Source organism: Streptomyces sp. NPDC052101 (assembly GCF_040680235.1).
Lineage (GTDB): Bacteria > Actinomycetota > Actinomycetes > Streptomycetales > Streptomycetaceae > Streptomyces.
In genome coordinates this window covers 110,420-166,099 of record NZ_JBFAWH010000012.1, presented here as the reverse complement: position 1 = coordinate 166,099, position 55,680 = coordinate 110,420, and the positions used below count along the sequence as shown (strand labels likewise).

57 protein-coding genes (2 of these 57 only partly in view) are annotated in these 55,680 nt (G+C 71.0%); 43 read left to right on the top strand and 14 right to left on the bottom strand.

From position 1 onward, the window contains the following. Together AB0L75_RS22490 and AB0L75_RS22485 are read left to right on the top strand one after the other, a co-directional pair. A protein-coding gene (locus AB0L75_RS22490; RefSeq protein ID WP_365183492.1) for a hypothetical protein crosses the window boundary here: on the top strand, positions 1 to 704 show its 3' portion. The gene continues 79 nt to the left of window position 1, outside the view; 704 of the gene's 783 nt are visible here — the last part of the coding sequence; its start codon lies off the left edge, out of view; the stop codon is at positions 702 to 704. Positions 705 to 719: 15 nt separating this feature from the next. After that, entirely contained in the window at positions 720 to 2,630 is a 1,911-nt protein-coding gene (locus AB0L75_RS22485) for a protein kinase (RefSeq protein WP_365183489.1), read from the top strand. 53 nt (positions 2,631 to 2,683) lie between these two features. Here the strand turns inward: AB0L75_RS22485 and AB0L75_RS22480 are convergent, their stop codons facing one another. Next, positions 2,684 to 3,658 carry a zinc-binding dehydrogenase gene (locus tag AB0L75_RS22480; protein ID WP_365183486.1) on the bottom strand — a complete coding sequence of 325 codons (975 nt, stop codon included), beginning with the start codon at positions 3,656 to 3,658 and terminating at the stop codon, positions 2,684 to 2,686. A 154-nt stretch (positions 3,659 to 3,812) separates the two neighbouring features. Between AB0L75_RS22480 and AB0L75_RS22475 the strand changes: the two genes are divergently transcribed. From AB0L75_RS22475 to AB0L75_RS22455, 5 genes are all read left to right on the top strand, one after another. Then, positions 3,813 to 4,148, top strand: coding sequence for a transcriptional regulator (locus AB0L75_RS22475; RefSeq protein ID WP_365183483.1), 336 nt, complete (start codon positions 3,813 to 3,815; stop codon positions 4,146 to 4,148). A gap of 118 nt (positions 4,149 to 4,266) precedes the next feature. Continuing rightward, positions 4,267 to 5,541, top strand: coding sequence for a hypothetical protein (locus AB0L75_RS22470; protein WP_365183481.1), 1,275 nt, complete (start codon positions 4,267 to 4,269; stop codon positions 5,539 to 5,541). Beyond that, the gene (locus AB0L75_RS22465) at positions 5,538 to 7,133 is read left to right on the top strand and encodes a VWA domain-containing protein (protein ID WP_365183478.1); all 1,596 of its coding nucleotides are present in this window, start codon (positions 5,538 to 5,540) and stop codon (positions 7,131 to 7,133) included. The genes AB0L75_RS22470 and AB0L75_RS22465 overlap by 4 nt, the downstream gene beginning before the upstream one ends. Continuing rightward, the gene (locus tag AB0L75_RS22460; RefSeq protein ID WP_365183476.1) at positions 7,120 to 7,890 is read left to right on the top strand and encodes a hypothetical protein; all 771 of its coding nucleotides are present in this window, start codon (positions 7,120 to 7,122) and stop codon (positions 7,888 to 7,890) included. Before AB0L75_RS22465 ends, AB0L75_RS22460 begins: the two co-directional genes overlap by 14 nt. A 778-nt stretch (positions 7,891 to 8,668) precedes the next feature. Next, entirely contained in the window at positions 8,669 to 9,655 is a 987-nt protein-coding gene (locus AB0L75_RS22455) for a DMT family transporter (RefSeq protein ID WP_365183473.1), read from the top strand. Here AB0L75_RS22455 and AB0L75_RS22450 read toward each other — a convergent pair. Then, positions 9,543 to 10,433: a LysR family transcriptional regulator gene (locus AB0L75_RS22450; RefSeq protein ID WP_365183471.1), complete on the bottom strand. Its 891-nt coding sequence runs from the start codon at positions 10,431 to 10,433 to the stop codon at positions 9,543 to 9,545. The two genes, AB0L75_RS22455 and AB0L75_RS22450, sit on opposite strands and share 113 nt — an antisense overlap. Continuing rightward, positions 10,433 to 10,741: a PLD nuclease N-terminal domain-containing protein gene (locus AB0L75_RS22445; protein WP_365183468.1), complete on the bottom strand. Its 309-nt coding sequence runs from the start codon at positions 10,739 to 10,741 to the stop codon at positions 10,433 to 10,435. The genes AB0L75_RS22450 and AB0L75_RS22445 overlap by 1 nt, the downstream gene beginning before the upstream one ends. A 75-nt stretch (positions 10,742 to 10,816) precedes the next feature. On the opposite strand from AB0L75_RS22445, the gene AB0L75_RS22440 reads away from it, so the two are divergent. The 8 genes from AB0L75_RS22440 (at position 10,817) to AB0L75_RS22405 (ending at position 17,413) form a co-directional block, all read left to right on the top strand. Further along, positions 10,817 to 12,268 (top strand): menaquinone biosynthesis decarboxylase, encoded by a 1,452-nt coding sequence (locus tag AB0L75_RS22440; protein WP_365183465.1) that lies wholly within the window; start codon positions 10,817 to 10,819, stop codon positions 12,266 to 12,268. Then, entirely contained in the window at positions 12,265 to 13,167 is a 903-nt protein-coding gene (gene mqnP, locus AB0L75_RS22435; RefSeq protein ID WP_365183463.1) for a menaquinone biosynthesis prenyltransferase MqnP, read from the top strand. The genes AB0L75_RS22440 and mqnP overlap by 4 nt, the downstream gene beginning before the upstream one ends. Positions 13,168 to 13,309: 142 nt before the next feature. Beyond that, positions 13,310 to 13,957, top strand: a complete 648-nt coding sequence (locus AB0L75_RS22430) for a UbiX family flavin prenyltransferase (RefSeq protein ID WP_365183460.1) — start codon at positions 13,310 to 13,312, stop codon at positions 13,955 to 13,957. 119 nt (positions 13,958 to 14,076) lie between these two features. After that, a complete protein-coding gene (locus tag AB0L75_RS22425) occupies positions 14,077 to 14,532 on the top strand; it encodes an Lrp/AsnC family transcriptional regulator (protein WP_365183457.1) in 456 nt (151 codons plus the stop codon). A gap of 90 nt (positions 14,533 to 14,622) precedes the next feature. Next, the gene (gene mqnE, locus AB0L75_RS22420; protein ID WP_365183455.1) at positions 14,623 to 15,786 is read left to right on the top strand and encodes an aminofutalosine synthase MqnE; all 1,164 of its coding nucleotides are present in this window, start codon (positions 14,623 to 14,625) and stop codon (positions 15,784 to 15,786) included. Positions 15,787 to 15,843: 57 nt separating this feature from the next. Continuing rightward, a complete protein-coding gene (locus tag AB0L75_RS22415) occupies positions 15,844 to 16,368 on the top strand; it encodes a GNAT family N-acetyltransferase (protein ID WP_365183453.1) in 525 nt (174 codons plus the stop codon). A 75-nt stretch (positions 16,369 to 16,443) separates the two neighbouring features. After that, positions 16,444 to 16,752 (top strand): DUF4229 domain-containing protein, encoded by a 309-nt coding sequence (locus AB0L75_RS22410; protein ID WP_365183451.1) that lies wholly within the window; start codon positions 16,444 to 16,446, stop codon positions 16,750 to 16,752. Positions 16,753 to 16,762: 10 nt separating this feature from the next. After that, a complete protein-coding gene (locus tag AB0L75_RS22405) occupies positions 16,763 to 17,413 on the top strand; it encodes a TetR/AcrR family transcriptional regulator (protein ID WP_365183449.1) in 651 nt (216 codons plus the stop codon). Positions 17,414 to 17,608: 195 nt separating this feature from the next. On the opposite strand, the gene AB0L75_RS22400 is transcribed toward AB0L75_RS22405, so the two are convergent. Beyond that, complete coding sequence (locus tag AB0L75_RS22400; RefSeq protein ID WP_365183446.1) at positions 17,609 to 18,415, bottom strand: MaoC/PaaZ C-terminal domain-containing protein; 807 nt, start codon at positions 18,413 to 18,415, stop codon at positions 17,609 to 17,611. Positions 18,416 to 18,735: 320 nt separating this feature from the next. Between AB0L75_RS22400 and AB0L75_RS22395 the strand changes: the two genes are divergently transcribed. Together AB0L75_RS22395 and AB0L75_RS22390 are read left to right on the top strand one after the other, a co-directional pair. Next, positions 18,736 to 20,625, top strand: coding sequence for a long-chain fatty acid--CoA ligase (locus AB0L75_RS22395; RefSeq protein WP_365183723.1), 1,890 nt, complete (start codon positions 18,736 to 18,738; stop codon positions 20,623 to 20,625). Between the two features lie 189 nt (positions 20,626 to 20,814). Next, complete coding sequence (locus AB0L75_RS22390) at positions 20,815 to 21,696, top strand: LysR family transcriptional regulator (RefSeq protein WP_365183445.1); 882 nt, start codon at positions 20,815 to 20,817, stop codon at positions 21,694 to 21,696. Here the strand turns inward: AB0L75_RS22390 and AB0L75_RS22385 are convergent. Beyond that, the gene (locus AB0L75_RS22385) at positions 21,647 to 22,111 is read right to left on the bottom strand and encodes an ATP-binding protein (RefSeq protein ID WP_365183442.1); all 465 of its coding nucleotides are present in this window, start codon (positions 22,109 to 22,111) and stop codon (positions 21,647 to 21,649) included. The two genes, AB0L75_RS22390 and AB0L75_RS22385, sit on opposite strands and share 50 nt — an antisense overlap. Positions 22,112 to 22,221: 110 nt before the next feature. Between AB0L75_RS22385 and AB0L75_RS22380 the strand changes: the two genes are divergently transcribed. The 5 genes from AB0L75_RS22380 to AB0L75_RS22360 all read left to right on the top strand — a co-directional run bounded on the left by AB0L75_RS22380 (position 22,222) and on the right by AB0L75_RS22360 (position 28,124). Continuing rightward, positions 22,222 to 23,085, top strand: coding sequence for a helix-turn-helix transcriptional regulator (locus AB0L75_RS22380; protein WP_365183440.1), 864 nt, complete (start codon positions 22,222 to 22,224; stop codon positions 23,083 to 23,085). Next, positions 23,082 to 23,354 carry a DUF397 domain-containing protein gene (locus tag AB0L75_RS22375; protein WP_365183437.1) on the top strand — a complete coding sequence of 91 codons (273 nt, stop codon included), beginning with the start codon at positions 23,082 to 23,084 and terminating at the stop codon, positions 23,352 to 23,354. Before AB0L75_RS22380 ends, AB0L75_RS22375 begins: the two co-directional genes overlap by 4 nt. Positions 23,355 to 23,398: 44 nt before the next feature. Then, the gene (locus AB0L75_RS22370; RefSeq protein WP_365183434.1) at positions 23,399 to 24,073 is read left to right on the top strand and encodes a hypothetical protein; all 675 of its coding nucleotides are present in this window, start codon (positions 23,399 to 23,401) and stop codon (positions 24,071 to 24,073) included. Positions 24,074 to 24,149: 76 nt separating this feature from the next. Next, positions 24,150 to 24,944 (top strand): BTAD domain-containing putative transcriptional regulator, encoded by a 795-nt coding sequence (locus AB0L75_RS22365; protein ID WP_365183432.1) that lies wholly within the window; start codon positions 24,150 to 24,152, stop codon positions 24,942 to 24,944. Positions 24,945 to 25,082: 138 nt separating this feature from the next. Next, complete coding sequence (locus AB0L75_RS22360) at positions 25,083 to 28,124, top strand: BTAD domain-containing putative transcriptional regulator (protein WP_365183429.1); 3,042 nt, start codon at positions 25,083 to 25,085, stop codon at positions 28,122 to 28,124. A gap of 76 nt (positions 28,125 to 28,200) precedes the next feature. Here AB0L75_RS22360 and AB0L75_RS22355 read toward each other — a convergent pair whose 3' ends face one another. Together AB0L75_RS22355 and AB0L75_RS22350 are read right to left on the bottom strand one after the other, a co-directional pair. Next, the gene (locus AB0L75_RS22355) at positions 28,201 to 28,392 is read right to left on the bottom strand and encodes a hypothetical protein (RefSeq protein ID WP_365183426.1); all 192 of its coding nucleotides are present in this window, start codon (positions 28,390 to 28,392) and stop codon (positions 28,201 to 28,203) included. 151 nt (positions 28,393 to 28,543) lie between these two features. Beyond that, on the bottom strand, positions 28,544 to 29,215 hold the full coding sequence (locus AB0L75_RS22350; RefSeq protein WP_365183424.1) for a class I SAM-dependent methyltransferase: 672 nt from the start codon (positions 29,213 to 29,215) through the stop codon (positions 28,544 to 28,546). Between the two features lie 87 nt (positions 29,216 to 29,302). Between AB0L75_RS22350 and AB0L75_RS22345 the strand changes: the two genes are divergently transcribed. After that, positions 29,303 to 30,976, top strand: a complete 1,674-nt coding sequence (locus AB0L75_RS22345; RefSeq protein ID WP_365183421.1) for a protein kinase — start codon at positions 29,303 to 29,305, stop codon at positions 30,974 to 30,976. A gap of 39 nt (positions 30,977 to 31,015) precedes the next feature. On the opposite strand, the gene AB0L75_RS22340 is transcribed toward AB0L75_RS22345, so the two are convergent. Continuing rightward, a complete protein-coding gene (locus AB0L75_RS22340) occupies positions 31,016 to 31,330 on the bottom strand; it encodes an AzlD domain-containing protein (protein WP_365183420.1) in 315 nt (104 codons plus the stop codon). Beyond that, on the bottom strand, positions 31,327 to 32,025 hold the full coding sequence (locus tag AB0L75_RS22335) for an AzlC family ABC transporter permease (protein WP_365183417.1): 699 nt from the start codon (positions 32,023 to 32,025) through the stop codon (positions 31,327 to 31,329). Before AB0L75_RS22335 ends, AB0L75_RS22340 begins: the two co-directional genes overlap by 4 nt. 67 nt (positions 32,026 to 32,092) lie before the next feature. On the opposite strand from AB0L75_RS22335, the gene AB0L75_RS22330 reads away from it, so the two are divergent. Then, positions 32,093 to 32,656, top strand: a complete 564-nt coding sequence (locus AB0L75_RS22330) for an XRE family transcriptional regulator (protein WP_365183415.1) — start codon at positions 32,093 to 32,095, stop codon at positions 32,654 to 32,656. Between the two features lie 130 nt (positions 32,657 to 32,786). On the opposite strand, the gene AB0L75_RS22325 is transcribed toward AB0L75_RS22330, so the two are convergent. Next, the gene (locus AB0L75_RS22325) at positions 32,787 to 32,990 is read right to left on the bottom strand and encodes a cold-shock protein (RefSeq protein ID WP_023547521.1); all 204 of its coding nucleotides are present in this window, start codon (positions 32,988 to 32,990) and stop codon (positions 32,787 to 32,789) included. Between the two features lie 288 nt (positions 32,991 to 33,278). On the opposite strand from AB0L75_RS22325, the gene AB0L75_RS22320 reads away from it, so the two are divergent. The 6 genes from AB0L75_RS22320 to AB0L75_RS22295 all read left to right on the top strand — a co-directional run bounded on the left by AB0L75_RS22320 (position 33,279) and on the right by AB0L75_RS22295 (position 39,460). Then, positions 33,279 to 34,127, top strand: a complete 849-nt coding sequence (locus tag AB0L75_RS22320) for a menaquinone biosynthesis protein (protein ID WP_365183413.1) — start codon at positions 33,279 to 33,281, stop codon at positions 34,125 to 34,127. 78 nt (positions 34,128 to 34,205) lie between these two features. Then, a complete protein-coding gene (locus AB0L75_RS22315) occupies positions 34,206 to 35,978 on the top strand; it encodes a protein kinase (RefSeq protein ID WP_365183411.1) in 1,773 nt (590 codons plus the stop codon). Positions 35,979 to 36,011: 33 nt separating this feature from the next. Beyond that, positions 36,012 to 36,758, top strand: coding sequence for an A24 family peptidase (locus tag AB0L75_RS22310; protein ID WP_365183408.1), 747 nt, complete (start codon positions 36,012 to 36,014; stop codon positions 36,756 to 36,758). A gap of 157 nt (positions 36,759 to 36,915) precedes the next feature. Then, entirely contained in the window at positions 36,916 to 38,115 is a 1,200-nt protein-coding gene (gene mqnC / locus AB0L75_RS22305; RefSeq protein WP_365183405.1) for a cyclic dehypoxanthinyl futalosine synthase, read from the top strand. 7 nt (positions 38,116 to 38,122) lie between these two features. After that, positions 38,123 to 38,722: a hypothetical protein gene (locus AB0L75_RS22300; RefSeq protein WP_365183403.1), complete on the top strand. Its 600-nt coding sequence runs from the start codon at positions 38,123 to 38,125 to the stop codon at positions 38,720 to 38,722. Between the two features lie 42 nt (positions 38,723 to 38,764). Further along, the gene (locus tag AB0L75_RS22295; protein ID WP_365183400.1) at positions 38,765 to 39,460 is read left to right on the top strand and encodes a demethylmenaquinone methyltransferase; all 696 of its coding nucleotides are present in this window, start codon (positions 38,765 to 38,767) and stop codon (positions 39,458 to 39,460) included. A gap of 44 nt (positions 39,461 to 39,504) precedes the next feature. On the opposite strand, the gene AB0L75_RS22290 is transcribed toward AB0L75_RS22295, so the two are convergent. Continuing rightward, positions 39,505 to 39,813, bottom strand: a complete 309-nt coding sequence (locus tag AB0L75_RS22290; protein ID WP_365183397.1) for a PASTA domain-containing protein — start codon at positions 39,811 to 39,813, stop codon at positions 39,505 to 39,507. A 109-nt stretch (positions 39,814 to 39,922) separates the two neighbouring features. Further along, a complete protein-coding gene (locus AB0L75_RS22285; protein WP_365183394.1) occupies positions 39,923 to 40,441 on the bottom strand; it encodes a GNAT family N-acetyltransferase in 519 nt (172 codons plus the stop codon). Between the two features lie 97 nt (positions 40,442 to 40,538). Between AB0L75_RS22285 and AB0L75_RS22280 the strand changes: the two genes are divergently transcribed. Continuing rightward, the gene (locus AB0L75_RS22280; RefSeq protein ID WP_365183391.1) at positions 40,539 to 41,831 is read left to right on the top strand and encodes a geranylgeranyl reductase family protein; all 1,293 of its coding nucleotides are present in this window, start codon (positions 40,539 to 40,541) and stop codon (positions 41,829 to 41,831) included. On the opposite strand, the gene def is transcribed toward AB0L75_RS22280, so the two are convergent. Further along, entirely contained in the window at positions 41,832 to 42,455 is a 624-nt protein-coding gene (gene def, locus AB0L75_RS22275; RefSeq protein ID WP_365183388.1) for a peptide deformylase, read from the bottom strand. It lies immediately after the preceding gene. Between the two features lie 169 nt (positions 42,456 to 42,624). Next, positions 42,625 to 43,437: a C40 family peptidase gene (locus tag AB0L75_RS22270; protein ID WP_365183387.1), complete on the bottom strand. Its 813-nt coding sequence runs from the start codon at positions 43,435 to 43,437 to the stop codon at positions 42,625 to 42,627. Positions 43,438 to 44,189: 752 nt separating this feature from the next. Here AB0L75_RS22270 and AB0L75_RS22265 point away from each other — a divergent pair. The 12 genes in view from AB0L75_RS22265 to nuoL are tightly spaced (at most 15 nt apart) and all read left to right on the top strand, a layout consistent with a single transcriptional unit that may run on beyond the window. Next, on the top strand, positions 44,190 to 44,549 hold the full coding sequence (locus AB0L75_RS22265) for an NADH-quinone oxidoreductase subunit A (RefSeq protein WP_003992243.1): 360 nt from the start codon (positions 44,190 to 44,192) through the stop codon (positions 44,547 to 44,549). A 13-nt stretch (positions 44,550 to 44,562) separates the two neighbouring features. Beyond that, the gene (locus AB0L75_RS22260; protein WP_067299763.1) at positions 44,563 to 45,117 is read left to right on the top strand and encodes an NADH-quinone oxidoreductase subunit B family protein; all 555 of its coding nucleotides are present in this window, start codon (positions 44,563 to 44,565) and stop codon (positions 45,115 to 45,117) included. Further along, positions 45,114 to 45,857 carry an NADH-quinone oxidoreductase subunit C gene (locus tag AB0L75_RS22255; protein ID WP_365183385.1) on the top strand — a complete coding sequence of 248 codons (744 nt, stop codon included), beginning with the start codon at positions 45,114 to 45,116 and terminating at the stop codon, positions 45,855 to 45,857. Before AB0L75_RS22260 ends, AB0L75_RS22255 begins: the two co-directional genes overlap by 4 nt. Further along, on the top strand, positions 45,854 to 47,194 hold the full coding sequence (locus tag AB0L75_RS22250) for an NADH-quinone oxidoreductase subunit D (RefSeq protein WP_365183382.1): 1,341 nt from the start codon (positions 45,854 to 45,856) through the stop codon (positions 47,192 to 47,194). The genes AB0L75_RS22255 and AB0L75_RS22250 overlap by 4 nt, the downstream gene beginning before the upstream one ends. Continuing rightward, positions 47,191 to 48,057 (top strand): NADH-quinone oxidoreductase subunit NuoE, encoded by an 867-nt coding sequence (gene nuoE / locus AB0L75_RS22245; protein WP_365183380.1) that lies wholly within the window; start codon positions 47,191 to 47,193, stop codon positions 48,055 to 48,057. Before AB0L75_RS22250 ends, nuoE begins: the two co-directional genes overlap by 4 nt. Next, positions 48,054 to 49,403: an NADH-quinone oxidoreductase subunit NuoF gene (gene nuoF, locus AB0L75_RS22240; protein ID WP_365183377.1), complete on the top strand. Its 1,350-nt coding sequence runs from the start codon at positions 48,054 to 48,056 to the stop codon at positions 49,401 to 49,403. The genes nuoE and nuoF overlap by 4 nt, the downstream gene beginning before the upstream one ends. Next, complete coding sequence (locus tag AB0L75_RS22235; protein ID WP_365183375.1) at positions 49,400 to 51,904, top strand: NADH-quinone oxidoreductase subunit G; 2,505 nt, start codon at positions 49,400 to 49,402, stop codon at positions 51,902 to 51,904. Before nuoF ends, AB0L75_RS22235 begins: the two co-directional genes overlap by 4 nt. Then, entirely contained in the window at positions 51,901 to 53,265 is a 1,365-nt protein-coding gene (gene nuoH / locus AB0L75_RS22230) for an NADH-quinone oxidoreductase subunit NuoH (protein ID WP_365183372.1), read from the top strand. The genes AB0L75_RS22235 and nuoH overlap by 4 nt, the downstream gene beginning before the upstream one ends. Then, positions 53,258 to 53,860, top strand: a complete 603-nt coding sequence (nuoI, locus tag AB0L75_RS22225; protein WP_365183370.1) for an NADH-quinone oxidoreductase subunit NuoI — start codon at positions 53,258 to 53,260, stop codon at positions 53,858 to 53,860. Before nuoH ends, nuoI begins: the two co-directional genes overlap by 8 nt. After that, on the top strand, positions 53,857 to 54,699 hold the full coding sequence (locus AB0L75_RS22220) for an NADH-quinone oxidoreductase subunit J (RefSeq protein ID WP_365183367.1): 843 nt from the start codon (positions 53,857 to 53,859) through the stop codon (positions 54,697 to 54,699). Before nuoI ends, AB0L75_RS22220 begins: the two co-directional genes overlap by 4 nt. After that, entirely contained in the window at positions 54,696 to 54,995 is a 300-nt protein-coding gene (gene nuoK, locus AB0L75_RS22215; protein ID WP_023547474.1) for an NADH-quinone oxidoreductase subunit NuoK, read from the top strand. The genes AB0L75_RS22220 and nuoK overlap by 4 nt, the downstream gene beginning before the upstream one ends. Positions 54,996 to 55,010: 15 nt before the next feature. After that, on the top strand, positions 55,011 to 55,680 hold the start of the coding sequence (nuoL, locus tag AB0L75_RS22210; RefSeq protein ID WP_365183364.1) for an NADH-quinone oxidoreductase subunit L. Its footprint extends 1,226 nt past the window's final position; the window shows 670 of its 1,896 coding nt (coding positions 1-670); it begins with the start codon at positions 55,011 to 55,013; its stop codon lies off the right edge, out of view.

Genomic DNA, 55,680 nt, shown 5'->3' with positions numbered 1-55,680 from the left:
TCAGACTGCCGTCGAGCACGGGCATGCCGCCCGTCCGCATACCCCCGGTCCGCGACGGCGACGTCGTACGGCTGCGGGCCGGCGACACCGAGGTACGGCTGCGGATCCACGTCACGCCGGCAGCCGCCGACCGACCCGGTCCGGCCTCGCCCGACAAGAAGCAGGGCCTCGCCTGCCTGGGTGTGCTCGGCGCCGTCGCCGTCGTCGTGCTGGTACTGGTGCTGGTCAACCAGGGCGGCGGCAGCGGGGATTCGTCCGCCGACCCGATCGGCTCGTCGTCGTACTCACCGGCGTACTCACCGTCGTACCCGGCCGCCACGCCGACCGGTGAGCCGTACACCGGCGATCCGTACAGCGGCGCCCCGTCCACCGGCGACCCGTACAGCAGTGATCCGTACGGGACCGGCGGCGCCTACGACACCCCGAGCCCGGACCCGAGCCCCTACACCTCCGGCACCTGCCTCAACGGCACCCTGCCGGACTCCACCACCGCGCAGTCCGTCAGCGGCGTGGAGGAGGTCTCCTGCTCCGCGTCCGACGCGCACTACAAGGTGATCGAGACGATTCCGCTGACCTCGGACATGAGCCGCTGCAACGACAACTCCCGTACCCAGTACGCTTTTTCGTCGCGCTACACGATGAACGGGGCGACGGTGAACGAGTACGTCTACTGCCTGGTGGGCCTCGGGTCCTACGCACGCTGAAACAGGGGGAAAGAGTTGAACGGGGAACACAACGGGGTCGAGCCGCTGGAAGGGGACGATCCCCGGTGGATCGGGCCGATCCCGCTCGTCGGACGGCTCGGGGCCGGCGGCATGGGGCGGGTCTACCTCGGTGTGCACGAGGGGCGGTACGCCGCCGTCAAGCAGGTCCTGCCGTCGGTCGTCGGCGAGGACAAGGACTTCGTCCGCCGCTTCGGGCACGAGCTGGACAACCTCTCCCGGCTGCCCGCCGGGGCCACCGCACCACTGCTCGCCGGGGACCGGGACGCCCGCCCGCCGTGGTTCGCCACGGCCTACGTCCCCGGGCTGACCCTGCGCGAGGCCGTCGAGGCGCACGGCGGGCCGCTGCCGGCCGAGTCGCTGTGGCTGCTACTGGGGCGGGCGGCGGCGGGGCTGGCGGAGGTGCACGGGCTGGACATGGTGCACCGGGACGTCAAGCCGTCCAACGTCATGCTGACCCTCGACGGGGTCACCCTCATCGACTTCGGGGTCGCCCGGGCCGCCGAGCAGAGCCAGCTGACCCGGACCGGCATGGTGATCGGCACCCCGGCCTACATGTCGCCCGAACAGGCCTCGGGAGCGCGGCGGCTGACCGGCGCGGTGGACGTCTTCGCGCTCGGGTCGGTGGTGGCGTACGCGGGAAGCGGGCAGCCGCCGTTCGGTGACGAGTCGGGGCACGGGGTGCTGTACCGGATCGTGCACGAGCAGCCCGACCTGGGCGAACTGCGGTCTGTCGACGCCGAGCTGGCGGCCGTCGTCGCCTCCTGCCTGGACAAGGACCCCGAGGGCCGCCCCACCGCCGCCGAGCTGCTGGAGCTGACCGCAGGCCACGAGCCCTCGCCCGGCTCCACGCTGTGGCCCACCGCCCTCACCGAACGCCTCACCGCCCGCGCGGAGTTCGCGGCACGGGTACCGGAGGTGGAGGGACCGCAGGAGGCGGACGAGCCGAACGGGCAGAGGGAGGCGAAGGGGCCGGGGGAGGCCGGGGACGCGGGGTCCGAGCCCGAGATCGTCGTACGGCCGGGCGGGCGGCCGCCGGAGCGGGAACGGCGGCGCAAGCGCCTGCTGGTGGCCGTCGTGCCGATCGTGGTCGGCGCCGGCGTGGCGACCCTCGCCTTCCAGCTGGCCCCGTACGCCACCGGCACCCACCGCGACGGCGCCGCCGGCACACCGGGCGCCTCGGTCTCCGCGACGGCCGCCGCCACGCCCGGCACGTCCTCGGCGAGCCCCTCGGGGAAGCCGACGCCCGGCACCAAGGGCTCGGCCTCACCGGCGAGCGAGAAGAAGAAGCAGGGGAAGAAGGGCGACTCGAAGACGGACCCGCAGGGCGGCTCGGGCGGCTCGGCCGCCTCCGACGGCGGATCCGGCAGCGGCGGGAGCGCGGGGAGTGGGAGCGGAGGGAGTGGGAGCGGCGCGGGTGACGGCTCGGGCTCCGGGACCGGCGGCTCGGGGGGCACCGACGGCTCGGGAGGTTCCGGCGGCTCCTCGGGCTCCGGCGGTTCGAGCGGTTCCGGTGGGTCGTCCGGCGGGGGCGGCAGCCCCGGTTCCGGCACGTTCCATCTGAAGAACGGCGAGAACGGCAAGTGCCTGACCCAGGTCTACGGCTCCACCGGCCTCGGCAGCTGCTCGGACTCGACGGCCCGCTGGACCTTCCGCAGTGCCGCCGGCGGCAGCGTCAAGGTCGTCAATGTCTCCACCGGCGCCTGTCTGAGCGCCAACGGCAACGGCCAGGCCGTCTTCGTCGGCGACTGCTCGCAGGGCGGCAGCAACCTGCGCTGGGCGACGGGCTCCGGCAGCTCGCTGCGCACGGTCTACGACGGCGGCTGCCTCGACCTCGCCTTCGGAGGCGGCGTGGCCGAGGCGAGCTGCCAGTCGGGGGCGTCCTCGCAGAGCTGGGCCCGGACGTGACGGCGTTGGTCGGGTGAAGAAGTGGCCGCAGACCGGGAGCGGTTGACGACGGCTCAGTCGGCCACGCGCAGCAGCAGCTTGCCGGTGCTCGACCGTCCGCCCATCAGCCGGTGCGCCTCCGCCGCGTCCGCGAGGGCGAACTCGGCCGTCACCGGCAGCGTCACCGTCCCGTCGGCCGCCTTCGCGAACGCCTGCTCCGACAGCCGGCGCAGCGCGTCCGGAGCGGTCCTGGCCAGGGACAGCACGGAGAAGCCGGAGACCGAGACGCCGAGCGGGGACAGCTCCGCCTGGCCTGCGCTCCACGGTTCGGCGCCGGACGCGTTGCCGTAGGAGACCAGGCGTCCGAAGGCCGCCAGCGACGCCAGTCCGGCGCGCAGGGTGTCGCCGCCGACCGGGTCCAGCACCAGGTCGACGCCCCGCCCGCCGGTCGCCTCGCGCACCGGCTGCCGGAAGGCGCCGACGAACACCTCGTCGTAGCCGTGCCCCTTGGCGTACTCCGCCTTCGCGGCCGAGGACACCACGCCGTACACGGCTCCCGCGCCCGCCGCCCGCGCCAGGAGGCCGACCGCCGTGCCGACCCCGCCCGCCGCCCCCTGCACGAGGACCGACTCGCCGGGCTGGAGCCGGCCGACGGTGTGGACGAGGGCGTACGCCGTGGTGAGGACGGTCGGCAGGGTGGCGGCTGTGCGCAGGTCCAGGCCGGCGGGGACCGGGAAGACGGTCGTCGCCTCGGCCACCACGACCTCCGCGTATCCGCCGCCCGTGGTGTGCGCCACCACCTCCTGGCCGACGGCCAGGTCCATGACCCCGGCGCCGAGCGCGCGGACGCGGCCGGAGACCTCCAGGCCCGGTACGTACGGCAGCGCGGGCACCCGGTAGCCCTCCGCGCGGGCCTTGAGGTCGGCGAAGTTCACGCCGGTGTAGGCCACGTCGATGCTCACCTGCCCGGGCCCGGGTTGCGGCACCTCGGCCGTCACCAGCCGCAGCACCTCAGGCCCGCCGTACTCCTGGAACTCCACCGCGCGCATGCCACACCCCTCGCTCGACCCGACTGTTCAATCAAAAGCGAACACTTGCGAGTGTATGGTTTTCATCGAACACTCGGCAAGCGGAAGCGGAAGCGGAAGCGGAAGCGGAAGCGGAAGAGGAAGCGGAAGAGGAAGAGGAAGAGGGGAGCGTGGCGTGACCACCGGCAGTCACCGGGCCGCCCCGGAGCACACCCACCCCGACGAGGTGTCCCTCCTCGCGGCGCTGGCCGCCCTCGCCGACCCCGTGCGCCTCACCCTGGTCCGGGAGCTGGCCGGCGCCGCCGACTGGACCCGCAGCTGCGGCAGCTTCGACGTGCCGGTCGGCAAGGCCGCCCTCAGCCACCACTTCTCGGTGCTGCGCGCGGCCGGGCTGGTGGAGCAGCGCGACGAGGGGCCCCGGCGGGTCAACCGGCTGCGCCGGACCGAGTTCGACACCCGCTTCCCGGGACTGCTCGACCTCGTGCTGCGCGAGGCCGGTCCGCTCGGCTGACACCTCGGTCCGCAGCTGACGTTCCTTCACATCCCTTTCTTCTGCCGTTGGCCGGGTGTTCCATCGAGGATCGTCCAGGGATCGGACGATCCTCTCCCCGCTGACGCAGGAGACCCGGGTGGCCCCACACAGAGCCGAGACCGACAGACCCCGTCAGAGCGGCGAGCCGCGCCTGTCGGTGGGCGTACCCGCCGTCGTGCCGCCGCCCCGATCCCGGGCGGGCCGGCTGATCCCGCGCTTCGTCGCGGCCGCCACCGCCCTGTGCGCGATCGTCGTCCTCGCCCAGGGACATGCGGGTCTGCCCTTCGAGCGGATCACCACGATCGAGGCCAAGATGGCCTCCAAGGCCGACTACTTCGAGGACCCGGAGGTCCAGCGGCTGCTGATCCGGCACGGCTTCCGGGTGCACATCACCCGCATGGGCTCCAGGGGCATCGCCTCCCAGCGCTACGACGGCTACGACGTCGTCTTCCCGTCCGGGCAGCCCGCCGCCGACCTGATCACCAGGAAACGTGCGGCCGAGGGCCACCCGGCGACCACCTACCGGCCCTTCGTCAGCCCGATCGTGCTCGGCACCTACCGCGAGTACGCCGAGACCCTCCGGGACGCCGGGATCGCCACCCCGTTACCGGGCGCCCCGGCCGGGCAGCAGCCGCTCTACTACTCGCTGGACATGGAGAAGTTCCTTCGGACGACCGCCGACGGCGTCCGCTGGGACGGGCTGGGCATCGCCCGGCACGGCATCCGCAACGGCAACAAGGTGCTTGCCCAGACCTCCAGCATCTGCGAGTCCAACTCCGCCGGCACCTATCTGGGCCTCGTCTCCTACGTCTGGAACCACGACAACATCCCGCAGAACCCGGCCGAGGCGACCCGCTTCGCCGACCGGATACGGCTCCTCCTCAACGACCAGGGCATGCCGTCCTCGGAGAAGAACGAGACGTACGTCTCCGCCGAGGGCAAGAGCATCGCCCCCATCGCGGTGATCTACGAGCACCAGTTCCTGGCCCACCAGATCGCCACCCGGGCCGGCACCGGGCACGTCGACGGCGAACGCGTGCTGCTCTACCCCTCGACGCGGTTCGTCACCGAGCCCCAGCTCATCGCCCTGACCCCCGGCGGCGACCGGCTCGGCCGGCTGATCACCGAGGACCCGGCCCTGCAGAAACGGGCGATGGAGCTGGGCTTCCGGGTCCGGGACACCCAGGGCGCCGCGGCCACCAGCGACGCGCTGACCGGGTTCCTGCGGGAGCGGCACATCCAGGCGCCGGTGCTGTCGGACGACGACACCAAGGCGGTGCTGCCCCGGCTCGACCTGCTGGAGCGGATGATCGAGTCCGTCGGCGACTGCGACCCGGTGTCCCAGTCCGCACCCGACCAGGAGGCGCCATGAGGACCCGGGGGCTCCGCCTGGCCCTGTGCCTGGTCGTGCTCGCAGTCCTCGGCGGGCTCGTCTCCTGCTCCGGCGGCGGCCCGGACACCACCCTGCGCGTCCTGGCCAGCGACGAACTCACCGACATGCGGCCGCTGTTGGAGCAGCTCAGGAAGGACACCGGGGTCCGCCTGGAGATGGACTACGAGCCGACCGGCGACGCCGGTGACACCCTGCTCACCGGCCGGCACTCCTACGACCTGGCCTGGCTCTCCTCCGACCGCTATCTGCGCCTGAAGGCCAAGCACGCCCCGGCCGGCAGCACCCCCGCCACCGGAGTCCAGAGCGCCTCGATCATGCGCTCCCCGGTCGTCGTCGGCCTCACCCCGGACGTGGCCCGGCGCCTGCGGGACAAGGTGCCCGGCGGCCGGCTGTCCTGGGCGGACATCGCCGACGCGGCCGCCACCGGCACCGTGCGCTTCGGCATGGCCGACCCCCGGCACAGCAACAGCGGACTGGCCGCGCTGGTCGGTGTCGCCACCGCCGCCGCCGGCACCGGCGGCGCGCTGCGCCCCTCGGACGTCAGCTGCGACCGGCTGCGCGGCTTCCGCTCCGGGCAGACCCTCACCGCCGAGACGTCCCACGCCCTGCTGGACGCCTTCGCCGGACACCCGGGCCGCACCAACGCCCTGATCACCTACGAGTCCGAGCTGCTCACCCTGAACGCCTCCGGCCGGCTGAAACAGCCCCTCCAGATCGTCCACCCCGCCGACGGCATGGTGCTGTCCGACTACCCGCTGCTGCTGCTCGACCCCGCCCGGCGCGCCGCCTACGACCGCGTGGTGGCGTGGCTGACCGCCACCGGCCACCAGCGGGACATCATGCGCCGCACCCTGCGCCGCCCGGTCAGCACCGCCGTCACCCGCGACCCCCGGCTCGCCGCCCCCCTGGACAACGCGCTGTACTTCCCCGACGACCCGGCCGTCCTCGACCGGCTCCTCGCCGACTACGGCGACCCCCGGCGGCGCGGCGCCGACCAGGTGATCTTCCTGCTCGACTCCTCCACCTCGATGCGCGGCGCCCGTACGACCGCGCTGCGCGCCGCGTTCGCCTCGCTCAGCGGCGCGGACTCCTCCGCCACGGCCGAGTTCGTCCGCTTCTACCAGGGCGAGAAGCTCACCGTGGTCCGCTTCGGCGGCCGCCCGCTGGCCGAACGCACCGTCACCGTGCGCGGCCCGGCCGACCTCACGGCCCTCGCGGACTTCGTCGCCGCCGGCGGCTACGACGGCGCCACGGCCCTGTGGTCCGCCCTGGACCACGGCTACGACAGCGCCGAGCGGGCCCTGCGCGAGGACCCAAGGCGCGCGGTGTCCATCGTGCTGATGACCGACGGCGAGAACAACGCGGGCATCGGCCGCGCCTCCTTCGTCAGCCGCTACCGGGCCCGCCCCGCCGACGTCCGCGCCGTGCACACGTACCCCGTCCACTTCGGCGAGTCCGACGCCGCCGAACTCCGTGCGGTCGCCGCGCTGACCGGCGGCCGCATGGTCGACGCCGCCGCCCCCGACTCGTCCCTGTCGACCGCGTTCAAGGAGATCCGTGGCTGTTCTTGACGGCACCTGGTGGAGCGTCTGGTGGGGCGCGATGGTGTGGTGGCTGGCCGCCTTCGCCGGTCTGCTCGTGCTGGGCGCGCTGGCGCTGCGGCGTGGGCTCGGGCGGCTCGGCAAGGCGTCCGAGGACCCCTCCTACCAGCCCCTGTACCTCGACAACGACGCGGTCATGGGCCTGTACAAGATGGGCAACTACAAGTCGGCGATGCGCAGGGAGGTCGAGGAGCGGCGGATGCGCAACGCGGGCTGCCTGGCGGCGATTCCCCTGCTGTCCCTGCTGTTCAAGGTGACGGGCGGCAGCAGTACCGAGGTCGTCGCCAAGTACGTGGAGAGCAGCGAGCCGATCTCGGTGATCGGCCTGCTGCTGTCCGTCCTCAAGCACAAGGACGCCCTCGTCGAGGTGGAGCTGGCAGGGGCGGCCGGGACCGTCACACCGAACCACGTGCTGAGCCGGAAACTGGCCCCCTCCGCGCGGGAGGTGGCGCTCACCGCGATCGGCGAGTTCGTCATGATCACCGGCCGGTTCCAGGCCGTCCGGACCGACGACCCGCAGGGCGGGACACTGGTGATGCGGGCGCCCTACCGGGACGGGGAGTCCGCCGCGCACCTGCGGGTCATCCTGCGCGGCGACGGTCTGCGCAAGCCCTACACCAAGCTGCCCGGAGGCCAGTTCCCGGCCCACTGCCTGGGCAAGGTGACAAGCTGGGACCCCGAGGCCTGCGAGAGCGTACTGGAATACCCCCTCGCCGTCTTCCTCTGACCCCCCGCCCGGCTCGCACCCGCCCGGCTCACGCCCGGCCCGCCCGAGCGCCCCGCCCGCGACCGCCCGGCTCGCGGTCCCTTGCCCGTGACCATCCGCTCGCGAGTGATCGGCCCGTGACCGACCTGTCCGACCGGCTCGCTGCCAATCGGCTCGCGACCGGCCCCCTCGCAACCGCCCGGCCCGCGCCCCCCCTGCCGGTGACCGGCCTGCCCGCGACCGCCCTGCCTGTGACCGACCTGCTCGCGGCAGCCGGTCCGTGCCCCTCCTGCCCGTGACCGACCGGCTTGCGACCGACCCGCCCGAGCGCTCCGCTCGCGACCGCCCTGCCTGTGACCGACCGGCTCGCAACCGACCTGCCCGAGTGACCCGTTCGAGCGCCCCGCTCGCAACCGGCCCGCTGGCGGCAGCCGGCCCGTTCCCCTCCTGCCTGTGACCGCCCGGCTCGCGACCGGCCCGCCCGAGTGGCCCGCCCGAGCGCCCGCCCCCTCGCGCCCGCCCGGCCCGCGCCCCCTTCCGTGACCGGCCCGCCTGAGTGGCCCGCCCGAGCGCCCCGCTCGCGACCGCCCTGCCCGAGCAACCCGCCCGCGACCGACCCGGCCCGCGACCGACCCGGCTCGCGACCGACCGCCCTGCCCGCGACCCACCCACCCGTGACCGCCCCGCCCGTGACCGCCCCGCCCGCGACCTGCAGGCATCGGTCGCGTCGATGGGGGCATCGGCAGTGGCCCGCAGTGGCCCGTGGATCGCCGGCCGGCGCGGGCCTAGCGTCGTCGGCATGACACCGGAACTCAAGGGCACCGCCCAGTTGACCACCGCCATGATGCTGTCCGGCACACTCGGCGTCTTCGTCGTCGAGTCGGGTGCGTCTCCCTTCGACGTCGTCTTCTTCCGTGTGCTGTTCGGCGCCCTCGCCCTCGGCGGCTATGTCACCGCGCGCGGCTGGCTGCGCGACCACGGCTTCACCCGCCGAACCCTCGGACTCGCCGTGCTCGGCGGGGTGTTCATCGTCTTCAACTGGGTGCTGCTCTTCCAGTCGTACGAGAACACGTCCATCTCCGTGGCCACGGTGGTCTACCACACGCAGCCCTTCTACGTGGTCGTGCTCGGCGCCCTGCTGTTCCGGGAGCGGCTCACCGCCGCGAAGGTCGGCTGGATCGCGGTGGCCTTCGCCGGCCTGATCCTGGTGTCGGGCGTCACCCCCGCCGACTTCGCGAGCGGCGGATCGTATCTGCTCGGCATCGGCCAGGCCCTCCTCGCCGCCCTGCTCTACGGCCTGTCCACCCTGGTCACCATGGGGGTGCCCCCGCGCGTTGAGCAGCGGGGGAGGATCACCGGGGTGCGCCCGCACCTGATCGCCCTCGTCCAGGTCCTGGTCGGCATCCCGCTCCTGCTCCCCTTCGCGGACTTCGGTGCCATGAGCGGCACCGGCTGGGGCTGGGGCTGGCTGGCCGGACTCGGCCTGATCCACACCGGCGTGATGTACGTCCTCATGTACGCCGCGTACGCCAAGCTGCCGACCTCGAAGATCGCCGTGCTGGCCTTCGTCTACCCGGCGGTCGCGATGCTGATGGACTGGCTGGTCTACGGCCACCACATCGGGCTCGTCCAGGCGCTGGGCGTGCCGCTGATCGTCACCGCGAGCCTCAAGGTCACCCTGGCCCGTCCTGCTCGGCGACCAGCCGCCGCGCCTGCTCCACGAACAGCCGCGCATGCGCCGGAAGCCGCTTCCCGGCCCGCCACGCCAGCTGCGTGCGAAGTGTGAACGGCGGCTCCCAGGCCAGTCGTACGAGAGAGCCCTCCGCGAGTTCGGCGGCGACCGTCACCTCGGGCAGCAGCGTGATCCCGAGGCCGGCCGCCGCCGCGCGCTTGGTGGCCTCGATCGTGCCGAACTCCATGAACTGCACCGGCTTCAGCGCCGTCAGCTCCCGCTCGAACAGGTCCCGGTAGGCGCAGCCCGGCTCGGTGGCCAGCAGGGGCTGGTTCGTCAGGACGGCCGTGGTGACCGCCGCACCGGCCAGGGCGTGGCCGCGCGCCGCCACCAGCGCCAGCGGCTCCACCGCGAGCACGGCACTCTCCAGCCCCGGGTGCTCGGTCTCCTCCTCCATCAGGAACCCGACGTCGTAGCCGCCCTGACGCAGCGCCTGCCGGGTCTCGTCGCCGATGGTGGTGCGCAGCGCGAGCCGTACCCCGGGGTGGCGGTGATGGAAGTACTCCAGCAGCGGCGGCAGCCGGTAGGAGGTCAGGGACTCCATCGTGCCGACGGTCAGGGTGCCGGAGGGCTCCGCCGGCTCGACCACGGCCGCCCGGGCCTCCTCCGCCAGCTCGATGATCTGCCGGGCGTACGGCAGCAGCCGCTCGCCGGCCTCGGTGAGCCGGATCCGGCTGCCGAGCCGGTCGAACAGCTCGACGCCGAGGGCGGACTCCAGGGCGCGGATCTGACCGGTCACGCTGGACTGCGCGTAGGACAGTTCGGCCGCGGCCCGGGTGAAGCTCAGCACCGTGGCGACCTTCTCGAAGGTGACGAGCAGCCGGAGTTCCATCAGCCCTTCCCGGGATCGTCCTTGTCGAGGGACTTGAGGAACTCGGGGTTGTCGTCGGGGGCGACCCAGTTCGCGGCGGTGTTCCGGTGCCACGGCGAGGGCGTCGGACCGCCCGCCGGCCCCTGCCGCACCTTGCCGGTGATCAGCCAGGCGACCGGGCCGACCAGCACCTCGCCGAAGAACAGGATGATGACGACCCACGCCAGCTTCGGCAGATGCCGCACCTCTTCCTCGGGGGTGTTCAGACAGTCCACGAAGGCGTAGATCCACAGGGCCAGGACCAGCAGGAACGGCAGATACCCGAGCATGGCGTGCGATCCCCCGACGAAGTGAGACGGCCCCGGTGACCGGGCCAGGGTAGCGGGTGGCAGATACTGGGACACATGGCTTACGACGATCTTCGCTCCCTGCTGCGGGCGCTGGAGCGCGAGGGCGACCTCAAGCGCATCAAGGCCGAGGTCGACCCCTACCTGGAAGTCGGGGAGATCGTCGACCGGGTGCAGAAGTCCGGCGGCCCGGCGCTGCTCTTCGAGAACGTGCGCGGCTCGGACATGCCCCTCGCCATGAACGTCTTCGGCACCGACCGCCGCCTGCTGAAGGCGCTGGGCCTGAAGTCGTACGGCGAGATCTCCGAGAAGATCGGCGGGCTGCTGCGGCCCGAGCTGCCGCACGGCTTCGTCGGTGTCCGGGAGGCCTTCGGCAAGCTCGGCGCGATGACCCACGTGCCGCCGAAGAAGGTCAAGGAGGCTCCGGCGCAGGAGGTCGTCCTGCACGGCGACGAGGTCGACCTCGACCGGCTCCCGGCCCTGTTCACCTGGCCGAAGGACGGCGGCTCCTTCTTCAATCTGGGCCTGACCCACACCAAGGACCCCGAGACCGGCATCCGCAACCTGGGCCTGTACCGCCTGCAGCGCCACGACAAGCGCACCATCGGCATGCACTGGCAGATCCACAAGGACAGCCGCAACCACTACCAGGTCGCGGCGAGGAGGGGTGAGCGGCTGCCCGTCGCGATCGCCTTCGGCTGCCCGCCCGCCGTCACCTACGCCTCCACCGCCCCGCTCCCCGGCGACATCGACGAGTACCTGTTCGCCGGTTTCATCGCGGGCAGGCGGATCGAGATGGTCGACTGCAAGACGGTCCCGCTCCAGGTCCCGGCGAACGCCGAGGTCGTCCTGGAGGGCTGGCTGGAGCCGGGCGAGATGCTCCCGGAGGGCCCCTTCGGCGACCACACCGGCTTCTACACCCCGCAGGAACCGTTCCCGGCGCTGAAGATCGACTGCGTGACCATGCGGAAGCGCCCGCTGCTGCAGTCCATCGTGGTCGGCCGCCCGCCCACCGAGGACGGCCCGCTCGGCCGCGCCACGGAGCGCTTCTTCCTCCCCCTCCTCAAGATCATCGTCCCGGACATCGTGGACTACCACCTGCCCGAGGCCGGCGGCTTCCACAACTGCGCGATCGTCTCGATCGACAAGAAGTACCCGAAGCACGCGCAGAAGGTGATGCACGCGATCTGGGGGGCGCACATGATGTCCCTGACCAAGCTGATCGTGGTCGTGGACGCCGACTGCGATGTGCACGATCTGCACGAGGTCGCCTGGCGGGCCCTCGGCAACACGGACTACGCCCGCGACCTCACCGTGGTGGAAGGCCCCGTCGACCACCTGGACCACGCCTCCTACCAGCAGTTCTGGGGCGGCAAGGCGGGGATCGACGCCACGAGGAAGTGGCCGGAGGAGGGCTACACCCGGGACGGGGGCTGGCCGGACATGGTCCTGTCGGACCCGGATACGGCGGCCCTGGTGGACCGCCGCTGGAAGGAGTACGGCCTGTGAGCAGCGCCTCTGCCGCGATCCCCCAGCCGGGACGCACGAAGGCCTTCCTGCGCCTGGTGATGATCGAGCACTCGATCTTCGCGCTGCCCTTCGCGTACATCGCCGCTCTCACGGCGATGTACCAGTGGGACAAGAGCATGCACTGGGGCCGGCTGCTGCTGGTCACGGTCTGCATGGTGGGTCTGCGCACGTTCGCGATGGCGGTCAACCGGATCATCGACCGGGAGATCGACGCCCGTAACCCGCGTACGGCGCACCGCGAACTCGTGACCGGCGCGATGTCGGTCCGGCACGCCTGGACGGGCGCCCTGATCGCCCTGGTGGTCTTCCTCGGCGCGGCGGCCCTGCTGAACCCCTTGTGCCTGGCCCTGGCCCCGGTCGCGGTCATCCCGATGGTGGTCTACCCCTACGGGAAACGCTTCACGAACTTCCCGCAGGCCATCCTCGGCCTCGCCCAGGCCATGGGCCCGGTCGGCGGCTGGCTCGCGATCTCCGGTTCCTGGTCCTGGGACGCGGTGATCCTGGGCCTCGCCGTCGGCATCTGGATCGGCGGTTTCGACCTGATCTACGCCTGCCAGGACGTGGAGACCGACCGCGAGATCGGCGTCATGTCGGTCCCGGCGCGCTTCGGCATCCCGGCCGCGATCTGGGGCGCGCGGGCCTGCCACACGCTGACGACGGCCCTGTTCGTCTGGTACGCGCTGGCCACCCATGCCGGCACGTTCTTCTGGCTGGGCCTGCTGATCGTCGCCGGTGCCTTCCTCTACGAGCACCGCATCGTCCGCCCCCACGACCTGTCCCGCCTGAACAGGGCGTTCTTCTCGACGAACGGCTTCATCGGGATCTCCTTGTTCGTGTGCGCCTTGATCGATCTGCTGGTACGGGGTCTCAGCCTGTAGTCCCTTCGGGTGACGGTCGCCCGGGCGGGCGGCCGGCTCGGCAGCTCGTCGGGCCGCCCGGCCGGCCACTGCCCCCACCCGGCCTGAGCGGTTCCCGACCGACCGGTACGCTCAAGGTGTGAACGCAGGAGAAACGCAGCGCGTGCCTTGGATCGTGGGGGTGTCCGGTGCTTCCGGGACGCCGTATGCGGCAGCCGCTCTGCGGGCGCTGCTGGACGCGGGGGAGTCGGTGGACCTGGTGGTCAGCCGTGCCTCGCGGCTGACGCTGCTGGACGAGACGGGTATCGCGTTCCGCGACGCCCACTGGCAGGACGATCTGCGCGAATGGCTGGCCCGGGGCGCCGACGGCAAGCCGGGGACCTTCGACGCGGACATCAGCGGGGTGCGGTACTGGAACGCGGGCGATCTCGCGGCCGGACCGTCCTCGGGGTCGTACCCGGTGAAGGGGATGATCGTCGTGCCCGCCTCCACCGCCTGTGTGGCCGGGGTGGCGCTCGGCCTGTCCAAGGATCTGCTGCAGCGTGCGGCGAGTGTCACCCTGAAGGAGCGCCGGCCGCTCGTCGTGGCCGTACGGGAGACCCCCTTGAACGGCCAGACGCTGCGCCATCTCGTCGCGCTGGACGACGCCGGTGCCACGGTCGTACCGGCCTCGCCCGCCTTCTACGCGGGCGCCACGCACATCCAGGACCTGGTGGACTTCGTCGCCGGGCGGGTGCTGGACGCGGCCGGCGTCGAGCACGGCCTGTACCGGCGCTGGCGGGGTGAGCTGGGCGGCGGAACGGCCGACTAGCCGGGCAGGCCGCGGCACCCCGCAGCACATCGCACCACCCGCTCGACCCCGTACTACTTCGCACCACTTCGCACTACCTCTCATCAACTCGGAACTCTTCAGCGGAAGGCTTCGATCGCATGGACGCGGTGGACAGGCAGCTCATCCAGGCCCTGAGGGAGAACGGCCGGGCCTCGTACGCGGAGCTGGGGCGCCTCGTCGGCCTGTCGGGCCCCAGCGTCACCGACCGCATCAACCGGCTGGAGGCGGCCGGTGTCATCACCGGCTACCGCGCCACGGTGGACGCGGCCTCGCTCGGCCTCGGCGTCATCGCGCTGATCGGCATCTCGCTCTCCGACGCCGCCGACCACGAGGACGTCGCCCAGCGGCTGCGGGACCTGCCGGAGATCGAGGACTGCTGGTTCATCGCCGGCGACGACTCCTTCATGCTCAAGGTGCGGGCGACGGACGTGGACGGTCTGGAGCGGATCATCCGGCGGCTGTCCGGCACCAAGGGCGTCTCCCGGACCCGGACCACCGTCGTGCTCTCCACCAAGTGGGAGAACCGGGTCGGAGAGCTGCCCGAAGAGGCGTGAACTCGAGGCGCGGAGCGCCGATTGGGGGCACCTCCCGCCCGAAGGGTGGGGGAGTACGGTTGGGTCGAGTTGTCGTAGAAAGGTGTAGGCATGGACGTCGGGCTCAAGCGCGAGCTGGAGGAGAAGGTCCGCTCCGGTGAGCGGCTGACCCGCGAGGACGGCATCGCGCTGTACGAGTCGGACGACCTGGCGTGGCTCGGCGGCCTCGCCCACGAGGTGCGCACCCGCAAGAACGGCGACGTGGTGCACTTCAACGTCAACCGGCATCTGAACATGACCAACGTGTGCACGGCCTCCTGCGCCTACTGCTCGTTCCAGCGCAAGCCGGGCGAGAAGGACGCGTACACGATGCGCATCGAGGAGGCCGTCAAGCTCGCCAAGGCGATGGAGTCGGAGAACCTCACCGAGCTGCACATCGTCAACGGCCTGCACCCGAACCTGCCGTGGCGGTACTACCCGCGCTCCCTGCGCGAGCTGAAGGCCGCCCTGCCGAACGTCTCCTTGAAGGCCTTCACGGCGACGGAGATCCACCACTTCGAGACGATCAGCGGCCTGTCGGCGTCCGAGATCCTGGACGAGCTGATCGACGCGGGCCTGGAGTCCCTCACCGGCGGTGGCGCGGAGATCTTCGACTGGGAGGTCCGCCAGCACATCGTGGACCACCGCACCCACTGGGAGGACTGGTCCCGCATCCACCGCCTGGCGCACGAGAAGGGCCTGAAGACCCCGTGCACCATGCTCTACGGCCACATCGAGGAGCCGCGCCACCGCGTGGACCACGTCCTGCGCCTGCGTGAACTCCAGGACGAGACGAACGGCTTCCAGGTCTTCATTCCGCTGCGCTACCAGCACGACTTCGTGGACCTGAAGGACGGCAAGGTACGCAACACCCTCCAGGCCCGCACCCAGATGGCGACCGGCGCGGAGGCGCTGAAGACCTTCGCGGTGTCCAGGCTGTTGTTCGACAACGTCCCGCACGTCAAGGTCTTCTGGGTGATGCACGGCGTGCAGACCGCCCAGCTGGCCCTCCAGCACGGCGCGGACGACATGGACGGCTCGGTCGTCGAGTACAAGATCACGCACGACGCGGACAACTACGGCACCCCGAACAAGCTGACCCGCGAGGATCTGCTGGACCTGATCCGCGACGCCGGATTCCGCCCGGTGGAGCGCAACACCCGCTACGAGATCATCCGCGAGTACGAGGGTCCCGACCCGGAGCGCCGCGAGTCCCCCCAGCCGATGCGGGTCTGACGCCGCGCGGGTGGCTTTTCCCTGGAGGGGCATGCGGGTAATGAATAAGATGCCTGCATGCCCCTTACTTTCACGCTGGACCCCGCCATCACCCCCGACCTGCGCGACGGCCTCCTCGACCTGTGGACGGACGTCTCCAACGCGGGCGGCGCCGTGGGCTTCGTACCCCCGGTGAACCGGGAGGAGGTCCGGCCGGAGCTGGTGAGGCACTTCGTGGCCATGGCCGAGGGCCGCCACCGGCTGCTCCTCGGGTGCGACGAGGCGGGCGCGCCGGCCGCGACCGCCTTCTTCTCCTTCAACACCCACCGGCTCCAGCGGCACTGGGTGTGGCTGTACACGGTGATGGTCCACCCCCGGCACCAGGGCAAGGGCTACGGCCGCGACCTGCTGGCGGCCGCCGAGGACGCCGCCCGCGACTTCGACGGCATCGGCGCGATCCGGCTGACCTGCCGCGGCGGCCTCGGCCTGGAGCGGTTCTACGGCTCCTGCGGCTACAAGGAGGTCGGCCGCATACCCGGCGCCATCCGGGTCGCGCCCGACGACGACCGCGACGACGTGATCATGCTGCGGCCACTCGGCTGACCCCCCTGCAAGATCCCTTCCAGGGCGTGCTTCACTGGACGATGACCCCTTTTGGAATCGGACGAGTGGATTGAGATGCTCCGCTACACGCTGATGCGCCTCGGCGTCTTCGCCGGCTGCCTCGTGGTCGTCTGGGGAGCCGTCTACTCCGGCATCTTCCCGCGTGGTTTCGGCGACTCCAACTTCCTGTGGGTCCTGCTGCTCTCCCTGATCCTGTCCGCCCCGATCAGCTGGGTCGTGCTGCGCAAGGAGCGGGACCGGGCCTCGGTGCGGATCGTCGGCAGGGTCGACCGGATGAAGGCCAACCTGGAGGCCAACCGCAGCCAGGAGGACACCGCCGACGACACCGCCCGGGCGCAGGGCGAGGCGGCCGCCTCCAACTAGTCTTGCCCTCATGGGTGGGGCGAGGACCAGACGGATGCCGCGTGCGGTGCGGGAGCAGCAGATGCTCGACGCTGCCGTGCGGATCTTCGGGCAACGCGGCTACATGGCCGCCTCGATGGACGAGATAGCCGAACTCGCGGGCGTCTCCAAGCCGTTGGTCTATCTGTACCTGACTTCGAAGGAATGCCTGTTCACGGCCTGCATCCGGCGTGAGGCCGCCGCGCTGACCCAGGCCGTCCGCGCCGGGGTCCGCACGGACCTTCCCGTCGACCGCCAGCTGTGGGACGGGCTCCGGGCCTTCTTCGCGCACACCGCCGAGCACCCCGACGCCTGGTCCGTGCTGCACCTCCAGGCCCGAACGCACGGCGAGCCCTTCGCGGCCGAGGTCGCCGCGATGCGCGAGGAGATCGTCGCCTTCGTGACCCGGCTGGTCGCGGTCGCCGCCCGCGAGGCCCACCGCGATCCCGACCTGCCCGAACACGAGGTCGCGGGCCTCGCCGAGGCCCTGGTCGGCGCGGCGGAGTCCCTGGCCACCTGGGCCAACACCACGGAAGGCGTCACCGCCGGCCAGGCCGCGTCCACTCTGATGAACGTCACCTGGTCGGGTCTGGGCAACCTGATGCGGGGCAACCATTGGACTCCGCCGGCTGAGCAGGTCTAGCGCCGTCGGGCGCCTCGCCGTTGCCGGGTGCGGGTGTGTGGTGGGTTGCTCGCGCAGTTCCCCGCGCCCCTTCAGGCAAGCCGCTGCTCGCCAACCCAAGGGGCGCGGGGCTGTGTCGATATGCGGCTACCGCCGCGTGGGCGCGACCAGCCACGGACTACCCGCACCCGGCAACGGCGAGGCCCCCGACGGCGCCTAGCCCACCTCCCCGGTCAGATGCAGTCGCCCCCCATCGCCCCGCAGCTCGAAGCGGCCGGCGCCGTCCGCCCCGTACCTCACCGCCGTAGGCAACAGCACCGGCGCCAGAAAACGCGCCCGCACCACGGTGGAGCCGCTCGTGCCGTGGGCGGCCAGGCAGCGGGCCACCGTCCACATGCCGTGCGCGATGGCCCGCGGGAAGCCGAAGAGGCGGGCGGTGAGCGGGTGAAGGTGGATGGGGTTGCGGTCGCCGGAGGCGGCACCGTACCGCCGCCCGATGTCCCCGGCGAGCCGCCACTCGGCGAGTACGGGAAGCGGGCGCGGCGGCTTCGCCCGTGACGCGGCCGGGGTGTCGGTCCGGTGCCGGGCGAGATATGTGCTCCGCGACTCCCATACGACGTCCCCGCCGGCCCGCATCTCCGTGACCACCGTGGCTTCCGTACCGCGCCGGTGCGGGGCCAGTCCCTCGACGCGCACGGCGAGTTCGTACTCATCGGCCGCCGCAAGGGCCGTGTGCCGGGTGATCTCGATCGACGTGTGGACGAGCCCCAGCAGTGGCAGCGGAAAGGCCCGGTCGCTCATCAGCCGCATGGCCGCCGGGAAGCCGAGGACATGGGGGTAGGTGACGGGCAGGGCGCTGTCCTCGGTGGGGAAGCCGCAGACGCGTTCGTACCCGGCCAGCCGGTCCGGATCGACCCGCAGCCCGGGCAGCACCAGCCGGTCGCGCGGGAAGTCCGCCTCGGGGAAGGGCCGTTTGAACGGCGACCGCACCACACCGCCCGCGAGATGCAACAACCCGCTCACCACGCCCGCCTCTCCCTGCTTACCCTGGAGTAAGGTTACCGTCGGTAAGTCTACGCCGCGCGGAACGGCCCCGGGCGCCCCACGGCGGAAAGCCGCCAAACGTGAGCCCCCGTCACATAACCCCCGACGCTGCACATCCCCAGCCCCGGACCACCCCCGAACCCGCACAAGCTCCGCACGGCGGACCCGTACGATCACCTCCCTAACCCGCGGTAACCCCTTTCTGCCAAGGTGCCGCAGGTACACGCACGTCAGAGGAGCCGCCCGTGTCCACCCCGTACCCGAACGCCCCGGTCTCCTCCGGCACCCCGGTCTCCGCCATCGACTACGACGGCCGCCCGGTCCTCGTGGAGCCCTGGGTCCAGCGGCTGGACGGCGCCGTACGGGAGGTGTCCGTACCGCCGTTCGCGCCCCCGGTCACCCACGGTTCCCTCGCGGACCTGCCGTTCGACAACGCCGAGGCGGCCCCCGACCAGGTCGTGCTCAGCCGCAGGCTCCCCGACGGCCGCTGGACGGACGTGACCGCCGCGCAGTTCGCCGAGCAAGTCCTCGCCGTGGCCAAGGGGTTCATCGCCGAGGGGCTGGTGTCGGGCGACCGCGTCGCCGTCATGGCCCGTACGACGTACGAGTGGACGCTGCTGGACTTCGCCGCCTGGGCCGCCGGCCTGGTCACCGTGCCGGTCTACCCCACCTCCTCGGTCTTCCAGACCCGCTGGATCCTGCACGACTCCGGCGCGGTCGCCCTGATCACCGAGTCCGTCGCGCAGGCCTCCGCCATCGGCCCCGAACTCCAGCACCTGCCCGATCTGCGCCATCTGTGGGTGATGGACAAGGAGCATGTGACCCGGCTGGCGGAGGCGGGGGCGCAGGTGCCGGACGGGGAAGTCGCCGTACGGCGCGGCATGCTGGGGCCCGACACCCTCGCCACGCTCATCTACACCTCCGGCACCACCGGCCGCCCCAAGGGCTGCGCCCTCTCGCACCGCAACTTCTTCGCCGAGGTCGACAACGCCATCGAGCTGCTCCACCCGGTCTTCAAGGAGCGGGGCGAGGAGCCGTCGGTCCTCCTCTTCCTGCCGATGTCCCATGTCTTCGGGCGGATGGTGGCCATCGCGTGCGTCCGGGCCCGGGTGCGTCTCGGGCACGCGCCGAGCCTGGCCGCCGAGGACCTGCTGCCGGACCTGGCGGCCTTCAGGCCGACAGCCCTGCTGACCATCCCGTACATGCTGGAGAAGGTCTACAACTCGGCCCGCGCGAAGGCCGAGTCGGGCGGCCGGGTCGCGGTCTTCGACCGGGCGGCGGCCGTGGCCCGGCGCTACGGCGAGGCCCTGGAGGCCCGGCAGACCGGCAGCGGCAGCGGCCCGGGCCGCTCCCTGAAGACCGCCCGCACCTTCTACGACCCGCTCGTCTACCGCAAGATCCGGGCCGCCATGGGCGGCCGTGTCCGCTACGCCATCTGTGGCGGCTCCCCGCTCGGCCGGCGCCTCGCCGCGTTCTACGCCGGCGCGGGCATCGAGATCTTCGAGGGCTACGGCCTGACGGAGACCACCGCCGCCACGACCGTGACCCCGCCGCTCAAGCCCCGCCTGGGAACGGTCGGTTGGCCGCTGCCCGGCACCCGGGTGCGGATTGCGGCCGACGGCGAGATCCTCGTCTCCGGCGACCATGTCCTGCGCGGCTACTGGGATCCGCAGGCCGGCGGGGTCGTGCCCGCGACCCGGGACGGCTGGCTGGCGACCGGAGACATCGGCGAGCTGGACGACGAGGGCTATCTGACCATCACCGGCCGCAAGAAGGAGCTGCTGATCACGGCGGGCGGCAAGTCGGTGGCGCCGGCCCCGCTGGAGAACTGGCTGCGCCAGCACCCGCTGATCTCCCAGGTGATGCTGGTAGGAGACGCCCGCCCGTACGTCGCGGCCCTCATCACCCTCGACCCCGACGGCGTCACGCACTGGCGGCAGATGATCGGCAAGCACCCGGTGCCACCAGAACTCCTGGTCGGAGACCCGGAGTTGGAGGCCGTGCTGCAGCGTGCGATCGACGAGGCCAACAAGCTGGTGTCCCGGCCCGAGTCCATCCGCCGGTTCGCCGTGCTGCCCGTGGACTTCACCGAGGAGGCCGGCCATCTGACCCCCTCGATGAAGCTCCGGCGCGAGCGGATCACGGCCGCCTTCGCCCGCGAGGTGGAGGGGCTGTACGCCGGGCGGTGATCCGGCCCGGGGGACCTTGGGGAACGGTCGGCACCCGCTCCTCGCTGCTCTCGCGTCGTCCGGACTCGGCGGGACGGGGAGCGGGTTGCCGCCTGGGTCGGTCACGGCCCGTCCTCGATCCTCGTACGCACCTGACACTGAGTCAATCCTTGGGTTTCCTCTCCATCCTCAAGTGTTAGCTTGGGTCTCGTGACCCTGGACGACCTCCGTGTGTTCGTGGCCGTGTGCCGCGCCGGCAGCCTCAGTTCCGTCGCGCGGGACCTCGGCTGCACCCAGTCCGCCGTCAGCCAGCATGTGAAACGGCTGGAGCGGGAGACCGGGGTGGCGCTGCTGGAACGGCAGCCGCGCGGAGTCGTCCCGACGCAGGCCGGACACATACTGGAGGCTGCCGCCGCCGAGGGGATCTCCGGACTCGACCTCGCCGTACGGCAGTTGCGCGATCTCATCGACGGTCACAGCGGCTACGTCCGCGTCGCCACCGGCGCGACCACGGTCCGGCACTTCATGTCCGACGCCGTGGTCGCCTTCCGCCGCCGACACCCCGAGGTCAACCTTGAATTCCGCACGGTCAGTTCGGGCCGGAGCAGCTTCGACGCCCTCGCCGATGGCACCCTCGACCTCGCCTGGGTCACCATCGGCCCCCCGGTCCGCGGCATCGACCAGCGCACGGTCGCCGAACTGCCCTGGCTGCTCGCCGTCCGCGCCGACGACCCCCTCGCCGCACGGCCGGATCTCGACCCCGCCGAGCTGCGCGACGTCCGCCTGATCCGGCTCCCCCCGAACTCCACGTCCGCCGTCCATCTGGAGGCGGCCTGCACCGAGCTGGGCGTCCGCTTCAGCTACGACACGAGCGTCGCCGACTGGGACACGGCGTTGCTGCTGGCCGAGTTGGGGGTCGGGCGGGCGGTGGTACCGGCCGTACCCGGGCTTCCGGTGCCGGGGGAGGGCGAACTGCGGCTCGTCCCGCTCCCGGGGTTGCGTCCCCTGCCCGTCGGCTGGGCCGTCCGCCGCTGGGACGCCCTCAGTCCTCCGGCACGGGCCTTCGCGGACACCGTCGCCGCCATGAGGTGAGCGGGAGTTCGGCCCAGACCGTCTTGCCGACGGCGCGCTCGGCTACGCCCCACCTGGCCGACAGCACGAACACGATGACGAGTCCGCGCCCGTTCTCGTCCTCCGGCCCGCCGTCCAGAAACCGCAGTTCCCGATCCCCCCGGGTGTCGCTCACCTCGATACGCAAGGTGTCCTTCTCCGGCAGCAGCACCAGCTTCAGTTCGAAGTCCCGTCCGGGCACACGACCGTGGGTGACGGCGTTCGCGGCGAGTTCGGCGACGAGGAGCTGAGCGGTATGGCTGGGGTCGCTGTCGTGCGGATATCCCCAGGTCGCGAGCTGGGTCGCCGTGAGGCGACGGGCCAGGCGGGCACCGCGCGGGGTGGAACTGAGCCGTTGGCTGAGTTCATTTGTGGGGGTGGAGATTTCCAGATTCACGTGACCGAGCGTGGTCACTTCTCTCTACTCTGACCAGGGGAGTTCCGGCGACTGTGCGTAGTCGTACGGGTGCGGTATGTCTGGTGTACGGGTCGTCGGTGGAGGGTGGCGTGACAGAAGAGACGGAGCGGAAGCCGGAGACGCCTGCGGAGGAGAACGGGGCGGCGGGGGTCTTCGCTGTAGTGGGGCGGCAGTTGAAGTTGCTGCGGGAGAGGGCGGGGCTGAGCCAGAAGGAGTTCGGCAGTCTCGTGGGGTACGGCCCCGACCAGATCTCCGCGATGGAGAGGGGGGTACGGACGCCGAGGCCGGAGTTCCTCCAGAGGGCCGACGAAGTCCTCGGCGCGGAAGGGCTGTTGACGACGGTCATCCCCCAGGTAGAGGAGGCGATGACGAAGGCACGGACGCGGCATCCCGAGTGGTACCGGGGGTATGCGGAGCTGGAGGAGCAGGCTACGTCCCTGCACGTCTACAGCAACCTGTTAGTGCCGGGGCTTCTTCAGACGGAGGGCTACGCCGAAGCAGTGTTCTCGCAGTGGCGGCCGTTGCTGAGCGAGGAGGCGATCGAGAAGCGCCTGGCTGACCGGATGGCTCGTCAGCGGAAGTTCGACATCTGGCCATCCGCCACCTTCAGCTTCGTGCTCGACGAGAGCGTTCTGCTGCGCCCAGTGGGCGGCCGGGAGGTGCACGCGGGCCTGCTCCAGAACCTGCTGCGGATCGGCGGCCTGCGAACTGTCGAGCTTCAGGTAATGCCGATGGACCGCGAGGAGCAGCCCAGTATGGACGGCCCGTTCAATCTGCTGACGGTCCGGAAAGGGGAACAGGTAGCGTACGTGGAGATCCACACGTATCCACGGCTCATCACCCATGCGGAAGAAGTGAGCGTCCTGACTGAACGCTATGGGCTCCTGAGGGCGCAAGCCCTGCGTCCCAGTGAGTCGCTGGACCTGATTGAGAAACTGCGGAGCCGACTATGAGAACTGTCGAACTCAGCTGGTTCAAGAGCAGCTACAGCAGCGGTGGAGGCGGCGAGTGCCTCGAACTCGCCTACACCTGGCGCAAGTCCACCTACAGCAGCGGCGAAGGCGGCGAATGCCTGGAGCTGGCCGCCCACCCCTCCGCCATCCACATCCGCGACTCGAAGCAACCCCCCACCGCCCCCCACCTCACCCTTTCCCCCTCCACCTGGTCCGTGTTCCTCGCATCGGTACCCGGTGGGGACCAGAACGGTAACCCCCGCTCATAGGCTCCCTTTCGCCCCCTCGCCGACTCACGCCCCCGAGCAGAGGCATGAACGAAGACAAAGACGTACGCCGGATCTTCCTGCTGAACCCGGACCCGCGTCTCCTCCGGGAGGCTTCCCGCGCCGGAGTCCAAGTGCGCTGGGCCCGGGCCGACTTCCGTGACGAACGGACCCTGCGTCCGCTGCTGGACGAGGCCGCGACGGCGGGGCTGTTCGTCAACCCCGCCCGCTCCCTCGTCCTGCTCGCGGACCCGGACGCCGTACGACGGCTGGTCCGTGACAACCGGCTCTCGCCCGAGCCCGACGCCGCCGAACTGGCCGCGGGCGCGCACCTGAGCGTGGAGACGCTGAGCGTGCACGGGATGCACCATGCCGTGGGGATCACGGCCCGCGGCCCCGACGGGTTGCCGCGTCCCGCGCCGCTGTCGGAGGACGCGGCCGCCGAGGTGCGGGCCGCGGTGACCGCGCTGCTGGACCTGACGGGGTACCAGTACGGGCCCGCGCACACGAGCGTCGTGCTCACCGCGCAGGGGCCGGTGATCAGCGGGTGCCGGGCCGGGCTCGCCCCGGATCCGGTGCCCGAACTGCTCAAGGCGGCCACGGGGTTCGATCTGGTGGCCGGTGCCCTGGAGGTGCTGTCCGGACGGCTGGTGGACCCGGCCCGGCGGGGTGCGTCCCTGACGGCGCTGGTCACCGGGAACGGATCGGGAACGAACCGGTAGAGCCTGCCCGCACTGTTGGTATGTCGCCGGAAGAAGGACGACGACGCCAGCGACATCAACAGGAGGCGGAGTCAGGATGCTGAAGTTCTCGATCCTCGGGGCACTGCAGATCCGTACCGTGTCCGGTCCTGCGGAGATCTCCGGTGAGCTGCAGCGCACCCTCGTGCAGACGCTGCTGGTCAGCGAGGGGCAGCCGGTGTCGGGGGAGAGCCTGGTCGAGGAGATGTGGGGCGAGGCCGTACCCGACAACCAGGCCAACGCCCTGCAGGCGCACATCAGCCGGCTGCGCCGCAAGCTGCGCGGGCTGGAGCCGGACCGGCCCGCGTCCCGGGTGACCATCCACCCGTCCGGCTACCGGCTGACCGTGGCCGAGGGCGAGCTGGACGCCGCCGAGTTCATACGGGCCGTACGGCAGGCCGAGGCGGCCGAACCGGGCGACGCGGAGCGCTCCGCCCGGCTGCTCAGGGACGCGCTGGGGCTGTGGCGCGGGCCGGTGTTCGGCGGGTTCGCGGGCGGGACGCTGTGCCAGCTGGCGGGCGCCCGTTACGAGGAGTACCGGATGCGGGCGATGGAGCTGCGCTTCGACGCCGAGCTGAGGTCGGGTCGGCATGCGGCGGTGCTCGCGGAGCTGGCCGAGGCGCATACGAACCACCCCCTGCGGGAGCGGTTCTGCGAGCAGCTGATGATCGCCCTGTACTGCTCGGGACGGCAGGCCGACGCCCTGGACGTGTTCCGCCGGATGCGGGCCCATCTCGACGTCGAACTGGGCATCCAGCCGTCCCCGGCGCTGCGCCGGGTGGAGAACGCGATCCTCTGCCACGACCCCGCCCTGGCGGGCGATGCGCGCACGACCCTCCTCCAGCTCGCGTGAAGGTGGTTAGCTGTCCGGAGCCGGGCTGGGCGCCAGGACGGCGGAATACTCTCCTCCGTGCCGCTTGTTCGGGTACAACCTAGGTGGCCCCGAACATCTCGGGCCTGGAGGTGAGACGGGGCGGGGGGGGACGCGTTCGTGGAATCGGCGGCAACGGGTCGTCCTGTCGTACGGTTCAACATCCTCGGACCGCTGGAGGGCTGGCACGGCGACCGCCGGCTCCGCCTCGGCAGCCCGACCCACGAACGCGTGCTGGTCACCCTGCTGCTGGAGCCGGGCCGTATGGTGCCGGTGTCCCGGCTGGTCGCCGCCGCCTGGGACGACGAGCCGCCGCAGACCGCCAGCCACCAGATCCGCAAGGCCGTCGCGGCGCTGCGCACCCGTGTCCCGGACGGCGCCTCCGTGATCGTCACCGACGGTGCCGGATACCGGGCGATGCTCGGCGAACAGCAACTGGATCTGCACGAGTTCGGCCAGTGGGCGCGCCAGGCCCGGCAGGCGGTGGCCGACGGGCGGTCCGCCGAGGCGGTCGGGCATCTGCGAGCCTGCCTGGACCTGTGGCGCGGGCCGGTCATGGCGGGCGGGGGCGGCGGGGTGATCTCGGCGGCCTCCGCGGCGCTGGAGGAGCGGCACATGGCGCTCGCCGAGCAGTACTTCGAGTTACAGCTCGAACTCGGCCAGTCCGCCGAACTGGTCGGCCCCTTACGGGAATTGGTCACCGCGCACCCGCTGCGGGAGACCCTGCGCGGCCGGCTGATGCTCGCCCTGTACCGGGCGGGCCGACAGGCGGAGGCGCTGGAGGAGTTCGGCCGGGTGCGCGCGCTGCTCGTGGAGGAGCTGGGCATCGACCCGGGCGCCGAGCTGACCCGGCTGTACGAGGCGATCCTGCGCGACAGCCCCGAAGTGGCCCCGCGGGTACCGCAGTCCGTGGCCGACCGCGCCGCCCACCTCGCGCCGGCCGCCTACCTCCAGCCGTCCGAGTCCGCGCCCTGCACGCTGCCGTACGACCTGCCGGACTTCACCGGGCGGGAGTATGAGCTGGCCCGGATCCTCGACGTGGGGCGGGCCCCGGCCGGCCGGAGCACCCGGATCGTCGGCATCGACGGGATGGGCGGCAGCGGCAAGAGCGCGCTGGCCGTGCACGCCGCCCATCTGCTGGCCGCCGACTATCCCGACGGGCAGCTCTTCGTCGACCTGCGCGGGTTCAGCCCCGGCGAGAAGGCGCAGGAACCGGGCGCGGTGCTGCACTCCCTGCTGCGTGCCGTCGGTGTCCCGGACGACCGGATACCGGATGATCTGGAGCGACGCACCACCCTCTGGCGAACCGTTTCCGCACAGCGGAAGCTGCTCCTCCTCCTCGACAACGCCGCCGACGCCGCCCAGGTGCGCCCGCTGCTGCCCGCCGCCGAGGACTGCCTCGCCATCCTCACCGGCCGGGTCCGGATGCTCGACCTGGACGGTGCCGAATGGCTCTGCCTGGGACTGCTCTCGGCCGGGGACAGCGCCACCCTGCTGACCAGGATGCTCGGCGCCGACCGCACGAGTGCCGAACCCGAGGCCACCGCCCGCCTGACCCAGCTGTGCGGCGGACTGCCCCTCGCCCTGCGCATCACCACCGCCCGGCTGCGCAACCGGCCCCGCTGGACCGTGCAGTACCTGGTCGACCGGCTCGTCGACGAGACCCGGCGGCTGCGCGAGCTGAGCACCGGGGAACGCAGCGTCGAGGCCACGCTCCGGCTGTCGTACCAGGCGATGGAGGAGAACCAGCGGGTCGCCTTCCGCCTGCTCGGCCTGCACCCCGGCAGCGCCATCGACGTCCACTCGGCCGCGGCCCTGCTCGGCACGGACGTCCACGACACCGAGGACACCCTGGAGAACCTCCTCGACGCCCACCTGCTGGAACAGCACGAGGCGGGGCTGTACGGCTTCCACGACCTGGTACGCACCTACGCGATGAGCGTGCGGGAGGCCGAGGACGACGAGGAGGGCGCGGTCGAGCGCCTGGTGTCGTACTTCATGCTCGCCACCGACGAGGCCTGCCACACACTCTTCCCCGGCCGTGAGCGCTTCGGCGAATCACCGCCCGCCGGTACGTCCGAACTGCCCCGCCTGGACAGCGACGCACGAGCATTGGCCTGGTACGACCGCGAGTACGAGGCACTGCTCTCGATCGTCAACCACGCGGAAGCTCAGCGCCTGCACGGCCCGGCGGTACTGCTGGCCCGCAACCTCCTCTTCTACCTGGACCTGCGCGGTCGCTACGAGGAGTTCCGGGTGGTCGGCCGGATCGCGGTCGATGCCTGCCGGCAGCTCGGCGACCGGGGGCTGCTCAGCCTCAGCATGGGCAACCTGGCCGTGGCCCACTGGTGGCTCGGCGACTTCCAGGACGGCATCACCACCGCGCGCGAGGCCCTGGAGCTGACCGACGTCAACGACCTCCGTTCGGTGGCGCACTGCACCGACGTGCTCGGCCTGTTGTACGGGGCGGTGGGCCAGTTCGACGACGCCCGGGTCCACCTGGCCAAGGGCATCGCCCTGCACCGGGAACTGGGCGCGCCCGGACTGGAGGCCATCGCCCTCGCCAACCTCGGCACCGTGGAGACCTGGGCGGGCCGGTACGCCGACGGCGCGCGCTACGCGGCCCAGGCCACCGAGCTGAACCGGAGCCTGGGCGAGCGCAACAACGAGATCTCCTCGCTGACCTGGCTGGCCCTGGCCCACCTGGGTTCCGGCGAGGACGAGCGGGCGCGGGCCTGTCTGGCCCAGGCCCTCGAACTGTGCGACGAGTCCCGGAAACCGGGCAACGTGGCCTTCGTCCTCGCCCACTGGGCGCGGGTCTGCCAGCGGCTCGGCGAAGTACGCTCCGCCGCGGAACACGCCGAGCGCGCACTGGACCTGGTCTCCACGGAGGGCACGGCCCTGCGCCAGGCGGCCGTGGTCAACGTGGTCGGCCTGGTCCACCTGCGCAGCGGCGCCCCCGACCGGGCCCGGGACCTGTACCGGGAGGCCTACGAGCTGGCCTCCCGCCTCGGCTACCGCATCGAGATCGCCCGCGCCCTGCAGGGCATGGCGGAGTCGGCCGAGGCCCTGGGCGACGCACCGGAGGCGCGCCGCCATCAGCAGGCGGCCCAGGCGCTGTACGACGCGATGGGGGTGACGCAGGCGGGGCGACGGCTGTAGGCCGGTTCAGGCGCCGCCCACAAGAAACGGCACCGGCGGGCGTCCACCCGCCGGTGCCGTTTCCCATGGGGTGGGGTCAGGCGTGAACGCGGACCACGCTGGCCGGAGGCTTGTCGTCCGCCAAGGCCGGGCCTGTGTGCGAGGTGGCCATGTGCACCAGGCCGTGCTCCACGGCAGCCGCGGTTCCGGCAGTGATACCGAGCGTCAGAACACCCGCGCCGGTGAGCGTGGCCAGAACCGTCTTCGTACGCAGTGCGATAGTACGCATTGGTGTATCCCCCAGGAGAGACGGATCGATCCGGTGCCGCCGGGTTTCTCCCCGACGATGCGACCGATGCTCTTGGGCATCGATACCCATGCCGTCCCCGCTGGTTCCCGGAGCGGGGCGGGCCACCGGTACTCCTGGTTTCAATCGACTCTCAGGCGTCTGCGCCGGCCCCGTCACCGGGCTTCCGGGCGAACAGGAACGCCTGCCCGACGGACTCGGAGAGACGGCCGTCGGGTTCGCGGACCGTGCGCGAGCCGAGGGTGAAACCGGCGGCCGTGAGCAGCTCCGCCATCTGCTCCGGGCGCCTGCGGAGGAAGTCCAGCGTCACCGGGTGTCCCCACGGCCGGTCCAGCCGACGCGGCTCGCCGCCCGCCTGGAAGGCGAGGAGAAGATGCCCGCCGGGAGCCAGGACCCTTCGGAACTCGGCGAACAGCGAGGGCAGTTCGCCTGTCGGCGTGTGGATGCTGGAGTACCAGGAGACGACACCGCCCAGAGACCCGTCCGCGATGTCCAGGTCCAGCATCGAGCCCTGCTCGAACCGCAACGCCGGATTCTCTCGCCGGGCGACGCCCAGCATGGACGCGGACAGATCGACCCCGAAGGCGTCGAGTCCGAGAGAGCCGAGGTACGCGGTGACCGCGCCGGGGCCACAGCCGAGGTCGGCCACGGTCCCGGCGGGGCCGACCAGCTCGGCGAACACCCCGAGCAAGCCCCGCTCCAACGGCCTGTCCCCGAGCGGATCCCGAAAATGCTCGGCGTAGTCCTCGGCGACGGTGTCGTAGAAAGCGCGGGTGGCGGTCAGGAAGTCCTCGGTGTCGGTCATGGGGAGGGACCGTAACGGACCGCACTGACAACGCCGTTTAGGCTGCTGGCGTTGGCCAAGGCATTGTGTACGGGGGGTAGTGGGCCGATGAACCATGCGACGGAGGTCTTCCAGTCGCTCCAGGCGGACGATCCACCAGTGGTGGCCGGGTACCGGCTCGCCGCGCGGCTGGGGGCGGGTGGCATGGGCCGGGTCTACCTGTCGCACACGCAGGGCGGCCGGCCGGTGGCGATCAAGGTGGTACGGCCGGAGCTGGCGGACGACCCGGACTTCCGGCGGCGGTTCGGCCGGGAGATCGCGGCGGCCCGGCGGGTCCGGGGCGCGTACACCGCCGAGCTGATCGACGGGGACGCGGACGGCGTACCGCCGTGGCTGGCCACGCTGTACGTGCCCGGTCCGTCCCTGACGGAGGCCGTGGCCCGGCGTGGGCCGCTGCCCGTACCGGCGGTGCTGTGGCTGATGGCGGGCGTGGCCGAGGCGCTGCAGGCCATCCACGCCGAGGGCATCGTGCACCGGGATCTGAAGCCGTCGAACGTGCTGCTGGCGGCCGACGGGCCACGGGTGATCGACTTCGGTGTCGCGCTGGCCGCCGACGGAACCTCGTACACGGCGACGGGGGGCACGATCGGCACGCCCTCGTTCATGGCGCCGGAGCAGGCGGCCGGGGGCGAGGTGACATCGGCGACCGATGTCTTCGCCCTCGGTCAGACGGCGGCGTTCGCGGCGCTGGGCAGGCCGCTCTACGGTGACGGCTCGGCCGTCAACGTGCTGTACCGGATCGTCCACACCGAACCCGATCTGCCCTTGGTGCCCGAGCCGCTGCGTCCGCTGCTCGCCCGGTGCCTGGCCGCCGACCCGGCGGAGCGGGCCACTCCGGCTGAGGTCGTGGAGTGGTGCCGACAGCGGCTGGGCGCGGACGCCGACGCGGGCGGGGGGCCGTCCGTGTGGCGGGAGATCGCCGGGCCGGAGGTCGCCGTACCGGCGCCGGTGCCCGAGCCGACTCCGGCCTTCTCGCAGCAGCCGGTGCCCGCGCCCACCCAGACGTATCCGCAGCCGCGGTTCGGGTGGCCGCAGCCGACGCCGGAGGAGCGCAAGGCCCGCAGACGGCGCACGGCGCTGATCACGGCCGTCGGCGTGGTGGGGGGCGCGCTGCTGGTGACGGCTGCGGCCTGGTTCCTCATGGAGGCCAAGGGCCGACTCGACGGCCGGGACACGGCCGGCTCCGGGACGTCCGCCACGGGACCGGCCGTACGGTCCTCCTCATCGGCGTCCGCGCCCGGTTCCTCATCGGATTCCTCAGGCGCGTCGGACGCGTCGGACTCCTCGGGTTCGTCGGCCCGGGGGACCGGTGACGGTGCGTCCTCGGCCTCGCCCCAGGAGCCGCGGCCGGAGGGGTTCCCCCAGGTGTGGCTGGACGCGAAGACCTCGCTGAGCCTCAAGGCCAAGGACCCCGGACGGAAGGACCGCAAGGGGGACATCCGCTTCGACTGTCAGGCACTCGGCTGCGAACTGAAGAGCGACAGCACCGTGTTCATGCAGATGTTCGGCGCACACGGCACCACCCTCGACGAGTGCCGTCTCATGCTCAGGAGCGCCAAGAACCACAGTTGGACGCTGGCCGCGGCGGCCGCGGGCACCGAGATCTGCATGAAGGACACCGAAGGCAACATCGGGCTGTACGTGATCCAGGTCAAGTCCACCGCGATGCCGGACATCGCCTTCCTTACGGGAGACCTGACGGTCTGGCGGAAGGCGGCCTGAGCGTCGGCGCCCTGGAAGGGGCGCGGGGCTGTGTCGCGCTTACCTCACCGCGACCAGCCGTAGCAGCGCCGTCGCCGCCGCCGCGGCCAGCACCACCACGATGAACGGCGCTCGGCGCCAGGCCAGGGCGGCGCCGACCAGGACCCCGGCCGGCCGAGCCCACCCCGCGAAGCCGCCACCCTCGGCCAACGCCCCCGTGGCCAGCAGAGCGACCAGCAGGACGACGGCACCGGCCGAGGCCAACTCCTGCACCCGGGCCGGTATCTCGACCCGGCCGTGCAGCACCGGCCCCACCAGCCGGAAGGCGTACGTACCGAGGGCCAGCGCCACGATCACGACGACGGTCGCGTTCATACGGCGACCTCCACGGACCGTCGGCGGTGCAGGAAGAGCCCCGCCAGGGCGAGCAGCACCGGCACCCCGGCCGGCACCGCGGGCGTGACCGCCAGCGCCAGGACCCCGCCGGCTATCGCGCACCGCCGTACCGTCGCGTCCGCGCGCAGCGTCGGCAGGACCAGGGCGACCAGGACGGCCGGGAACGCGGCGTCCAGCCCGTAGCGTGCGGTGTCCCCGAGGGCGCTGCCCGCCATGGCACCGGCCAGCACCCCGATGTTCCACACGGCGAACAGACCGAGCCCGGAGATCCAGAACGCCCGCCGCTGCCGTACCGGATCGGGCTGGGCGAGGGCGAAGGCGACCGTCTCGTCGGTGACCAGGTGCGCGCCGAGGAAGCGGGCGGCGCGGCCGGGGCCGAGGAGGTGCGCCACGGCCAGGCTGAAGGCCGCCGTCCGGGTGTTCAGCAGCAGCCCGGTGGCCGCGGCGGCGAACGGCCCGCCCCCGGCGATCAGCACGCCGACCGCGCTGAACTGGGCCGATCCGGCGTACACCACCAGGGACATGAGCACCGGCACCCACACCGGCAGCCCGCCGGCGACGGAGACGGCACCGAAGGAGACACCGACGATGCCGCTGGCCAGCCAGACGAGCGAGCTGTCGCGGACGAGTGACGTATCGCCCGGCAAGGGGCTTGTTCGTTGTAGCGAACGCATGTTTTCTAGAATGGACAGCGACGGCCTGTCCGTCAAGACGAACGATCGTACCGATGGAGCGAACGATATGTCCGAGGCAACCGACAAGCTCCCGAGGGAGTGGATCGCCGAGTCCCTCAGGCGGGAGCGCACCCGCACCGGGCTGTCCCTGTCGGAGCTGGCCAAGCGCGCCGGAATCGCGAAGTCCACGCTGTCCCAGCTGGAGTCCGCGAGCGGCAACCCGAGCGTGGAGACGATCTGGGCGCTGGCCGTCGCGCTGGGCGTCCCGTTCAGCGCGCTGGTCGAGCCGCCGACGCCCAGCGTCCAGGTGATCCGGGCCGGCCAGGGCCCGGCGGTCGCCGCCGAGCGGGCCAGCTTCGTCGGCACCCTGCTCTCGGCAAGCCCTCCCGGGGCCCGCCGGGACATCTACCAGATCCGGATGGAGCCGGACTCGATGCGCGCGGCCGAGCCGCACATCCCGGGCACGACGGAGCATCTGGTCGTCGCCACGGGGCGGGTGAAGGCGGGGCCGGCCGGGGAAGAGGTCGAACTCGGCCCTGGTGATTACATGACTTATCGGGGAGACGTCGCCCACTCGTACGAGGCGCTGGCGCCGGGCACGACCTTCGTCCTCGTCATGCAGCACACGTAGCAACGGCGGAGAATTCGCCGGGAATTCATGCCCCGGGCCCCGGGTGGCAGGCGGAAAGGCAGGAGCCCCGTCACCGAAACGGTGCGGGGCTCCTTGGGTACTGCACTCAGGTTCTGCGATCAGGCAGTGATCAGGCGGGGGTGACGTTCTCCGCCTGCGGACCCTTCGGGCCCTGCGTCACGTCGAAGGTCACCTGCTGGTTCTCTTCGAGCGAGCGGAAGCCGTTCGCGTTGATCGCGGAGTAGTGAACGAAGACGTCGGGGCCGCCGCCCTCCTGGGCGATGAAGCCAAAGCCCTTTTCGGCGTTGAACCACTTCACGGTTCCGGTAGCCATAAGCCCTCCTTGGGCTCACAAAGGGTTTGCCCTGCTCCAGAACCTGCAAGTGTGAAACGGTGCTGCACAACTGCATATGTCTGAAAACGACGAGAGCCCGCGGTCACATGCTCCGCAGGCTCTGTACTGCAAGGGAAACCAAACTGCAACTTGCGGCGAGCCTAGCACGCGGGCAGCCGAAAGCAATAGAGGTCAAGATCACGTCACCCGGATGTTTGAACAGCTGTGGTGCTATTTGACGGTGGGGTCGGTCCCGGCACCGTACAGGACGGGGTCTAGTCTCGCGATGTGGACCATCCCCGCACCCGGCCGCGCGTCGGCCACATCCAGTTCCTGAACTGCCTGCCCCTGTACTGGGGGCTCGCGAGAACCGGCACCCTCCTCGACTTCGAGCTGACCAAGGACACCCCGGACAAGCTCAACGAGATGCTGGTGCGGGGCGAACTCGACATCGCGCCCATCACCCTGGTCGAGTTCCTCAAGCACGCGGACGAGCTGGTCGCCTTCCCCGACATCGCCGTCGGCTGCGACGGCCCGGTGATGTCCTGCGTGATCGTCTCGCAGCTGCCGCTCGACCGGCTGGACGGCGCCAAGGTCGCCCTCGGCTCGACCTCCCGCACCTCGGTCCGGCTCGCCCAGCTCCTGCTCGCCGAGCGCTATGGCGTACAGCCGGAGTACTACACCTCCGCGCCCGACCTCAGCCTGATGATGCAGGAGGCCGAGGCCGGCGTCCTCATCGGCGACGCCGCCCTGCGCGCCAACCTCCACGACGGGCCGCGCTACGGCCTCGACGTCCACGACCTCGGCGCGCTGTGGAAGGAGTGGACGGGCCTGCCGTTCGTCTTCGCGGTGTGGGCCGTCCGGCGCGAGTACCTGGAGCGCGAACCGGTCCTCACCCGCCGGATCCACGAGGCCTTCCTCGCCTCCCGCAACCTCTCCCTGGAGGAGGTCGGCAAGGTCGCCGAGCAGGCGGCCCGCTGGGAGGCCTTCGACGAGACGACCCTGGCGCAGTACTTCACCACCCTCGACTTCAGCTTCGGCACCCCGCAGCTGGACGCCGTCGCCGAGTTCGCCCGCCGCATCGGCCCGACGACCGGCTTCCCGGCGGACGTGAAGGTGGACCTGCTGCAGCGGTGAAGCACTACTAGGCTGCTGCCCGAAGACGTCGGCCACACGCGTGAAGACGTGGGCCACACGCGTTGGGGGGAGCGCGCCATGCAGCCGCTGGACGTGGACGAGCCGGCCACCATCGGGCCCTACCGGCTGCTCGGCCGGCTCGGCTCCGGTGGCATGGGCCGGGTCTACCTCGGCCGCAGCGCGGGCGGCCGTACGGTCGCCGTGAAGATCGTGCACCCGCACTTCGCCCTGGACGAGGAGTTCCGCGCCCGCTTCCGGCGCGAGGTCGCGGCCGCCCGCCGGGTCGGCGGCGCCTGGACCGCGCCCGTCCTGGACGCGGCCCCGGACGCCCCGGTGCCCTGGGTGGCCACCGCCTACGCGGCCGGCCCGTCCCTCGCCGCGGCCGTCGCCGACACCGGCCCGCTGCCCGCGCACACCGTACGGGCCCTGGGCGCGGGCCTCGCCGAGGCGCTCACCGCCGTACACGAACTGGGCCTGGTCCACCGGGACGTGAAGCCGTCCAACGTCCTGCTGACCCTGGACGGCCCCCTCCTCATCGACTTCGGCATCGCGCGGGCCATGGACGGCACGGCGTCCCTGACGTCGACCGGGGTGTCGGTCGGTTCCCCCGGCTACATGGCGCCCGAGCAGATCCTCGGCAAGGGCGCCACCGGCGCCGCCGACGTCTTCTCCCTCGGTGCCGTCCTCGCCTACGCGGCCACCGGCGAGCCGCCCTTCCGCGGCGACTCCTCGGCCGCGCTGCTCTACAAGGTCGTCCACGAGCAGCCCGAACTGGGCGCTCTGAGCGGCGATGTGCGGGAGACGGCGGCGGCCTGTCTGGCCAAGGACCCGTCCGCCCGCCCCACCCCCGCCGAAGTGAGCCGACGGCTCGCCCCCGAAGGGCCCGCCCGCCTGGTCGCCGGCGGCTGGCTGCCCGGCCCCCTGGTGGAACAGGTCAGCCGGAGCGCCGTACGCCTGCTCAACCTGGACACGGGGGAGACGGTGCGCTCGGGCCCGGTGGCCTTCGACAACCCGGCGCAGACAGAGCCGCCGGCCGGGGTCTTCGGGCCTCCGCCCGTGATGAGCACCGAGGATTCCCCAGGCGGCGACGCCGATGGTTCCCCGGCACCGGCGACCGGTGCGGCCGACGGTTCCGCGGCATCGGCGACCGGTGCGGCCGACGGTTCCGCGGCATCGGCGACCGGTGTGGACGGGGCGCCCGCCGGAGCGCAGACCGTCGTACCCGCGCCCCGTGACGCGCCCCCGCCCGGCCGGGTCTCCGTCAGTGTGGCGGCGGCCGCCACACCGGTGGAGGGCGCCCGCGGACGCCGGCTGAGCTGCACGGTGGTACTGGCCGTCGCCGGCGCGCTGGCCGCAGGCGGCCTGGGACTGGGCCTACTGCTGCGCCCCTGGTCCCACCAGGACGCGGACAACGGCGTGGGCAGCGTCCCCTCCCTCTCCCAGACCCCGACCGAGGCCTCCGGCGGCGCCACCGGCGCCACCGGCGACAGCCCGGTCCCGGCCCGCTACCTCGGCACCTGGGAAGGCTCGGCCACCGGCCTCGGCGGCGCCGTGCCCATGGGCACCTTCCGGCTCACCGTCCATCAGGCCGCGGTGGGCAAGGAGTTGGGGCAGCTCCGGCAGACCGACGCGATCGGCGGTGTGTGCACCGACATCCTCACCCTGAAGAAGGTGACGAAGACCCAGATCCTCGCGACCTCGGTGGGCGCCGGGGACAACCCCGGGCACTGCGTACCGACCCCGCACCAGGTGGAGTTGACCCCGGTCGGCGACGATCTGAAGTTCACCTCGGACAGTTCGGCCGAGGGCAACCCGGTGGCACGCCTGTCGAAGCTCGGATCAGCGGGGTGAGCGGGGCCGGATGAGTGGGGTGAGCGGGGCCTGATGAGCACGGGCGCGTTGGTGGCCGTCGCCGCGCTGTGGGGTGCGCTGGCGGGCGCGCTGCTGCCGCGCGCCGTCTACCGCTTCGCCGTCCCCTCCGGTGAACCGTGGCGGGACCGCTGCCCGGACGGCCACCCGATCCGCGGCTGGGCCGGGCGGACCGGATGCGGCGCCTGCGGGGGACGCGGCGGACGCGGGGGCCGGGGACCGCAGGCGTCCGTGCTCACCACCGCCCTCGCCACCCTCCTGACCTGCACCGCTCTTGCCGCCGCCACCGGCACCCGCCCGGAGCTGGCGGTCTGGCTGCTGCTCGCGCCCGTCGGGGTACTGCTGGCCGTGATCGACATCCGGGTGCAGCGGCTGCCCGACCCGCTGACCCTGCCGCTCGCCGCGGCCGCCCTCGCCCTGCTGGGCCTGGCCGCGCTGCTGCCCGAGCACGCCGGTCACTGGCCCACCGCGCTGTACGGCGCCCTCGCGCTCGGCGCCGGCTACTACGCGCTGTACCTCATCAACCCCTCCGGCATGGGCTTCGGCGATGTGAAGCTGGCCGTCGGCATGGGTGCCGTACTCGGCTGGTACGGCTGGTCCGCGGTCCTGCTCGGTACCTTCGCCGGCTTCCTGCTCGGCGCCCTGTACGGCGGTGCGCTCGTCGTCCTGCGGCGGGCCGGGCGCAGGACCGCGATCGCGTTCGGGCCGTTCCTGATCACGGGGGCGTTCCTGGGGCTGCTGGCGGGGGCGTACACGGCGTAGCCCGGTGTGGCCAGGGGGCCGGCAGGCGTGGTCCGGCTCCGGGCCGCGGAAGGCCCTGGCGTAGGCTGGATCAGTCCGCCCACCCGTCTCCCGCCACCACCCTTGTACGGAGCGCTTCGCGCGCACCTTTTGATTTCCTTGACGAAAGGGACGCCCTGTGACCGAGAAGGCCGGCCTCCAGTCTGTCCTCGACCGTGCCGCGGGCGGCGGACGCATCACGCCAGAGGAGGCGCTCGTCCTCTACCGCGACGCCCCGCTGCACGCGCTGGGCGCCGCCGCCGACGCCGTACGGCGCCGCAAGTACGCCGGCATCGAGCACATCGCGACGTACATCATCGAGCGCAACATCAACTACACGAACGTGTGCGTCACGGCGTGCAAGTTCTGCGCCTTCTACGCGGCCCCCAAGGACAAGGACAAGGGCTGGACCCGCGACCTCGACGACATCCTGCGCCGCTGCGCGGAGACCGTCGAGCTGGGCGGCACCCAGATCATGTTCCAGGGCGGCCACCACCCGGACTACGGCGTCGAGTACTACGAGAAGCACTTCAAGGCCATCAAGGACGCCTTCCCCCAGCTGGTGATCCACTCGCTGGGCGCCTCCGAGGTCGAGCACATGGCCCGGATCAGCGGTGTGTCGGTCGAGGAGGCCATCACCCGCATCCACGAGGCCGGCCTGGACTCCTTCGCGGGCGCCGGCGCGGAACTCCTCCCCGAGCGCCCCCGCAAGGCCATCGCGCCCCTCAAAGAGAGCGGCGAGCGCTGGCTGGAGATCATGGAGGCCGCGCACAGGCTGGGCGTGGAGTCCACCTCCACCATGCTGATGGGCACCGGCGAGACCAACGCCGAGCGCATCGAGCACCTGCGCATGATCCGGGACGTACAGGACCGCACGGGCGGCTTCCGCGCCTTCATCCCGTACACCTACCAGCCCGAGAACAACCACCTGAAGGGCCGCACCCAGGCCACGCTCTTCGAGTACCTGCGGATGATCGCGATCGCCCGCCTGTTCCTCGACAACGTCCAGCACATCCAGGGCTCCTGGCTCACCACCGGCAAGGAGGTCGGCCAGCTGTCCCTGCACTACGGCGCGGACGACCTCGGCTCGATCATGCTGGAGGAGAACGTGGTCTCCTCGGCCGGCGCCAGGCACCGCTCCAACCGCCTGGAGATCATCGACCTGATCCGCAAGGCGGGCCGCGTCCCGGCCCAGCGCGCCACGACGTACGAGCACCTCCTCGTCCACGACGACCCCGCGAACGACCCCGTCGACGACCGCGTGGCCTCCCACATCTCCTCCACGGCCATCGAGGGCGGCACGGCCCACCCCGAACTGAAGCTGCTGGCCTCCAACTAGGCGCGCCGTGCTGACACTTCACGTCGCCGAGCGGTCTCCCGAGACGGCGGTCCTGGTCGACGGGGCGTCCATCGCCGCCGTCGGCCCGTACGAGGAACTGGCCGCCGTCGAGCCCCGGGCCAGGGTGCGCCGCTGGCCCGGCATCCTCACCCCGGGGTTGCTGAACCCGTACGGTCCGGAGCTGCTGGAGGCCACCTACCACCCCGACCCTCGCGAGGCCGACGTCCTCGGCACCGAGCCCATCGGCGGGGAGCGGGCGCGGGAGATCTTCCGCGGCGATCCCGCACGCCTCGGCGCGAGCGCGCGACGCGGGGTGCAGCGGATGCTGGCACACGGCACGGTGGCGGTGGCCGGGGAGCTGCGGTCGCGGGCCGTGGTCGACGCGGTGCGCAGGGCCGGCCTCGCGGTGGGGCAGCGGCCCGACCGCCTTCCGGGCCCGGCGGCGCTGTCCCCGACCCCGCTGGTCCTGCTGCCGCGGCTGGCCCCGGGCGGGCCCGCCCGCTTCGCCGTGTTCGACGTCGCGGACCGCGCCGAACTGGTCCGCCGCGGCGCCGGCACCTGCGTGGCGACCGTGATCGGCGGGCGGTTGGTGTACCGGGGGCGCTGAGCCGCGCGCGGCCCCCTGAACCCGGGCTGCCACAATGGGCGGGTGACCCGCGCTTCCCTGAACAAGCAGCCGCACGAAGTCGCCTCGATGTTCGACGACGTGGCGGAACGGTACGACCTGACCAACGACGTGCTGTCGCTCGGCCAGGACCGGCGCTGGCGCAAGGAGGTGGCGAAGGCGGTCGACGCGCGCCCCGCGCAGAAGATCCTCGACCTGGCCGCCGGTACGGCCACCTCCTCGCTGCCCTTCGCGCGGACGGGCGCGTACGTCGTCCCCTGCGACTTCTCGCTGGGGATGCTGAAGGTCGGCAAGAAGAAGCACACCTGGCTGCCGTTCACGGCCGGCGACGCGACCGCACTGCCGTTCAAGGACGACACCTTCGACGCGGTGACGATCTCCTTCGGGCTGCGCAATGTCCAGGACACGGACGCGGCGCTGCGCGAGATGTACCGGGTGACCCGGCCCGGCGGCCGCGTGGTGATCTGCGAGTTCTCGCACCCGACCTGGGCGCCGTTCCGCACCGTCTACACCGAGTACCTGATGCGGGCGCTGCCGCCGGCCGCGCGCGCGGTGTCCTCGAACCCGGATGCCTACGTCTATCTCGCCGAGTCCATCCGTGCCTGGCCCGACCAGCCGGGCCTCGCCGGACGGCTGCGCAAGGCGGGCTGGTCGAAGGTGGCCTGGCGCAACCTCACCGGCGGCGTGGTCGCGCTGCACCGGGGCTTCAAGGAGAGCTGAGCCTCTTACGGAGCCTGTCCGGTGGCACGGGCGGGGGCTGGGCCTCAGCGGTTGGTCATCTCGAAGGCGTCACCGGGCTCACCGAGTTCGCGTTGCATTCCGCCCGTGGGCGGCCGCGGGATACGTGGCTCGCGCACGCCCCCGCCGCCCTCTCCCTCGCCGAAGTCGAACCACACGTACACCATCGACTCCCGCGGCACCTCGGCACCGGGCTGCGGGTACTGGCGTACGACGTAGTCGACGATCGTGAGGTGGAAGTCCGGGCGGTCGGGCGCGTTGAGGAACAGGCCCTGCGCCCGGGCCGTTTCGCGCGCGTCCACGGCCATCAGCCCGACCAGCCGTGGCACACGCACTTCGGGTGTTTTGGGTGTTATGCGCACAGATGTCACCCCCAGCGGTACTGGAAGGGTAACTCCCGTGCGCCCCGGTCGGAAGGCGCTGGTGTCTTTCTGTGACAGACGGCTACTGTCCGTGATTGAGGGTGAGTCGGAAACAGAGGGCCCGCTCGTCCAGCGTGGGATGCGGATAGGTCTCCGCCGGCTCCATGCCGAGCCGCCGTGTCACCGCGATCGAGCGCTCGTTGCCAGGCCGGACCATCGCCACGACCTCCTTGACCCCGGCCGCCCGCACCCGCTTCAGGGTCTCGTGCGCCGCCGCGGTGACATACCCCTTGCCCCAGTGCGCGCGTCCGAGCCGCCAGCCGATCTCTGTCTCGCCGACCGGACCCCAGCCGGGCCGCCAGGGCTGCGCTCCGGTGAAGCCGATCACCTCGCCGGACTCGTCCAGCATGGTCCACAGGCAGAAGCCGAGTTCCGCGTCGTGCCGTCGCTGTCGTGCGGTGAGTTCCTCGTAGACCGACAGCGCGGCCGGCCTGCCGCCGTAGAACTCCATGACCTCGGGGTCGTCGAAGACCCGGTGCCAGGCGATCGCGTCCTCGTGGGTGGGGACGCGCAGCCGTACCGCGGGGAGGGGTCGGTTCACAGGGCAGCCCTTCAGCCGGGTGATCAATTCTGCTGAATAGACTGCCCATGTCCAGTGCCGGTCGGCACGCAGATTTCGAACTTGGGGAGATCCCGCCGTGACCGTCGTGAAGGAGCCCCTCTCCGAGAACACCGCCGACGTGATCGTCGTCGGCGCGGGGCCGGCCGGCTCCACGACCGCCTACCACCTCGCCAAGGCCGGTCTCGACGTCCTGCTCCTGGAGAAGACCGAGTTCCCGCGGGAGAAGGTCTGCGGCGACGGCCTCACCCCGCGCGCGGTGAAGCAGCTCGTGGCCATGGGCATCGACATCTCCGAGGAGGCCGGCTGGCTGCGCAACAAGGGCCTGCGCATCATCGGCGGCGGCTCCCGCCTCCAGCTGGACTGGCCGGATCTCGCCGCGTTCCCGAACTACGGCCTCGTCCGCAAGCGTGACGACTTCGACGAGCAGCTCGCCCGCAACGCCCAGAAGGCGGGGGCGCGGTTGTACGAGCGCTGCACGGTGAGCGGCCCGCTCATCGACGACCGCACCGGCCGTATCACCGGCGTGACCGCCAGGCTCGGCGAGGAGAAGCGCGAGGTCACCTTCCACGCGCCGTTGGTGGTGGCGGCCGACGGCAACTCCACCCGGCTGTCCCTCGCGATGGGCCTGCACCGCCGCGAGGACCGCCCCATGGGTGTCGCGGTGCGCACCTACTTCACCTCGCCCCGCCACGACGACGACTACCTGGAGTCCTGGCTGGAGCTGTGGGACCGCCGCGGCCCCCAGGACCGCCTCCTGCCCGGCTACGGCTGGATCTTCGGCATGGGCGACGGCACGTCGAACGTGGGACTCGGTGTGCTGAACACCTCCGCCTCCTTCAAGGAGCTGGACTGGCGCGAGGTCCTCAAGGCCTGGTGCGCCTCCATGCCGGAGGACTGGGGCTACACCCCCGAGAACATGACCGGCCCCATCCGCGGCGCCGCCCTGCCCATGGCCTTCAACCGCCAGCCGCACTACACGCGCGGCCTGCTGCTCGTGGGCGACGCCGGCGGCCTGGTGAACCCCTTCAACGGCGAGGGCATCGCCTACGCCATGGAGTCCGGCCAGATCGCCGCCGACGTCATCGTCCAGGCCCACGCGCGGGCCACGCCCGCCCAGCGCGAGATCGCCCTGCAGCGCTACCCGCGCGTCCTCAAGGACACCTACGGCGGCTACTACACGCTCGGCCGCGCCTTCGTGAAGCTCATCGGCAACCCGAAGGTCATGCAGATCGCCGCCCAGCGCGGCCTCACGCACCCGATGCTGATGAAGTTCACCCTCAAGCTCCTCGCGAACCTCACCGACCCCACGGGCGGCGACGCGATGGACCGCATCATCAACGGCCTGAGCAAGGTGGCCCCGAAGGCGTGACTAGGCGCTGAGCGCGGCCGCGTTGGCGGCCCGGCGGGCGAACACCTCGTCCCGCCGGTCCGCCATCTGCCGCAGCGCGTCCTTTTTCTCCCGCTTGGAGAGCCGATCCAGGTAGATGTACCCGTTGGTGTGGTCGGTCTCGTGGACGAGGCAGCGGGCGAAGTACCCGGTGCCCTCGATGACGATCGGATTGCCGTCCCTGTCCTGGCCGCGCACGACGGCCCGGTCCGGCCGCGGTACGGCCATCACGGCACCCGGCACCGACAGGCAGCCCTCACCCTCGTCCAGCAACCGCCGCCCGCTCGTGGGTGTTTCCAGCACCGGATTGATGATGTGCCCGACATGTCGGACACCGTCGTCATCGGGGCAGTCGTACACGAACAGCCGCAGATCGACCCCGACCTGATTCGCCGCCAGTCCCGCCCCTTCGGCGACATACAGGGTGAGGAACATGTCGTCGATGAGCGCGGCGAGGTCGGGCCCGAACTCCGTGACGTCCCGGCACGGCTTGTGCAGAACCTCCTCGCCGACCTCGGTGACCCGGCGCACCGCACCACGACGGGCCTCGGGGGCATGGCGGGGGTAGTAGTCAGCGGGCTTTCCCTGTATGAACACGCGTGGCATCGCGCGGTCTCCTTCGCTCGTGGACGGACCGCCGAGCGGCGGCCCGTGCCGAGCATGTCAGGAACCGCGTCCTGGCGTGCCTGGAGCCCCTGACGCGCCGGAAACGGCGCGAGGGCCGCTGCCCCCGAGCGGCTGCGGCCCTACGCGCGTCGAGACGCGTACGGAGTGCTCAGAGCACCCGCACGGCGCCGGTCGGCGGGTCGTACGACAGCGGCTTCTCGACGATGCCCGTGGACGGGTTCTGCGCGCCGACGAACATACCGTCGCCGACGTACACCGCCACGTGGTACGCGCTGCCCGCGCTGCCCCAGTAGAGGATGTCACCCGGCTGCAGGTTGCTCAGCGAGACCTGCGTGCCCGCGGTCGACTGGTCCTGGGAGACGCGCGGCAGGCTGACGCCGATCTCCTTGAACGCGGACTGCACCAGGCCGGAGCAGTCGTAGGCGCTCGGGCCGGAGGCGCCCAGCACGTAGGACTTGCCGATCTGCGCCTTCACGAAGGCGATGACGGCCGCGGCCGAACCGGTCGCGGTGGACGTGCTCGTGGAGGTGCTGCCGGAGTCGGACGTGGCGGAGAGCGTCGTCCGCTCCGCGTTGCGCGAGGCGCGGGCGGCGGCCTCCTTGCGCGCGGTCTCCTCGGCCTGCTTCTTGGCCTCGGCGGCCTTCTGCTTGGCCTCCGCAAGGTCCGACTTGGCCTGCTTCGCGGCCTTTGCGGCGGCCGCGTCACGCTCGGCCTGCAGCTGGTAGTTCGCGGCGGCCTGCTGGGTGGCGTCCGCGGACTTGGCTGCCTGAGCGGCCAGGTCGGCCGTCAGGGTGGGCAGTTCGAGGGTCTGCGTCACCGGCTCGGCGGCGTTCGCCGACCCGGACGCCCCGGCGACTGCCAGGGTGCTGAGGACGCCACCGGCAACTCCGGCCCGCATCGCGATGGTCGACGCGCTGCGGCGGGGCTTCCGGTGGCTGCGTATGTGAGCGGTGTGGGACATGGGGATAACGGGTACCAGGGGCTCCTTCATATCTTCAAGAAACGTGTGCTGCGCCACAGTTGCTCAATCGAGACCTCAAATCCCGGGCGCGTCGGTCTTTATTGACGCCGTAACGGACATTGCGGACGACGGTGATCAAGCCCTTGATCATGGTCTTTGATCATTACGTCCGAATTGCCCCACGCCTACCACTGGTTGGGATGATTGGCCAAGCCCGGTTCTCAGGAGCCTCTCATAGATGTGGCGGAGGTCACGGAACGGTTACCGGAACCGTGGCGTCCCGTGCGCGCGGCGCTCGTGAATGCATGCACGCGCCCGCACTGCGTCCACATCCCGCCCCGCGGCTCCCTCCGATGTGTGAACGGAGTCCTCTACCAGGCAGTGGCGTCCAGCACCAATTTGCATGCAGCGGAAGTCTCTTGATATTGAGACGACCCTTCCGGCCTGCGATGACGAGCGAGAATGTCACTTCTGGTGATCAACTGAACGCTTCGCGTATGAAGATCACCCATCATCCGACTTCATGATCCTTCGTCAGGTGGTGGAGATCACAAAGCTCGTCCAATACCCCGTGTCGCAGATCACAGAGCGGCGGGCATAAGATGCGTGGCAGCTGGGCTTGTGACCTGCTTCACATGTTCTCGATCTTCGCCCGGGACGAGCGGGGCTCGTGGGACCGACGAGGCGGAAGTGAGCCTGGTGCACCAGTGCAACCGCCAGCAGTCAGCGCCGACTGAGAGGAGCGAGGAGCGGTGAACGCGTATGCGCCCATCCTCGTACTGGGAGCCCTCGGGGCAGGCTTTGCGATCTTCTCCGTGGTCATGGCCACGCTGATCGGTCCGAAGCGCTACAACCGCGCCAAGCTCGAGGCCTACGAGTGCGGCATCGAGCCGACCCCCACGCCGGCCGGCGGCGGGCGCTTCCCCATCAAGTACTACCTGACGGCGATGCTCTTCATCGTCTTCGACATCGAGATCGTCTTCCTCTATCCCTGGGCCGTCACCTTCGACGCCTTGGGGATTTTCGGGCTCGTGGAGATGCTGCTCTTCGTGCTCACCGTCTTCGTCGCGTACGCGTACGTATGGCGGCGCGGCGGCCTGGAATGGGACTGAGGGGCCTTTAGTCATGGGACTCGAAGAAAAGCTGCCGAGCGGCTTCCTGCTGACCACCGTCGAGCAGGCCGCGGGCTGGGTGCGCAAGGCGTCCGTCTTCCCCGCCACCTTCGGCCTCGCCTGCTGCGCCATCGAGATGATGACCACCGGCGCCGGCCGTTACGACCTGGCGCGCTTCGGCATGGAGGTCTTCCGCGGCTCGCCACGCCAGGCGGACCTGATGATCGTCGCCGGCCGGGTCAGTCAGAAGATGGCGCCGGTGCTGCGGCAGGTCTACGACCAGATGCCCAACCCGAAATGGGTGATCTCGATGGGCGTCTGCGCCTCCTCGGGCGGCATGTTCAACAACTACGCCATCGTCCAGGGCGTCGACCACATCGTCCCGGTCGACATCTACCTGCCGGGCTGCCCGCCCCGCCCCGAGATGCTGATGGACGCGATCCTCAAGCTCCATCACAAGATCCAGACCTCCAAGCTCGGCGTCAACGCCGAGGAGGCCGCCCGCGAGGCGGAGGAGGCGGCGCTCAAGGCCCTGCCCACGATCGAGATGAAGGGGCTGCTGCAGTGAGCGACGCGAACGGCACCAACGGGGTCAATCCGGAGAAGGACCTCGGCGTCTCCAACCTCCCCGGCCAGCGCGGCGAGGGCGGCGAGGAGATCCGCGTCCAGCGCGGCATGTTCGGCGCCACCAACGGCGGCGACACCTCCGGCTACGGCGGCCTGGTCCGCTCGGTCCGACTCCCGGGACCCGCGACCCGCCCCTACGGCGGCTGGTTCGACGAGGTCGCCGACGAACTGGAAGGCGCCCTGGAGGAACAGGGACTCCTCCCGGAGAACGCCGTCGAGAAGACGGTCGTCGACCGGGGCGAGATCACCTTCCACATCGAACGCGAACACCTGGTCCGCGTCGCCCGCACCCTGCGCGACGACCCGGCCCTGCGCTTCGAACTGTGCACCGGCGTCAGCGGCGTCCACTACCCGCACGACAAGGGCCGCGAGCTGCACGCCGTCCTCCACCTGCGCTCGATCACCCACAACCGGCTGATCCGCCTCGAAGTCAGCGCCCCCGACAGCGACCCGCACATCCCGTCGCTGGTCTCCGTCTATCCGACGAACGACTGGCACGAGCGCGAGACCTACGACTTCTTCGGAATCGTCTTCGACGGTCACCCGGCGCTGACGCGGATCATGATGCCGGACGACTGGCAGGGCCACCCGCAGCGCAAGGACTACCCGCTCGGCGGCATCCCCGTCGAGTACAAGGGCGCCCAGATCCCGGCTCCGGACCAGCGGAGGTCGTACTCGTGAGCACGCAGTCAGCATCCGCGGCCGACGCCGCCTCGGCCCGCGAGACCACCGAGGGCACCGTATATACGGTCACCGGCGGAGACTGGGACGAGGTCGTCCAGTCCGCGACCCGCGCCGACGACGAACGCATCGTCGTCAACATGGGTCCCCAGCACCCCTCCACCCACGGAGTGCTCCGCCTGATCCTGGAGATCGAGGGCGAGACCGTCACCGAGGCCCGCTGCGGCATCGGCTATCTGCACACCGGCATCGAGAAGAACCTCGAGTTCCGCACGTGGACGCAGGGCACCACCTTCGTCACGCGCATGGACTACCTGACGTCCTTCTTCAACGAGACCGCCTACTGCCTCGCCGTCGAGAAACTCCTCGGCATCGAGGACCAGATCACCGAACGCGCCAAGATCATCCGGGTGCTCCTGATGGAGCTGAACCGCATGTCCTCCCACCTGGTGTGCATCGCCACCGGCGGCATGGAACTCGGCGCCACCACGATCATGATCTACGGCTTCCGTGATCGTGAAATGATTCTCGACCTCTACGAGCTGATCACCGGCCTGCGGATGAACCACGCGTACATCCGCCCCGGCGGACTCGCCCAGGACCTGCCGCCCGGCGCGGTGGACCAGATCCGCGAGTTCGTGAAGAAGATGAAGAAGAACCTCCCGGAGTACGACAAGCTCGCCACCGGGAACCCGATCTTCAAGGCCCGCATGCAGGACATCGGCTACCTCGACCTGGCCGGCTGCATGGCCCTCGGCGCCACCGGCCCGATCCTGCGCTCCGCCGGCCTGCCGCACGACCTGCGCAAGGCACAGCCGTACTGCGACTACGAGACGTACGACTTCGACATCCCGACCGCCGACTCCTGCGACTCCTACGGCCGCTTCCTGGTCCGCCTGGAGGAGATGCGCCAGTCGCTCAGGATCGTCGAGCAGTGCCTGGACCGGCTCGCGCCCGGCCCGGTCATGGTCGCCGACAAGAAGATCGCCTGGCCCGCCCAGCTCGCCCTGGGGCCGGACGGGCTCGGCAACTCCCTCGACCACATCAAGAAGATCATGGGCACCTCCATGGAAGCCCTGATCCACCACTTCAAGCTCGTCACCGAGGGCTTCCGCGTCCCGCCGGGACAGGCGTACGCGGCCGTCGAGTCCCCCAAGGGCGAACTCGGCGTACACGCCGTCTCCGACGGCGGCACCCGCCCCTACCGGGTCCACTTCCGCGACCCGTCCTTCACCAACCTGCAGGCCATGGCGGCGATGTGCGAAGGCGGCCAGGTCGCCGACGTCATCGTCGCCGTCGCGTCCATCGACCCCGTGATGGGAGGCGTCGACCGGTGACCACCTCTTCTTCGGAGCGGGGCGTCAGCCTGGGCATGCCCGAACTGCCCGCGCCCGCATACCCGGACGACGTCCGGGCCCGGCTGGAGGCGGACGCGCGCGATGTCATCGCGCGCTACCCGGACTCCCGGTCCGCCCTGCTCCCGCTGCTCCACCTCGTGCAGTCGGAGGAGGGGCATGTCACGCGCACCGGAATGCGGTTCTGTGCGGACATGCTGGACCTGACCACGGCCGAGGTCACCGCCGTCGCCACCTTCTACACCATGTACCGGCGGGGGCCGTCCGGTGACTACCAGGTCGGCGTGTGCACCAACACCCTGTGCGCGGTGATGGGCGGAGACGCGATCTTCGAGACCCTCCAGGAACACCTGGGCGTCGGCAACGGCGAGACCACCGACGACGGCAAGGTCACCCTGGAGCACATCGAGTGCAACGCGGCCTGCGACTACGCGCCGGTCGTGATGGTCAACTGGGAGTTCTTCGACAACCAGACGCCCGGCAGCGCCAGGCAACTGGTCGACGATCTGCGTGCGGGACGGCCCGTACAGCCCACGCGCGGGGCGCGGCTGTGCACGTTCAAGGAGACCGCGCGGATGCTGGCCGGCTTCCCCGACGAGCGGCCCGGGGCCGTCGAGGAGGGCGGCAGTGCGGGACCCGCGTCGCTGGTGGGCCTTCGCCTGGCAAGGGGAGAGGCCGCACCCGCGCGCGTGGTCCATCCGCGCGGAGGTCCGCATGAGGAAGCGCAGGACAGGGTGCACGAGCCGTCCCCGGCCGAGCACCTCAGCTCCCATGACGCGCCGCACGAGACATCGGTCTCCGACCCTGAGCACCCGGCAGGGCCTACCGCCGAGGAGGGGGAGTGATGACCGTGGCAGCCGAACTCAAGGACACGAGCCCCGAGAAACTGCTCGCACCCGTGCTGTCGGCCTTCTGGGACGAGGACCGGTCCTGGACTCTGGACGTCTACCGGAGGCACGAGGGGTACGAGGGGCTCCGCAAGGCGCTCGCCATGTCACCGGACGACGTGATCGCGTACGTCAAGGACTCCGGGCTGCGCGGCCGCGGCGGCGCGGGATTCCCGACCGGAATGAAGTGGCAGTTCATTCCGCAGGGGGATGGAAAACCGCACTATCTAGTTGTCAACGCCGACGAGTCGGAGCCCGGGACGTGCAAGGACATCCCGCTCCTCTTCGCGAACCCGCATAGCCTCATCGAGGGCATGATCATCGCGTGTTATGCCATCAGGTCGTCGCATGCCTTCATCTATCTGCGTGGTGAAGTCGTCCCCGTTCTGCGGCGGTTGCACGAGGCCGTGCGCGAGGCCTACGCGGCGGGGTACCTCGGCGAGAACATCCTGGGCAGTGGGCTCGACCTCCATCTCACCGTGCACGCGGGCGCCGGCGCGTACATCTGCGGTGAGGAGACCGCACTGCTCGACTCGCTCGAAGGCCGCCGTGGTCAACCGCGGCTCCGTCCCCCCTTCCCTGCTGTCGAAGGGCTCTATGCCTGCCCGACTGTTGTGAACAACGTCGAGTCGATCGCGTCGGTTCCCGCCATCCTGCAAAACGGGAAAGATTGGTTCAGGTCGATGGGCAGCGAAAAGTCCCCGGGCTTCACGCTCTACTCGCTCAGCGGCCACGTCGCGAGCCCCGGCCAGTACGAGGCCCCGCTCGGCATCACCCTGCGCCAGCTCCTCGACATGAGCGGCGGCATGCGGTCCGGCCACCGCCTGAAGTTCTGGACGCCCGGCGGCTCCTCGACACCGATGTTCACCGACGAGCACCTCGACGTCCCTCTCGATTACGAAGGAGTGGGCGCCGCCGGTTCCATGCTCGGCACCAAAGCCCTGCAGTGCTTCGACGAGACGACCTGCGTGGTGCGGGCGGTGACCCGCTGGACCGAGTTCTACGCCCATGAGTCCTGCGGCAAGTGCACGCCCTGCCGCGAAGGGACGTACTGGCTCGTGCAGTTGCTGCGGGACATCGAGGCCGGCAAGGGCACCATGTCCGACCTCGACAAGCTCGCCGACATCGCCGACAACATCAACGGCAAGTCCTTCTGCGCCCTCGGCGACGGCGCCGCGTCCCCGATCTTCTCCTCGCTGAAGTACTTCCGCGAGGAGTACGAGCAGCACATCACGGGCCGGGGCTGCCCCTTCGACCCGGCCAAGTCGACGGCCTGGGCGGACCGCCCGGAGGTGAACGCATGACCGTGACCACCAGCGCCCCCACCGGAGGGGGCCAGGCGGCGGTCCCGCCGGAAGACCTCGTCACGCTGACGATCGACGGCATCGAGATCAGCGTGCCCAAGGGCACCCTGGTCATCCGGGCCGCCGAGCAGCTCGGCATCGAGGTCCCCCGGTTCTGCGACCACCCCCTGCTCGACCCCGCCGGAGCCTGCCGGCAGTGCATCGTCGAGGTCGAGGGCCAGCGCAAGCCGATGGCGTCCTGCACCATCACCTGCACCGACGGCATGGTGGTGAAGACCCAGCTCACCTCACCGGTCGCCGAGAAGGCCCAGCACGGCGTGATGGAGCTGCTGCTCATCAACCACCCGCTGGACTGCCCGGTCTGCGACAAGGGCGGCGAGTGCCCGCTGCAGAACCAGGCCATGTCGCACGGCAACGCCGAATCCCGCTTCGACGGCAAGAAGCGCACCTACGAAAAGCCCGTACCGATCTCCACCCAGGTGCTGCTCGACCGCGAACGGTGCGTGCTCTGCGCCCGCTGCACCCGGTTCTCCAACCAGATCGCGGGCGACCCGATGATCGAGCTGATCGAGCGGGGCGCGCTCCAGCAGGTCGGCACCGGCGAGGGCGACCCGTTCGAGTCGTACTTCTCCGGCAACACCATCCAGATCTGCCCGGTCGGCGCTCTGACCTCGGCGGCCTACCGCTTCCGCTCCCGTCCCTTCGACCTCATCTCCTCGCCGTCGGTCTGCGAGCACTGCTCCGGAGGCTGCGCCACCCGCACCGACCACCGGCGCGGCAAGGTCATGCGGCGGCTCGCCGCCAACGACCCCGAGGTCAATGAGGAGTGGATCTGCGACAAGGGACGCTTCGCGTTCCGGTACGCGCAGCTCAAGGACCGCCTCGACACCCCGCTCGTCCGCAGCGCCGACGGTGTCCTGGAACCCGCCTCCTGGCCTCGGGCGCTGGAGGCGGCCGCACGCGGACTGAGCGCTGCCCGCTCCCGGGCCGGAGTCCTGATCGGCGGGCGGCTGACCGTCGAGGACGCCTACGCGTACAGCAAGTTCGCGCGCGTGGCGCTCGACACGAACGACATCGACTTCCGCGCGCGCGTGCACAGCGGCGAGGAAGCCGACTTCCTGGCGTCCCGGGTGGCAGGCCGCGGCCGTGACCTCGACGGTACGGGCGTCACGTACACCTCCCTGGAGAAGGCGCCCGCCGTCCTGCTGGTCGGCATCGAGTCGGAGGAGGAGGCGCCCGGCGTCTTCCTGCGGCTGCGCAAGGCCTGGCGCAAGCACAAGCAGCAGGTGTTCGCGCTGGCCACGCACGCGACCCGGGGCCTTCAGAAGGCGGGCGGCACCCTGCTGCCGGCCGCGCCCGGTACGGAGACCGAGTGGCTGGACGCCCTCGCCAGCGGCGTCGGCCTGGAGGAACCCGGTACCCGGGCCGCGGAGGCGCTGCGCACCGAAGGCGCGGTCATCGTCGTCGGCGAGCGGCTCGCCTCGGTCGCCGGCGGCCTCACCGCCGCCGTACGCGCCGCCACCGCGACCGGCGCCCAGCTGGTGTGGATCCCGCGCCGGGCCGGCGAGCGTGGCGCCGTCGAGGTCGGTGCGCTGCCGTCGCTGCTGCCGGGCGGCCGCCCGGCGACCGACCCGCGCGCGCGGGAGGAGGTCGCCGCCGCCTGGGGACTCGCCGAACTCCCGCTGCACTACGGCCGCGACACCCACCACATCGTCGAAGCCGCCGCCACCGGCGAACTGTCGGCACTCGTCGTCGCCGGGGTCGAGGTCGCCGACCTGCCCGATCCGGCACGCGCGCGTGAAGCACTCGACAGCGTCGGCTTCCTGGTGTCGCTGGAACTGCGGCCCAGCGAGGTCACCGAACACGCCCACGTCGTCCTTCCGGTCGCCGCGGTCGCGGAGAAGGCGGGCACCTTCCTCAACTGGGAAGGCCGGGTGCGTTTCTTCGACGCCGCGCTCAAGCCCGACCAGATGACCCGGCGCCTGGCACCGACCGACGCGCGCGTGCTGCAGATGCTGGCCGACGCCATGGACGTCCACCTGGGCCTACCGGACCTGCGCACCACGCGCACGGAGATCGACCGGCTCGGCTCCTGGGACGGCCCGCGCGGTGCTGAGCCCCAGGAGTTCGCGGGCGCGCTGCCCCGCCCGGCTGCCGGCGAGGCCGTGCTCTCCGGGCACCGCCTGCTGCTCGACCAGGGTGTCCTGCAGGAGGGCGACGAGGCGCTCGCCGGCACCCGGCACGCCGCCCACGCGCGCGTGTCCGTCGCGACGGCTCGCGAGGCGGGCGTCGAGGACGGTGACGCCCTCGCCGTCACCGGCCCCGCCGGCACCGTCGAACTCCCGCTGAAGATCACCGAGATGCCCGACCGGGTGGTCTGGCTCCCGCTGAACTCCGTCGGCGCGGGCGTCGCCTCCGACACCGGGGCACGCCCCGGCTCACTCGTCCGCATCGGCCCGGCGGCACCCGCCGAACAGGCCCCCAAGGAGGTGGAGGCATGAGCCCGTACCTCGCAGCTGAAGACCTCTCGATGTTCGGCCGCGACCCCTGGTGGCTGGTCGTCATCAAGGCCGTGTTCTGCTTCGCCTTCCTGATGGTGACCGTTCTGTTCTCCATCGTCTGGGAGCGCAAGGTCGTCGCCTGGATGCAGCTGCGCATCGGCCCCAACCGGCACGGCCCCTGGGGCATGCTCCAGTCGCTCGCCGACGGCGTGAAGCTGATGCTCAAGGAAGACATCATCGTCAAGCGCGCGGACAAGGTGGTGTACGTCCTCGCGCCGATCGTCGCGGCCATCCCGGCCTTCATGGCGATCGCGGTGATCCCCTTCGGCCCCGCCGGCAACGAGATCTCGATCTTCGGCCACCGCACCACGATGCAGCTCACCGACCTTCCGATCGCGATGCTCTACATCCTCGCGGTCGCCTCCGTCGGCATCTACGGCATCGTCCTCGCGGGTTGGAGTTCCGGATCCACCTACCCGCTCCTCGGCGGCCTGCGCTCCTGCGCGCAGATGATCTCCTACGAGATCGCCATGGGCGCCGCGTTCGCCTCCGTGTTCCTGTACTCGGGGTCGATGTCGACGTCCAGGATCGTGGAGCAGCAGCACGACCGCTGGTACATCCTGCTGCTGCCGGTCTCCTTCATCCTCTACATCGTCACGATGGTCGGCGAGACCAACCGCGCCCCCTTCGACATGCCGGAGTCCGAGGGCGACCTGGTCGGCGGCTTCAACACCGAGTACTCGTCCATCAAGTTCGCGATGTTCATGCTCGCCGAGTACGTGAACATGGTGACGGTCTCGGCCGTGTCGACCACCCTGTTCCTCGGCGGCTGGCGCGCCCCTTGGCCGATCAGCTCCTTCTGGGCGGGCGCGAACCACGGCTGGTGGCCGCTGCTCTGGTTCGTCATCAAGGTCCAGCTGCTGCTGTTCTTCTTCATCTGGCTGCGCGGCACGCTCCCGCGGGTCCGCTACGACCAGCTGATGAAGCTCGGCTGGAAGGTCCTCATCCCGGTCTCCGTGACCTGGCTGATGCTGGTGGCGACCGTACGGGCCCTGCGCAACGAGCACTACGACTTCGCCGACATCGCCCTCTATGTGGGCGGCGGAGTCCTGGCGCTGCTGCTGATCTCCTTCGTCGCCGACATGTTCCGGGAGAAGGCCCAGGCGGCCGAGCGGGCCACCGCCGAGGAGGCCGGATTCGACCCCATGGCCGGCGGGTTCCCGGTACCGCCGCTGCCCGGACAGGAGCTGCCGCCGGTGCCGAGGCGCCGCCCCCGCCGCGAGCGGGAGCTGATTGTCAGTGGTGGGCCGGACACTGTCAGTGACGGATCTTCGGATGGAAAGGAGGCGTCCGATGACTGAGGAGCCCAAGGAGACCAAGCCCGGTTTCCAGAACCCCGTGGCCGGCTTCGGCGTGACCTTCAAGGCCATGTTCAAGAAGCGGCTGACCGAGCAGTACCCGGAGCAGAAGAAGACCACGGCTCCGCGGTTCCACGGACGGCACCAGCTCAACCGCCATCCGGACGGCTTGGAGAAGTGCGTCGGCTGCGAGCTGTGCGCCTGGGCCTGCCCCGCCGACGCCATCTACGTGGAGGGCGCAGACAACACCGACGAGGAACGCTACTCGCCGGGCGAGCGGTACGGCCGCGTGTACCAGATCAACTACGCCCGCTGCATCCTGTGCGGCCTGTGCATCGAGGCGTGCCCCACGCGCGCGCTGACGATGACCAACGAGTTCGAACTGGCCGACTCCAGCCGCGCCAACCTCATCTACACCAAGGAACAGCTCCTCGCCGGCCTCGAGGACGGCATGGTCGACACGCCCCACGCGATCTTCCCGGGGACGGACGAGCAGGACTACTACCGGGGCCTGGTGACGCAGGCCGCGCCCGGCACCGTCCGCCAGGTCGCCGTCTCCAAGGGCGAGACCCCTGAGGACGAGGAGGTGGACGCATGAGCCCGCAGCTCGCCGCCTACACCACCTCCACCGGTGAGGCCTTCCAGTTCTGGGTCCTCGGCACGGTCGCGGTGATCGGCGCCCTGTGCACCGTCTTCATGAAGAAGGCCGTGCACAGCGCGCTCTGCCTCGCCGGGACGATGATCGTCCTGGCGGTGTTCTACCTCGCCAACGGCGCCTATTTCCTGGGCATCGTGCAGATCGTCGTCTACACCGGCGCGATCATGATGCTGTTCCTGTTCGTGGTGATGCTCGTCGGCGTCACGGCCGCGGACTCCTTGAAGGAGACCATCAAGGGCCAGCGCTGGCTGGCCCTTGTGTGTGGGGTCGGCTTCGGCGTCCTGCTGCTCACCGGCATCGCGAACGCCTCCCTGAAGGACTTCAACGGCACCGGCCGGGCGAACGCGAACGGCAATGTGGAGGGCCTCGCCTCCCTCATCTTCACCAAGTACGTCTTCGCCTTCGAAATCACCGGTGCCCTGCTGATCACGGCCGCCGTCGGCGCCATGGTGCTCACCCACCGCGAGCGCACCGAGCGCGCCAAGACCCAGCGCGAGCTGGCCGAACAGCGCGTCCGCGAAGGCAAGCACGTCCCGCCGCTGCCCGCCCCCGGCGTCTACGCCCGGCACAACGCCGTGGACATCGCGGGCCTGCTCCCCGACGGCACCCCGTCCGAGCTGACCGTCAACAAGACGCTGCGTGAGCGCGGCCAGATCCGTGACGTGGCCGCCGAGGCACTGAGCGACCTGCGGGCGCTGGAGCAGCGAGCGGAGGAACGCCTGGAGCGCACGGAGACCGAACCGGCGACGTTCAAGCGGCCCAAGGAGGCGTCGAAGTGAACCCGGTCAACTACCTCTACCTCGCCGCCCTGTTGTTCACGATCGGCGCGACCGGCGTCCTGATCCGGCGCAACGCCATCGTGGTCTTCATGTGCATCGAGCTGATGCTGAACGCCTGCAACCTCGCGTTCGTCACCTTCTCCCGGATGCACGGCAACCTCGACGGCCAGATCATCGCCTTCTTCACGATGGTCGTCGCCGCTGCGGAGGTCGTGGTGGGCCTCGCGATCATCGTGTCGCTGTTCCGTACCCGCCACTCGGCCTCGGTCGACGACGCCAGCCTGATGAAGCTGTAAGGGGTCGGAAGAATCGTGGAGAACCTGATCGCGCTGCTCATCGCGGCGCCCCTGCTCGGAGCGGCCGTCCTCCTGGTCGGCGGCCGGCGCCTCGACCGCGTCGGCCACTGGATCGGCACGCTTCTGTCGGCCGCCTCGTTCCTGTTCGGCCTGATCCTCTTCGCCGACCTGCTCGGCAAGAACGCCGAACACCGCACGCTCATCAAGCACCTGTTCAGCTGGGTTCCGGTGGCCGGCTTCCAGGCGGACGTCACCTTCCGCCTGGACCAGCTGTCGATGACGTTCGTCCTGCTCATCACGGGCGTCGGCTCGCTGATCCACCTGTACTCGGTCGGCTACATGGAGCACGACGAGCGCCGCCGTCGCTTCTTCGGCTACCTGAACCTGTTCCTCGCGGCCATGCTGCTGCTCGTCCTCGCCGACAACTACCTGCTGCTGTACGTCGGCTGGGAGGGCGTCGGTCTCGCCTCGTACCTGCTGATCGGCTTCTGGCAGCACAAGCCCAGCGCCGCCACGGCCGCCAAGAAGGCCTTCCTGGTCAACCGCGTCGGCGACATGGGCCTGTCGATCGCGATCATGCTGATGTTCGCGACGTACGGGACATTCGCCTTCGGCCCGGTCCTCGGCCACGCGACCGAGGCCTCCGAGGGCAAGCTCACCGCCATCGGCCTGATGCTGCTGCTCG

Excerpts from the sequence above, each read along its gene's own strand:
- AB0L75_RS22405 (WP_365183449.1), top strand. The coding sequence starts at position 16,763 with ATGGGTGGGGCGAGGACCAGACGGATGCCGCGTGCGGTGCGGGAGCAG.
- AB0L75_RS22310 (WP_365183408.1), top strand. The coding sequence starts at position 36,012 with ATGAGCACGGGCGCGTTGGTGGCCGTCGCCGCGCTGTGGGGTGCGCTG.
- AB0L75_RS22370 (WP_365183434.1), top strand. The coding sequence starts at position 23,399 with ATGAACGAAGACAAAGACGTACGCCGGATCTTCCTGCTGAACCCGGAC.
- nuoH (WP_365183372.1), top strand. The coding sequence starts at position 51,901 with ATGAGCCCGTACCTCGCAGCTGAAGACCTCTCGATGTTCGGCCGCGAC.
- def (WP_365183388.1), bottom strand. The coding sequence starts at position 42,455 with ATGCCACGCGTGTTCATACAGGGAAAGCCCGCTGACTACTACCCCCGC.
- nuoI (WP_365183370.1), top strand. The coding sequence starts at position 53,258 with ATGACTGAGGAGCCCAAGGAGACCAAGCCCGGTTTCCAGAACCCCGTG.
- AB0L75_RS22415 (WP_365183453.1), top strand. The coding sequence starts at position 15,844 with ATGCCCCTTACTTTCACGCTGGACCCCGCCATCACCCCCGACCTGCGC.
- AB0L75_RS22345 (WP_365183421.1), top strand. The coding sequence starts at position 29,303 with ATGAACCATGCGACGGAGGTCTTCCAGTCGCTCCAGGCGGACGATCCA.
- AB0L75_RS22455 (WP_365183473.1), top strand. The coding sequence starts at position 8,669 with ATGACACCGGAACTCAAGGGCACCGCCCAGTTGACCACCGCCATGATG.
- AB0L75_RS22410 (WP_365183451.1), top strand. The coding sequence starts at position 16,444 with ATGCTCCGCTACACGCTGATGCGCCTCGGCGTCTTCGCCGGCTGCCTC.
- AB0L75_RS22235 (WP_365183375.1), top strand. The coding sequence starts at position 49,400 with ATGACCGTGACCACCAGCGCCCCCACCGGAGGGGGCCAGGCGGCGGTC.
- AB0L75_RS22325 (WP_023547521.1), bottom strand. The coding sequence starts at position 32,990 with ATGGCTACCGGAACCGTGAAGTGGTTCAACGCCGAAAAGGGCTTTGGC.
- AB0L75_RS22375 (WP_365183437.1), top strand. The coding sequence starts at position 23,082 with ATGAGAACTGTCGAACTCAGCTGGTTCAAGAGCAGCTACAGCAGCGGT.
- AB0L75_RS22365 (WP_365183432.1), top strand. The coding sequence starts at position 24,150 with ATGCTGAAGTTCTCGATCCTCGGGGCACTGCAGATCCGTACCGTGTCC.
- AB0L75_RS22335 (WP_365183417.1), bottom strand. The coding sequence starts at position 32,025 with ATGCGTTCGCTACAACGAACAAGCCCCTTGCCGGGCGATACGTCACTC.
- AB0L75_RS22330 (WP_365183415.1), top strand. The coding sequence starts at position 32,093 with ATGTCCGAGGCAACCGACAAGCTCCCGAGGGAGTGGATCGCCGAGTCC.
- AB0L75_RS22220 (WP_365183367.1), top strand. The coding sequence starts at position 53,857 with ATGAGCCCGCAGCTCGCCGCCTACACCACCTCCACCGGTGAGGCCTTC.
- AB0L75_RS22425 (WP_365183457.1), top strand. The coding sequence starts at position 14,077 with ATGGACGCGGTGGACAGGCAGCTCATCCAGGCCCTGAGGGAGAACGGC.
- AB0L75_RS22340 (WP_365183420.1), bottom strand. The coding sequence starts at position 31,330 with ATGAACGCGACCGTCGTCGTGATCGTGGCGCTGGCCCTCGGTACGTAC.
- AB0L75_RS22465 (WP_365183478.1), top strand. The coding sequence starts at position 5,538 with ATGAGGACCCGGGGGCTCCGCCTGGCCCTGTGCCTGGTCGTGCTCGCA.
- AB0L75_RS22445 (WP_365183468.1), bottom strand. The coding sequence starts at position 10,741 with ATGCTCGGGTATCTGCCGTTCCTGCTGGTCCTGGCCCTGTGGATCTAC.
- AB0L75_RS22270 (WP_365183387.1), bottom strand. The coding sequence starts at position 43,437 with ATGTCCCACACCGCTCACATACGCAGCCACCGGAAGCCCCGCCGCAGC.
- AB0L75_RS22315 (WP_365183411.1), top strand. The coding sequence starts at position 34,206 with ATGCAGCCGCTGGACGTGGACGAGCCGGCCACCATCGGGCCCTACCGG.
- AB0L75_RS22480 (WP_365183486.1), bottom strand. The coding sequence starts at position 3,658 with ATGCGCGCGGTGGAGTTCCAGGAGTACGGCGGGCCTGAGGTGCTGCGG.
- AB0L75_RS22355 (WP_365183426.1), bottom strand. The coding sequence starts at position 28,392 with ATGCGTACTATCGCACTGCGTACGAAGACGGTTCTGGCCACGCTCACC.
- AB0L75_RS22450 (WP_365183471.1), bottom strand. The coding sequence starts at position 10,433 with ATGGAACTCCGGCTGCTCGTCACCTTCGAGAAGGTCGCCACGGTGCTG.
- AB0L75_RS22350 (WP_365183424.1), bottom strand. The coding sequence starts at position 29,215 with ATGACCGACACCGAGGACTTCCTGACCGCCACCCGCGCTTTCTACGAC.
- AB0L75_RS22260 (WP_067299763.1), top strand. The coding sequence starts at position 44,563 with ATGGGACTCGAAGAAAAGCTGCCGAGCGGCTTCCTGCTGACCACCGTC.
- mqnE (WP_365183455.1), top strand. The coding sequence starts at position 14,623 with ATGGACGTCGGGCTCAAGCGCGAGCTGGAGGAGAAGGTCCGCTCCGGT.
- AB0L75_RS22440 (WP_365183465.1), top strand. The coding sequence starts at position 10,817 with ATGGCTTACGACGATCTTCGCTCCCTGCTGCGGGCGCTGGAGCGCGAG.